The organism is Colwellia sp. SU-HH01172 (assembly GCF_057553355.1).
Genome location: NZ_BAAJMB010000004.1, coordinates 288,357 through 346,027 on the forward strand (window position 1 = coordinate 288,357; position 57,671 = coordinate 346,027).

Here is a 57,671-nt window from a genome sequence, read left to right on the forward strand (position 1 = left end):
GCATAGGTTATATCGGTAGCGATATATCCGACAGCGGCAATGTTTTCCGATTTTATTAATTGTTCTTCCCTAACGGACAACAAGCGATCGTTGCTTTTTTCTGATGGTAATGACTTTTGTGAAGCCGAATTATTAGCTTTTTTCCACATCATAAACACGATAAATAACGCAATGATAGTTACTATAAGAAAAACATAAAATAACGTCTGATAGCTTGATAGCTTCTTGTTGTCTTTGGTTATGTTAGCTAGTTTTATTACGGTATTATTTGCAATTTCAGTTTGTTTATTAAGTTTTTCAGTGAGCTCATTGATTGCTTTTTCTGTTTCTTTAGCGCTCTCTTGATCACTAGCGGGCAAATCTTGCTCATTTGTTTCTAACGGTATTTGTTGAGATTGTAATTGTTTATTCGCTGCTAATTGGGTTTGTTGATCTTGTAATTGTTTTTCTAGTTCTTGTAGTTTTTTATCTTTAGCATTAATTTCTTGCCTCTTTTTTGCATCTGCTTCCTGCACTGCTTTTAATCGCTCAGATTGTTGTTGTAATTGCACATGGTATTTTTCTGAACTTTCTCTAGTTAAATTTAGTTTTTCATTTAATTGCTGTAATGAAAGCTGTTGTTGAGCTAATTGATTTTCCAGTGCTAATCGTTTTGCTTCTTGTTGATTTTTTTTTGTGAAAGTAGGGCTGTCAGATAATATTTCTTCACTATTATTACTGCCTGAGAAATAAGAAAGTTCAGGCATAGTTAACTTTCCATCGGCAATATTAGGTTCAATGACTTTAAAACTAACTTTAGACTGTTGTTCATTATATGAAATATCAATCATGGTTTTAGCAAGTTCTTTTGAATCTTCGGTAATAACTAGAACATTTGAATCACCTATGATTCTGTCTGCTAACTTTATGACATTTCGTTGATTTGGTGATGAGATATACAAAATATTAACATTTCTAGCATCACCCAGAGTATTGACTAACTGCACCGAAATATCTTTGCCTTTAACCCCTTTGTTTGCAAAAAAATTACTGAAGTAATTGTATTTATTAACATCTTTGTAGACGCCGATAATGAATTCTCGTTGTCTAGCTTCGACAGGCCAAGTAACATATTTTGCAAACTTACTAACTAAGGTTGCTTTTTCATGATCAATTGTTGAGCTTTGCGCCCACGTTTGACCTATTACTGCAAGACCCATGCTAATAATTAGTAGCATAAAACGTGATCTTAATAGGGTAAATTTTGCTTTCATATAATCTCTTACAAAAAAGTTAAAAATGTATCGACATATTACGTAGAATTTATCTTAAATCAATATTTATTAATGAGTTAAAGATTTTCTTGCCATTATATTGTCTTAAATAACCTGAGCTCGGAATAAGCAAATAGCTGTTAGTTCTACACTTATTTAAAAACTGTACAAATAAATTTATTAGACAAAATGCTGTCAATTTAGGATATCGCTCGATGAAGGGAAGGGGATATAACCATCGATAAAGTAATAATATTTTAAAAATATTATTACTTCTATTTACAAGTGCGTTTTCGCTAGAGTTTCGGTAACTTAATTTTTATTAGCAAATAGTCAACCATTAACGAAACACTTCCTTTTTCAAAATAATAAATGCAATTAATTCTCATTTAAGTGTTGACATCATAATAAAATCATAGATAATGAGAATCATTCTCGTTTACCTTGTTGGAGAATGAAAGATAAATAAGGCAAGTGAGAAGTTAAAGGTTCTACAGTAATGAAGCAGTATAGAGCCTATTTACGAGTAAAGTGCAAACTAAAACTAAATTACCACCCCTCCAATTTGGTAATTAGGTTAATTGTTACTTGAATAGATTACGACGAGATTTATGCAGGTGTTGTGAGTACATTATTACGTGAATAGGCTGCTATTTTAAAATTTTCACTAGCTCTAACAGCTTGTTGCATATTGAAAGGCTGTTGGAATAGTTAATAAAATTGGGCTTTGGGATAGCAATTTGTATCCTTTGGCTTAATAACCGCACTTATTTGATCGTCGCCGAAAACGGTTAAATAGGTGCAAACATTATATTTAGTCTTTATGTTTTTGCGTGAAATGTGTGCGCGCTTTAATATAAATAGCAACGACTAAGTATAGTGATAGGAGGAAACTCCGAAATTAGCACGTGTTGAAATATCTAGTTAAAAATATGTTTCTATAAGGATTATCGAAAACAAGCTTATTTGCGCAATAATTTTTGCCCAGGATCTTAAATTTATTGAACAAAGTAGTCTTGAATTTGGTAGTGGATAAGGCAGCAAGAATGCACTCTCTTGATGACTTAACATGTTATTTTCAAAGGAATTGGAAATTTAAAGGGAATAAATATACGGATGTAACAAGAAGATGACCATAATGTTTATGTTATGGTAAGAAGGGCCAGTATTAACTGGCCCTTTTTTATTAAATATAAGTCATATCAACTGTCTGAAATTACCGAACACCTTTCTTAATCAACAATTCGCTATACTCTTTATCTGTTCCATTAATATGATTAATCAACCAATTAGATAAAAACTCACTAATTTCATTTAAGGCATCGTGGCCTTTGTCATTATATAAATCCATAAAGCTAGTGACTTGTTCGATCATTTTCTTATGCTGTGCTTTATGAGCGGCAAGGTCAGCATAATCATGTTGTTCTAGTAATTGTTCTTCTCGCTCAAAATGATATTTCGTGTAGTTAATCAAATCGTTTAACGCTTCACGTTCAAACTCTTCACTCATGGCATAATCGTAGGCTGTAGTGAATTGGTTAAGTAAGCTGATCAACTTTTTATGATCATTATCTAAACTGGCTATTCCGACACTGTATTCATCTTTCCAAACAACTTCATTGGTTTTCATTGTTCGCTTGTAAAACATCGGGATCAAGATCAACACCGCAATAAGTATCCATGAAACTGGGTTGGTAATGCTCGATAAAAAACCCAAAAATATGGCGACAATAATTAGCCCGACAATGGCCGCGTATATTAAAGATTTACTGCGATTATTCATAAATAATACTCATATAAAAAATGTGGTTAAATTGTATAGTTCAAAACGATTCTAATACGAATCGCGATTAATTCCCGTAAAACCTTTTTATTTGTTGACCTCGATCAAGTTGTAAATGCATTCCAATTTAAAACTTTTAAAACTTGATCTGTATCAGGTTTTTTCTTCGCAAAGTAATGAATAGTTGCACTACTTTAAATTTGTTCTTGAGATTAAGCATAGTGACCTAATTCAAAGGGTCAACATAAAAGCATTAAAAATTGCACAGAACATTTATACAAACTACAAATTTGTCTATCTATTGTCTACATTGTTAAGAGCATCAGATAATAAAGTAGTTGATAGAAGTAACAGATGGATAAGAAATACACACATTTTAAACATGAAGCTAGTTAATATTGTAAACGGAGATGATCCTATGAAAACGATTAAATACAGTCTTTCAGCACTTGGTTTAGCTATTGGTATGGCAGCTACTGGTATCAGTATGTCAGTATCAGCGGCGGAGCCAACTTTATCTGAAGCAGACTTTGAAAAAGCGCAATTACAGTACTTCCAACGTTGTGCTGGTTGTCATGGTACTTTGCGTAAAGGCGCTACAGGTAAAAACTTAGAGCCAAAAAATACGCTTAAAAAAGGTCAAAAGCGCCTAGAGAAAATTATTGCTCTTGGTACTGAAGGCGGCATGAACAATTTTGATGATTTATTCACCGAAAAAGAAATTGCTAACATGGCAACGTTTATTCAAATGACACCGCCAGTACCACCGGAAATGTCTTTAGAGCAAATGCGTTCTCATACTAAAGAGTACATTGCACCAAAAGATTACCCAGCGAAACCATTACATGGTCGTAACTGGCAAAACTTTTTCGTAGTTATCGAGCGTGATGCCGGTACTGCAGCAATCGTTGATGGCGACACGAAAGAAGTTATCACTCATATTGACACGGGTTACGCGGTTCACGTAATCAAGGGTACTGAGCACCATAAAATAGACCACGCTAAAGATGTTGGTCGTTTCTGGTACACCATTGGTCGTGACGGTAAAGTTAACAAAATCGATTTATGGCAAACACCTGATAAAATGTTAGTTGCTGAAACTAAGATGGCATATGACGCTCGTGATATCGCTGTTTCAGGTGACGGTAAATATGTAGTTGCTGGTGGTTACTGGCCTGCGCATTTCGTTATCATGGATGCTGTAACGTTGAACCCACTTAAAGTTGTTTCAACTCGTGGTTACAACACTAAAGGTGAATTTGTTAATGAAGCACGTGTAGCAGCTGTTTACACTTCTCCTAACAAATCAGAGTTTACTATTGCTGTTAAAGAAACAGGTCAAATGTTACAAGTTGACTACAGTGATTTAGATAACTTAACCATTACTAGCATCGCGTCATCTGAATTCTTACACGATGGTTTCTATGACCCAACTGGTCGTTACTTCCAAATTGCTGCTAACGCATCAAACAAAATGGTAATCGTTGATACAGAAACTGGTAAGTTAGAAGCACAAATCGATGTTGATTCTTTACCACATCCAGGCCCAGGTGCTAACTGGATTGATAAAGAATGTGGTCCTGTAGGCGGTACTACTCACTTAGGTACTGGTTTAGTATCTGTTTGGGGTAACGATCCAATCAATCATCCTGATAAAGCATGGAAACTTTGTTATGAAGTTGAAACAGATGGTGCTGGTGCATTCATCCGTACACATGAAACTTCACAATACGTTTGGGCTGATCAACTTAAACATCCAGAGCCAGAAATTCAACAATCTGTACAAGTATTTGATAAAGATACTCACGAAATTGTTAAAACTATCCGTGTAACTGAAGAGCCTGGTAAAGCAGCACTTCACATGGAATTCAATGATGACGGTACAGAGGTTTGGGTTTCAGTTTGGAACCGTAAAGATGCTAAGAACCCAACAGGTGAAATCGTAGTTTATGATGCAAAAACTCTTAAAGAGAAAACACGCATTAAAGGCTTAACGACTCCTACTGGTAAGTTCAACGTATTCAACCGTTCGAACCACAAAACCTAGTAAGTAACTTATTTGATAGGTGATATTAACAGTGAATATTCTCCTCACATAATATCACCTTATCAATTTAGGTTAGTGGGCATGGTAAATGCCATGTCCACGTTTTTTCGCTTTATTCTGTAAGAGTTAATTATGGTAAATAACACAGTAAGTAAACCCAGCTTTTGGTCTCGTCGACTAATCCTTGGTACAACGGTTTCCGGAGCGGTGATCTTCTTTGTCGTCGGTATTATCTTTTGGGGTGGTTTTAACACCGCGATGGAAGCAACGAATACCACCGAATTTTGTATAGGTTGTCATGAAATGGAAGACAACGTTTATCAAGAATACAAACCAACCATACATTATTCTAATAGAACCGGCGTAAGAGCGGGTTGTCCTGATTGTCACGTACCAAGACCTTGGGTCCATAAAGTGGTCCGTAAAATCCAAGCTTCTTATGAAGTTTATGGCTGGTTAACCGGCAAACTTGATACTAAAGAAAAATTTGATGCTCATCGCTTTACGATGGCGAAAAGCGTCTGGAAAGCAATGAAAGATACCGATTCACGAGAATGTCGTAATTGTCATAACTTTGAATCTATGAATCCAGAATATCAAAAACCTCGTGCCCGTAAACAACATTTAAATGCTTTTGAAACCGGACAAACATGTATTGATTGTCATAAAGGCATTGCTCATCATGGCGTGAGAGACAAATTATCAGATGAAGAATTAGAAGCCATTGAGGCACCAAACCCTGCTTACATTCGTGAAATTCCGCAAATGTATAAAGATGGTTTAGCAAGAGTTGAAGCTAAAGAAGCTGAAGAAAAAGCAGTAGCTAAAGCTGCGAAAGAAGCTGAAAAAGCAAAAGTGCAAGCGCAAATTGAGAAAGCTGTAGCGGCTGCAACCAGTAAATTAGGCGAAGTGCCTACACAAACAAAAGCAGCTGCGAGTGCCACACCATCAGCTAGCGGCAGTGATATCAATGTTGATTGGGGTAAAGCTAATTCCGCAGATATCAGTGTATTCTATCCTGGTACCGCATCAATTGAATGGGTACTTGGTCGTAAACATGGCGGTAAACGTGCCTTTACTAAAGGTGATCGTTGTGTCGAATGTCACGGTGAAGAAGTGGCTGATATTGGTAACAACATCGCGTCTGGCGAAAGTGAAAAAGTTGAAGACCCAGCATTAATTCCAGGTAAACGTGGTAGCTTTGATGTCACCATTAATGCCGCACATGATGCTGAAAACTTATACTTGAAGTTCAGCTGGCCTGAAACTGACCATGTTCCTGCACCTTTTGTAGAAGGTGGTAAAATGGACCCTACAAACTCAATGAAACTGGCGTACATGGTTGCAACAGATGAAGTTGAATATGCTGACAGAGCAGGTTGTTGGGGTACTTGTCATGCCGACGTTAATGGTATGCCATTCGTGCCAGAAAAAGATGCTTTATTGGGCTCAGACTTAGCTAAACGTTTAGACTTTAGCAATGGTTTAACTAAATATACTAAAGAGTCACGTACTAAACTTGAATTGAAAGGTCGTCGTGGTAAAGCTCTTGGTGGCTGGGACCAGTTAAAAGATGAAGCTGATATTAAAGCTGAACTTGATGCTAACAAGTTTATGGATATCGTGCGCTACAAAGCAGGTGAAGGTAAAGTTGAAGACGGTTATGTTTTAGCTGAACGTCAAATGCATGGTGGCCAAGGTGGCGAAGTAAGCGCAACACTTGAAAACGGCACTTGGACGGTAATGGTTAAACGTAAACTAAAATCTGATAAAGCAGGTGATGTTAACATCGAAGCGGGCACAGTATACAACTTTGGTTTTGCCATTCATGATGATTACACCAGTGGACGTTATCACCATGTTTCATTCGGTTACAAGCTAGCGCTTGATAATGCGGATGCCGAAATCAACGCAGCAAAGCTTTAATGAATATCGCATTAACTTATTAACTAGCATAGGTAAATAAGCAAAAAACTAAAAAGCCTTTTGTGAACACAAAAGGCTTTTTTTTATTTAAACTTTACTGCTAAAGTCATAAACACAACTTAAGTAAGAATAAGTATAGCTACTCCAACTAGTGAGCGTTTTATGAAACACAATGCGATAAATTTTAAAGATAAACTTGCCAAATTTTCCGAACATTGGTCTCCTCGAGTGATTGCGGAAATGAATGACTATCAATTTAAGTTAGCGAAAGTTGCAGGAGAGTTTGTTTGGCACCAACATGCTGATACCGATGAAGTCTTCGTTGTTATTGCCGGCGAGCTCACCATTGAGTTTCGAGATGGAAAAGTTGAGCTAAACACCGGCGAAATGTTTGTTGTACCCAAAGGTATTGAGCACAAACCCGTTGCTAACAAAGAGTGTCAAATAATGCTGATTGAGCCTAAAGGTGTCGTTAATACTGGTACAGCAAGTAATGAATTAACCGCTGAAAATGATGTTTGGATTTAAAGTAAAATATTAAAGGGAAATATGAGTTAATCGATGTCATTAACGCAGTACGTAAAAAATGGCGTGCTAGGTTTTTCACTCTGTGGTTTCTACTAATGAGTATAATTGTTATTGCAACTCAGTAAATATAACCTTATTTTGCTAAAAATCATCTATTTATAACGACTGGGGGTAATAAAAGTCTGATTGCTGTTTGTTTATCATTGCTAGTACTTTGTGACGGAACAGGCAAACTTACTCTTGGCATTAACAATTTCTATATCGTCTAAATGTAAATATTCACAAGTACTAAGCTTATATTTTAGTATCTTTCATTCATTTGATATAACACAAGAGAATGGCTTTATCTTTATGTTCATTCTAAGAACTCCTGTCTAATATGTAAGCAAGTAAATGGACGGAGGTTTGTGATGAAAACAATTAAACATGGCTTGTCGATAGGCATAGAACGTATTGATAATGAGTTTTTTCTTTCACTTAAGGCGGTTGGCACATTAACTCATAGTGACTATGAGGTGATCACGCCACTGATTGACTCCGCCCTCGCACAAGTGAAACATCCAAAAGTTAATGTGCTGGTTGATGGCACTGAACTAGAAGGCTGGGAATTAAGGGCGGCATGGGATGATTTTAAACTTGGTCTAAAACACAACAATGAGTTTGAAAAAATTGCAATTTATGGCAATAAAAATTGGCAAAAAATTACCGCCAAAATAGGCGCATGGTTTTTGTCTGGAGAAATTAAATATTTTGATAATCTAGACGATGCGTTAATTTGGATTAATAATTAGTATGATCTCAGTCATCATTATCAAAAAGGGAAACTTATTATGCGTACACTCATTCTATTGTCTATGTTGTTTGCAACTTTTGGCTCTGCCTATGCAAAAGAAATAATTGTTGAGGTATATAAAAAGAAATTTACCCCAGCTGAGATAACAATTGAAAAGGGTGATACGGTTATTTGGAAAAACATCGAAAAACGTCAATATCATAATGTCTGGTTTAAGCAATTCGATGTTGAAGAGCCGGACTACATCTTTCCAGGCGAGAGTTATCAACGTACTTTTAATGATATTGGTGAATTTCCTTATGAATGTGGTCCTCATCCTAAAATGACTGGCGTGGTAACTGTCGCAACAAAGTAAACTAAAGGACGTTTGAATAAGTGATATTTCTCACGAATGGGCTAAATTAGTAAGGTTGGTTGATCGGAATCAAACACTATTCATTCTCATTACAATGTCGTTTGCTATAGCGAACTAATGGGCGTATTTTACTGACATATTCTCGTATCAACTGAATAATCTGTTTGATTGATGCTTTTGTTATTCACAGATGAAAACGTGAAAATAGGAAATTATGACTACTGTTAATTTAAATGCGTTAGAAGAAGCTGACGACAATTCATTATTTTATCAAGAACAGGGCAATGAAGTTGCTCTATTTGAATACGCCTATGGCCACCAGTTACCTGTATTAATAAAAGGTCCTACTGGGTGTGGTAAAACACGTTTTGTTGCGCATATGGCTGAGAAGCTCAATAAACCACTCTATACCGTTGCTTGCCATGATGATTTAACCGCAGCCGATTTAGTTGGTCGTCACCTTGTTGGTCCAGAAGGGACTTATTGGCAAGATGGTCCGTTAACGAAAGCGGTACGTGAAGGCGGTATTTGCTATTTAGATGAAGTGGTAGAAGCCCGTAAAGATACCACGGTTGTTTTGCACCCACTTGCTGATGATCGTCGCATTTTACCATTAGAAAGAACCGGTGAACTCATTGAAGCGGCGCCGGGCTTTATGTTGGTTGTTTCCTATAACCCTGGATATCAAAACCTATTTAAAGGCATGAAGCCAAGTACCAGACAACGCTTTGTTGCGTTACGTTTTGACTACCCAGAAACCCAAGTCGAACAAGACATTATTATTAAAGAAACCGGTGTTGAGGCTAACATTGCCTTTAAATTGGTGGAATTGGCTCAAGCCCTGCGCCGGTTAGAAGAAAATGATTTAGAAGAAGTTGCTTCAACACGTTTACTTATCTACGCTGCCAAAATGATGTCATCAGGTATGGACCCGATTGAAGTTTGCCGTTGTTGTTTAGCAGAGCCTTTATCTGATGATATACAAACGGTTAATTCTATAATGGAAGTGGCGAAAATCTACTTTGATGCCTGAACAAGTACCGTCAGTAAACACTGTTACCACTGATCTATCAGCTGATATTTCAGTCAATGAAAGGCCTCTTTCTGTGACAAACAACATTAAAAAACTACCTGGCGATCTTGCCATGTGGTTTTTTATTTTGGCTGAGTTAACGGTATTTGCGATATTTTTTATCGGCTTTGCCATCGCTGAAAATCTTAATCTAGTCATGTTTGCTGAAGGTAAAGCGCAATTACATAAAGTTGCCGGCCTTATTAATACTATCGCATTAATTACCAGTAGCTACTTTGTCGCAATATCTTTGCATTCCATGCGCATAAAAAAAGAACGACAAGCGGTTTTTCGATTGTTACTTGCTTTAGCTTTTGCTGGCGTTTATATCGTATTAAAACTTTGGGAATACCAAGCATTATTTTCACAAGGTATTGATATAGAAACGAATACCTTTTTTACCTTATACTTTTTAATTACCGCCTTTCATTTTATGCATATTTTGTTGGGTATGGTGATATTGGCATATATGGCAATAAATGCTTATCAAGATAAATATAATGACCCAACAACTGAAAATGAATTTTCAGGCTTTGAATCAGGTGCGTGTTATTGGCACATGGTTGATTTACTGTGGATTATTTTGTTTCCACTCATTTACGTTATTTAAGTCATTTTTATTAGCTATAAATTTATAGGGTTGTTGAGTTGATGAAGAAACATAGATCACAACATTTCGCATTAAGTTGGCTTTGGTTAATTTTATTAACGTTAGCTTCGGTAGCCTTAGGTTATTATTTTCAAAATCCGACTTTTAATGCATTATCTTTTATCGCCGCTGTTATGGTGATTATTGCCATGAAAGGCCAACAAATAATTGACGTCTTTATGGAACTAAAGCATGCGCCTGATGTATGGCGATATTTGATGCTTGCATATGTTACTGTTATCCCGTTAATCATTTTGCTTATTTATCTTTAAATATTTGGCAAAACGTTAACTAATGCTTATACCAGCATCCGCCAAATTTATTCCCACTGATCTTTGTTTCTTGCATTAAAATGTGATTTGTTCTTAGTGTTATTTTATTGGGCGAAAGTTTCGCAATAATGAGAGAGAACTCTCGCGCTGCTGCTTGTAACTGTAGAATAGGGCAGAGCAATGTAACTGAGTTTATTGTCGTGAAGAACTTTATTTCCTTATAAAAATTAGGGACTTTAGTCATTATTACAATTCTCGACTTGATTTCGGTCATAATTTCTACACTACAAGCTAAAGTCCAACTAATTTTGTATTTAATTATTACACATCTCTAAAAACTTGATTCTTATCAAGGTGAAAAAATAAATATTGTCCTATTATTATATTGCTTTATTACATTATTCTTTAATAAGGGAAACACCATGTCAGAGCGTTTTACAAAAGGCATGGCTCGAAATATTTATTACGGTGGAAGTGTATTCTTCTTTTTAATATTTCTTGCTTTGACTTTCCACACAACCAAAGAGATGCCCAAACGGGATCATCGAGAAAACATCACTGAGTCTGTAGCGCGCGGTAAGGCGTTATGGGAAGACAACAACTGTGTCGGTTGTCATTCATTAATTGGTGAAGGCGCTTATTTTGCTCCTGAGCTAGCTAATGTTTATGACCGTCGCGGTGGCGAAGCTGGCTTCAAGGCATTTTTTAGCGGTTGGATGAAATCTCAACCATTAAATATTCCTGGTCGTCGTCAAATGCCTAATTTCCATTTATCAGATCAAGAAATTGATGATCTGGCTGAATTCCTTAAGTGGACTTCAGAATTGGATGATAATAACTGGCCACCAAACATAGAAGGATAATGGCGTGAATACTCTTAAATATCAATCACAAGCCGTTGCAAAACCTTATTTTGTTTTTGCTATGATCTTGTTTGTTGGCCAAATTCTATTTGGTCTACTGATGGGTTTACAATATGTTATCGGCGATATCGTCGGTGGCTTAATTCCTTTCAATGTAGCGCGTATGGTTCACACCAACTTGCTGATTGTTTGGTTACTGTTTGGCTTTATGGGGGCTGCGTATTACTTAGTACCCGAAGAAGCCGAAACTGAATTGCATAGCCCTAAACTAGCAATTGCCTTATTCTGGATATTCGCCGCTGCTGGCGTATTAACAATCTTAGGTTATTTATTCGTTCCTTATGCTACTTTAGCGCATATCACAGGTAATGATTTATGGCCAACCATGGGACGTGAGTTCCTTGAGCAGCCAACAATTACTAAAATTGGTATTGTTGTTGTTGCCTTAGGCTTCTTATACAACCTAGGTATGACTATTTTGAAAGGCCGTAAAACAGCTATCAACATGGTGATGATGACGGGTTTAATTGGTTTAGCCGTATTTTTCTTATTCGCTTTCTATAACCCAACTAACTTAGCACTTGATAAGTACTTCTGGTGGTTTGTTGTTCACTTATGGGTAGAAGGTGTATGGGAATTAATCATGGGTGCGATTTTAGCATTCGTATTAATCAAAGTTACTGGTGTTGACCGTGAAGTTATCGAGAAATGGTTATATGTGATTATTGCTATGGCATTAATCTCAGGTATCTTAGGTACAGGCCATCACTTCTACTGGTTAATGACTCCTGAATACTGGCAGTGGGTTGGTTCTATCTTCTCTGCAATCGAACCGTTACCTTTCTTTGCAATGGTATTGTACGCCTTCAATATGGTTAACCGTCGTCGTCGTGAACATCCGAACAAAGCGGCTACTTTATGGGCATTAGGTACTTCAGTAATGGCATTCTTAGGTGCCGGCGTATGGGGTTTCCTTCATACTCTTGCTCCAGTGAATTACTTTACTCATGGTACACAAATTACTGCTGCTCATGGACACATGGCATTCTACGGTGCATATGCAATGATTGTTATGACGATAATGTCTTACGCTATGCCTAAATTACGTGGTGTTGGTGAAGCAAATTGCAATAAAGCACAAGTAACTGAAATGTGGGGCTTCTGGCTAATGACTGTCGGTATGGTATTTATTACTTTATTCCTGACAGGCGCTGGTGTACTGCAAGTTTGGTTACAACGTTTACCTGAAAGTGGTGAAGCGTTAAGCTTTATGGCAACTCAAGATAAATTAGCTATCTTCTACTGGTTACGTGAAATTGCTGGTGTTGTATTCTTAATTGGTCTTATTGCTTACCTTGCTAGTTTTTTCGTTAAAGAAAAAACAGCAGCGTAAATATTAGTTTGAATTCAAGGTGTTGAATAGCAAACTATGTTAGTCTACAGCAAGCCGTGGTAGTGATACCACGGCTTTATTTTTTAGTTTTTCAGGCTAAAATTAAATGAGTAACCTGAATGAGCATGATCATAAAATTTGGAGAATCGCTTGAGTGAAGAGCAGCAATTAACACAACGCAAAAATAAACATATTTTACAGCGTTTTGCTAAAGTCGTCGGTGTTATCAGTATTATAGTTGCCTTTATTTGTGCAGGTTACCTACTGACCTTAACCGACAGTGAAGATAAAGTAATGAAAGCGTTTTTTGGTTCAATTTCATTCTTTTGTTTTATGATGGGGTTAGTGCTGCAAAGTATTGGCAGTGCCAACTTACCTGATCTCACCGTACCTAAAGATAAACCCAAGCAAACTTCTGACGATGAAAGCTAATATCGCGAGTTTTTAACAGCGTTAAAGCGCCTTACACAAACAACTAATGTATTGTCATAACAGGCTAATTTGACATACATCACAACACGCGTATAAATCTTTTGCTAGCATATATATTATCGTTAATGATGCAATAATCCTTTTAGGAAGGGCGAAATGGAAGAGTGGGTAGGCGGTCTCTGGCACAAATATATAACACGTAAAGCCAGCACAGAATATAAAGACGCTGTAGTGCAGTTTTCTGACGTTAGTCATGCAGTTGGCATGGTGTTTCGTGCCTTAGGTGGTGACGCCATTAAACGTGTCGAAGCGGCAAGTGATCGAGACTATATTGTTCGTCGCAGCTTTCTAGAAAAAATTGCCGGTGAAAACCAACAAATAAGCTTAGCCTGGCAAGACGAAGACAGTTTACGTTTACCTGAAACCTTAGCGGTATTTCCTAGCGCTGAATTAAATCATGACCTATATATTTGGTTAGCGGTGCTGGCCGCCCAGCATAATGGTAAGTTTCGCCATTGGGCTATTGATAACCAACAACTCGTTGTTGATGTGCTGGCCCAGTACCCAGCATTGAAACCACGTTATGATCGCTTAGCCGCAGCTTTTATTCAAAGCCGAAGTGATCACTCTAAACGACCAAAATCAGAACGCGTGATGGAAGACGCCATCATTCAAGCAATCGTCGCTCCTGGTTCTGTTGCCGAGTTTCCCATGGTTAATTACGCTCCGCAGGCAGTGTATTTATGGTTATACCCGTCAGCGCAGGTTGATCCGCAAGTACTTCCTGAATATGATGATGACGCAGAGCTTGAAGCCGCTGAATTAGGTAAAGCTAAAAAAAGTGACACTAGCCGCAAGAAAGCCGAACGGGTTGACTCGGGTGATGATAAAGATGGCATGATGATATTTCGTCTCGAAACTATGTTCTCGTGGAGTGAATTTTCTAAGCTAGACCGCGGCACCGATGACAGTGATGACGATGATGAAGATAATCAACGCGTTGCTGAGGACTTAGATAAAATTACAGTATCAAAAGAGCAAAGCCAAAAAAGTGCCCGTATTAAAATTGATATGGATTTACCGTCAGCATCAGAAGATGATTTACCACTTGGTGAAGGCATTAAAATACCGGAATGGAATTATAAAAAGCAACGTTTAGAAGAAGACCGTTGTTTGTTACACCCTATGCTGCCAAGAGACGCTGCAGCCAAGCCATTACCAGCTAAATTACAAAAAACAGCAAAAACGATTCAAGCGCAGTTTGAACAGTTACGCAGTGTGCGTTATTGGCTGAAAGGCGAGCATCAAGGTGAAGAGTTAGACTTATCTGCTTGGCTTGATTTTCATATTGAATCGAAAATATCGCCCACCAAAGAAAGAGGCTTATATCGCAGTTTTCGTGGTAATAACCGTGATATTTCAAGCTTGTTGCTCGCAGATTTATCGATGTCGACAGACGCCTATTTGGATGATAATAATCGTGTAATTGATGTTGTACAAGACTCTATGTTGTTGTTTGGTGAAGCATTACACAGTGTCGGCGATAGCTTTGCTATGTATGGTTTTTCATCGGTAAAACGCAGTAATGTCCGTTTTACGCTGCTGAAAAACTTTAACGAAAAGTATGACGACATTATTCGCGGGCGTGTGCAATCTATTCGTCCTGGGTTTTATACGCGCATGGGGGCGGCAATTCGCCAAGCGACTAAAATTTTAGTTGAACAACGCAGTTCACAAAAACTATTATTGATATTAACGGACGGAAAACCAAACGATATTGATCATTACGAAGGGCGATTTGGTATTGAAGATACTCATCAAGCGATAAAAGAAGCCGCTAAGTTTGGTATTAAACCATTTTGTATTACGGTTGACCAAGAAGCACAAAGTTACTTACCGTATATTTTCGGTAGTAATGGCTATACGGTTATCTTACGTCCTGATCAGTTACCGTTGAGGTTGCCACAACTTTATCATCAGCTGACAAATCAATAGAGGGGATTGTTATGTCTCACGAAAAAATTACCTGCTTGTTTTGTCAAAGTAAGAACGACAAATCACTTAAAACTTGTGCTAATTGCGGTATGGCGTTGGCTGAAAATCACCCGGAAGGTAAGGCTCGCTGGAGTTTTTTTAAGAAGGCGTTTTGGGGAATTGTGATTTTTTGCCTCGTGATGATGTATTATTTGCCAAGATAAAAATTTAGTTATTTATTGGTTATGGTTTAATTATTGCTTTTAGCTTTGTTAAAATAATAAACCTAATTAATACGTGGTGGACTAATGATGGCCTTTTCAATGAAAACCAATAATAAAGCTAATAAAAATAATACTCTAAGTAGCAGAATAGGTAAGTTGGTACTTGCCGGATTTTTGACGTTATCGTGTGCGAACGTAATGGCGTTAGATACATCTTTTAGTCTTCACAAAGGTGATGAATCTAAAACTAAGGGTATTAGCGTCGGCTTAGCCGATCAGTTTAGCAAAGGTAGCCCTTGGTATTGGTCACTCGCGTATAGCACATTAGATGATGTACAAGTTAAGTGGAATAATGATGAACTGTATTTTAAAAACGATACCGTTGATGCCTTAATTAGTTACCGCCAGAAATTAAAAAGCTACAACGAGTTCTTCAAAAAAGTCACCATTGAATATCAATTCGGGGCGTCTGTGGCGTTAACTGAAAATAAATTTTTTTGGCAAGACTTAAATGAAGAAAAATACTTTTCAGAAAAAAATGATATTAATGCAATTGTTGCTATTTCAGCACATTACAATTTCAATAAAAAAACCGCCGTTACCTTAGGTATCAAGCATCAACCAAGTTTTTCTGAATTTGGCAGTATAAGCTCTGTTTTTCTCGGCATTAACTATAAATTCGGTAAAGCTGTCGGATATTAATCATTAGCATGCGCCGCAATGCTAAATCTATTGTAAAATAATAGTCATAAAAGCGAATAAGCAGTCGATATAGTGTTGGCTGCTAAAATTAGTCGCTGTTCTTGTGTTGCTTGTAATTAGTACATGGTATTCACTTATTTTATTTTTGGCGGAGAAGTATATGCCGGGTAAATTCAAATTTTCACTATTGGCGCTTGTGATTGCCAGCAGCGTTGGGGTTAGTAATGTCGCCAATGCCGCCGCATGTCCGATACCAACTCCCGTAACCGATACCGATAATGACGGTGTTGATGACAGTATTGATCTTTTTCCGACAGACCCTAGCGAATGGTTCGATACCGATCTAGATGGTGTTGGTAACAATGCTGATACCGATGATGATAATGACGGTATTCCAGATAGTTCGGACAATAACAATGATGGTGATGCCGTTATTGACCTTTATGATCCATTTCCAGAAGACGCCAATGAATGGCTTGATACCGATGGTGATTGTTTAGGTAACAGCCAAGATACCGATGATGATAATGATGGTTTTCTAGATGTGGTCGATGTTTTCCCACTTAATGCCAGTGAGAATACTGACACAGATAGCGATACTATTGGCGACAATGCTGATAGTGACGATGATGGTGATGGCACCATAGACAGCTTTGATGCTTTTCCAAAAGATAGTTTTGAACAACTTGATACTGATTTAGATGGTATAGGTAACAATGCTGATCTCGATGATGATGGTGATGGTGTTCCCGATGCTAACGATGCGTTTCCGTTAGATGCTGGTGAATCAAATGATTTAGATGGCGATGGCTTAGGCGACAACGCTGATAGCGATAATGATGGTGATGGTTTTAGCGATAGTATTGATGTTTGGCCAGATGATCCGACAGAATGGGTAGATACTGATGGTGACGGCACCGGTGACAATACCGATACTGATGATGATGGCGACGGTGTGCTTGATAGTGCCGATGCTTTTCGCACCGATCCAAATGAGACTTTAGATAGTGATGGCGACGGTATCGGCAATAATGCCGATAGTGATGATGACGGTGATGGCATTATTGATGATCGTTCTACGCCAAGTGGTACTGATGTTTTTCCTGATGATGCGACCGAGTGGGTTGATACTGATGGCGATGGTATTGGCAATAATACAGATGACGATGACGATGGCGATGGTGTGTCAGATGGCGGCGATGCTTTCCCATTAGATGCGAGTGAAAGTGCAGATTTAGATGGTGATGGCATTGGTGACAATGCCGATACCGACCGAGATGGCGATGGCGTTGCAAACGGAGTTGATCCCGAGCCGGATAATCCATTAGCAACCACAGATACAGATAATGATGGCACTGCCAACTTATCGGATCCAGATGATGATAACGATGGTACGCCTGATGCAACAGATGCTTTTCCGTTAAATGCAAGTGAAGATACCGACACCGATGCTGATGGTATCGGTAATAATGCTGATGCGGATGATGACAACGATGGCTTTGCTGATGCAAGTGATGACTTTCCGCTTGATGTTAATGAGTATCTCGACACCGATGGTGATGGCACAGGTAATAATGCGGACACCGATGATGACGGTGATGGTGTTTTAGATGCTAATGATGCCTTTCGGTTAGACGCTAGTGAATCGTTAGATACCGATGGTGACCTCGTTGGTAATAATGCTGATAGTGATGATGACAATGATGGTCGCGTTGATAGCATCGATGCGTTTCCGTTAGATGCCTTGGAATGGTTAGACACAGATAACGACGGTATCGGTAATAATGCCGATTTAGATGATGATAATGATGGCACCGCCGACAGCATGGATTTATATCCTTTAGACCCTCAAGAACAAAGGGATGACGATGGCGATGGTATTGGGAATAATGCTGATGGTGATGATGACAACGACGGTATTCTTGACGACGATGATGACTTTCCATTAGATCCAGGTGAGTTCCTAGATACTGATGGTGACGGTATTGGTAATGTTTTAGATACTGATGATGACAATGATGGAGTACTAGATCATCTTGATTGGGCGCCATTAGATGCCAATGAGTCAGCTGATGCCGACAACGATGGTATTGGCAATAATGCCGATAGTGATGATGACAATGATGGTGTCATTGATGTCGATGATGCCTTTCCGTTAGATCCTGTTGAAACGACGGATACCGATGGTGACGGTATTGGCAATGTTTATGATACCGACGATGATGGCGATGGTGTTTTAGATTACCTTGACCAATTGCCGCTTGATCCAACTGAGAGCCTTGATTTTGATGGTGATGGCTTAGGTAATAATGCCGATCCTGATGATGATAATGACGGTATGAGTGATGACTTTGAAAACCAATATGGTTTTGATCCACTTGATGCCAGCGATGGTGTCCTAGATACAGATCAAGACGGAGTGAATAATGCTGATGAAGAGCTTAATGGCACAAATCCACTTTTAGATGACTACGCTCCGGTAATTACAACGCCGCAAGCAGTGCATGTTCAGGCAGATCATACCTTTACAAAGTTATCGCTAGACGAGCTAGTCGATTTGACACAAGTCTATGTCGAAGATGGTCATGATGGTGCCAATTGCTGTTCATTAGTGCCATTGGGCTTTGAAACCGGTGTTAATAACTTACCGTCTGGTATATATAGCGTGACATGGCGTGCTGTTGATGAAGCGGGCAATATTGCCAAAATAGAGCAAACACTAAATGTTCATCCTTTGGTTAATTTTTATGATGCGCAAGTTGTCGCTGAAGGCGCGATAGCAAGAGTTAACGTCGTTCTTTCGGGTGAAGCACCAGCATATCCGGTAGAAATTCCGATTGAAATTACCGGCTCAGTTGATAACTTTGATTACCGTATTGCTGATGACAAAATTATCATTAATGAAGGCACCAATGGCTTTATTGATATCGAATTACAGCAAGACTTTCAAACTGAAGGGGACGAGCAATTATTGGTGTCATTTAAGCCGACGGTAAATGCCGGCGCGAATGCGAGCCAAGAAATTACCGTAACGGAAGATAACGTTATGGCAAATTTATCTACTAGCCTAACGCAAAATGGACTTTTAGTTGCTGCGATAGCCAGTGATGAAGGCGAGGCGCAAATTACCCTACACATTGATGATAAAAATATTACTGATGAACATGTTGTAAACTGGGATATACCAGCGTATTTGAACGCACAAATAGCGGGTAATTTATTATCTATTTTTATTGTGCCAGCGCAAGTTGAATTGCCAGCGGATGCGCAAGGTCTCATTTCTTTGGCGGTAACCGTAACTGACAATGGCACCCCGGCGTTAGAGCAAACTCAATATATCAATATTCCATTTATTAGTGACAGACCACGTATTGATTCGAGTGATACCGACAGAGATGGAATTGCTGACAATATTGAAGGTTATAGTGATGACGATAATGACGGTTTACCTGCGTTTATGGACCGTTGGAGTATCGGTTATTTACAGCAGTTACATGTCAATTCTGCAGAAGTTAAATTGATGGAAACTGAACCTGGCTTGACCATTCAGTTGGGCAAATATGCCCGTCAGCAATATTCTGATGGCGTCCAAATGTCACAAGTCGATATTGACGATACTGGACTAATTACCGCAGATTCTTACGACAGGCGCAGCGATTATTTTGATTTTATTATCAATGGTGTTTCTCCATTTGGTCGCTCCATTTATGTGGTATTGCCTTTAGATAAGATGATACCTGAGTTTGCCTTATATCGTAAATTTTCAGTGGAAAATGGCTGGCAAAATTTCGTCGAAAATGCCAATAATGCCTTGGCAACGGCACCATTAAACAACGGCGTTTGTCCGCCGCCACAAAGTACAGATTACACTGCGGGATTAACGCAAAATCATCAATGTGTACGTTTGTATATTGAAGATGGTGGGCCTAATGACGCGGATGGACTTGCTAATGGCGCTATCGACGATCCTGGTGGCATCGCTGTGGTACCAAATGAAGAAATAGCAAAAGAAACTGATCCCGAGCAATCAAGCAGTGGTAGTGTGTTTTGGTTGTTAATTGTCTCAGTTTTCGCTGCTTGGAAATTTCGCAGTAAAAAATAACTTAACTCAATAACGGTTAAGGCTTTCTCATTTGAAAAAGCAACAAGTTAATTCACCCTGATCGGCGTAATTATCTTGTTGCTTTTTTTTACGCGTGTAAAATACCGCCATCATTTATTTCTATTTTTTATACAGTAAAACGTACCTATGTTCGAATTAAAATATCAAACACCAAAAGAGTGGGCAGAAGTGGCCCTTAGCGATTTCGATGCTTTTCTAGTTGACCATGCTGCAGCGGAGAAAAAAGCTTCTGGTATGGCAATGTCAATGATCTCTCATTATCCAGATCGCAAGTCAGTGGTAAAAGCTATGGCTGATTTGGCTATTGAAGAGCTGATTCATTTTAAACAAGTATTAAAGTTAATTAATGCTCGTGGCGCGCAATTAGGTGCCGATGAAAAAGACCCTTACATTAACCAAATTAGAAAAGTGTTTCGCAATGGTAGTGATGTGTTTTTTATGGACAGACTTATTGTCGCTGGCGTTATTGAAGCGCGTGGTTACGAGCGTTTCTCACTTATTGCCGAAGCATTACCAGCTGGTAAAGATAAAGATTTATACCAAAGTATTGCCAAATCTGAAGAAAAACATAAGAACTTGTTCATTGAGCTAGCCTATGAATATTTTCCTCAAGCCGATGTTAATCAGCGCTTAGATGAAATTTTAGCGATTGAAGCGGATATTTGTGCGGCGTTACCGTTTAGGCCTGCACTACATTAATTCAACCTTCTTGGATCATTAGTCTTATGGCTCACGAGAATTCTTCGGCACAGCTAAACAAGGCATGCGGTAAGTATTTAAGGCATTATGCTGAGCAAGAAGTGCAGTCTTTGGGTTCGTTTCCAGAAAACTTAGCTTATCAGCATGTGCTTGTTATTCCCGCGTTTCAGGAGTCGCAACACTTTGTCGAACGTTTTGTTAGTTCCGCGCTTGTTGAGCAACAATGCTTACTGATCGTAGTGATAAATCAGCCTGATAGTGAGCTAGGCCGAGAACATGCTCAAGCACAAGTAACACTTGAACAAGGTATAGTCGCACTAGGTAACTCGCTATGGCAGCAGGACAATTTACGTTTAATTGATTTGTCTGATAGCGATAAAAACCGTAATGCAAATAGTGCTGTTTTGGTTGTGAATCGTTATAGTCAGCCAATTCCCGTTGAACAGGGAGTGGGCTTGGCGAGAAAAGTCGGGGCTGACATTGCGGCTAAGCTTTTGCTAGATGGCGTTGTTACGTCATCATGGATTCATTCTAGTGATGCTGATGCTCATTTGCCGAATAACTACTTTAGTGGCCATTATGCTGAAAATATTGCCAGTAACAATAGTGTTGCCACTTGCTGTAACTTTTATCATTACAGTGAGCAGCAGGACGTTCATCAAGCAAATGCCTTATATGAACAAGCGCTTCGTTATTACGTTGCTGGCTTGCATTTTGCTCAATCCCCTTATGCATATTTCACTATCGGCAGTATTTTGTCTTTTAACGTTTTTGCTTATTGCCAGGCGCGAGGGTTCCCGAAACGTAGTGCCGGTGAAGACTTTTATTTATTAAATAAATTGGCCAAGCTTGGTGAGATTGTGCATTTGCCACAAGTTACTATTAAGCTTGATGCTCGGCCGTCGCAACGTGTGCCATTTGGTACCGGGCCAGCAGTGCAAAGTATATTGTCGTTAACGGACTCAGCCGAAGAATATCACTATTATAATCCCGAGGTTTTTATTGAATTAAAAGCCTGTTTATTGGCTTTTGAAACATTATGGCAATACAGAACTGAGCCTGAAACTTGGTTAGCATCGCTTTCTGAAATAAGCCAGCAAGCGCTGAAAGTGGTGGGGGTGTTGTCATTTGTCTCAAAACAGAAAAGTGCTAAGCAAATGCAATTTGATAAACAGCTTATTGTTTGGTTCGACAGCTTTAAAACCTTGAAGTTTATTCACGCATTACGAGAGCTGGGTTTAAGTAATATGCCTTTGAAGCAGGCGCTTATTAAAGCACCATTTGAGTCCTAATAATTTGTCGTGCTGACAGCCAAATGACATCATTGCCATTTGGCTATCAATATATTGCAAAGTTATACTAAGCCGTTAAAGGTAATTGTTAACGTTATTCACCACATAAAATAAACAATCAGAGCGAGCAATACCACTTTGGTTTGATGCCATAAATATTTTTAAGTTTGTTGCACAAACGAATTTATTATTAACCAATTTAAAGTAGCTATCGATAACATTAACCCCTTGATCGTTTAGCAACTCCATGTTTTCCAAACCTTTGTCATCAAGCCAGCCGAGTAATAAACCGTCACAACAACCACCATAATTAAACTGTTCGATGTTTTGTCTTAAGGTAACACCACTGTAGTTTTCATCGTGCTCACTAAATGAAAGTTTACGATCTGGCTTAATAACTAAACGCAACGGTTTATAAAGTATTTGCACCGCTTTGTCTTGCGGTAAAGTGCAGCTGCTATCACATTTAGCAAACTGTTTAATACCGTTATAAGCAACTTCATTGGCTTGATCGTCATTGCTACCACCGCACTCAATCGTAACAACAGGGCAAGAAAAATCCACTTCCATCATCGCGCCGATATTAATATCAGACAAAATTAAGGTATCACAGAAATAAGAGGCAAGTGACAACACATTCGGGCTGATCAACGTACTTACCGCAAATGCAGGACCGTTACCTGAGGTATTATGTAAGTCAATAATGGCTTTCGGATTTACTTCTCGAATAGCGTTTTCTATTAATTTTGCTCGTTGAATATAACCGTCAATATGCTTGTTGCCACCTTCTTTACTGTTGATGATGCTTTTTTCATTAAAGCACCGGTTTAAATCAACCCCATCGGGTAGGTATCTATGGCTGAATAAGTGCTGGTATGTTGCTGCCTCAACGGAAGAAATAATAATGCGGATATTCGTTTTCGGCTGTGGTAATTCGTTTTTACTGGTAAGCCAGCGGTGAATTGCAATTAATCCTGAAGGTTCATCACCATGCAACAATGTTGATATTACTCGCCATTCATCCTTGTTCTCACCCGTAATATCAATAACGGTAAGCCCAATTAACGACAAAAGAAATTGCTGATAGTCAGCATGCAATGTACGACTGCATGGGTCTACTAAATAGTTAATTTCGCTAAAATCTATGTCCATAACTTGCCCCAAACCGCGAGAGTGAGCTCGCGAGTATTATTAAATTAGTTGCGCTTGTGATCAGGCTGATCTCATCAAAAAAGAGCAACTTGTTAAAATGCGTAAAACGATATCGAAACTAAATTTCGTAAAGGCATCGATTTACCGCATTTCCTTAGCATGACACAAAGTGGCTTTTGTGATTGTTGACTAAGGTCAAGTAAGCTCGTTTTTTTCAATTTTTGCTACCGTCTTTTAATGCTTTATTGATCTTAAATCACTTTGTTTGGCAGCTTTATTTTATAAAGGATTATATTGAACCTAACGTTCTTAAATGAATGTGATGTTTCACACATTTTCTGGTGTCGTTTTCCTCTGCACAATTAAAGAATAGGCTCTGTAGCAATAGCTAATATTTATCAGACGCTTTATATCAATATGTTTTGAACTTGCTTTAGACAATAATCGTGTTCTTTTATCTCTCTGGGATAAAGTGTTAATGTAGGGCTGAATTAGTGCGTTTTAATCGAAAAGTTACACATATAACAAGGATTTAAATCTATGCAAAAGCTGGCAGCTAATATTTTGGCTCAAATTGAAACTGTGCTAATTGGCAAACCTCAGCAAGTCAAATTGGCCTTGGCATGTGTGTTAGCGAAAGGGCATCTTCTTATTGAAGACTTGCCCGGCATGGGTAAAACGACTTTGGCCAATACCTTGGCACATACCTTAGGCTTATCTTATCAACGTATTCAATTTACCTCAGATTTAATGCCGTCTGATGTTATTGGTATTGCCATTTTTGATGAAAATAAGAAAGCCTTTGAACTCCATCAAGGTGCTATTTTTAACCAAGTGGTTTTAGCTGATGAAGTCAACCGTGCTAGCCCGAAAACTCAAAGTGCGTTATTAGAAGCCATGGAAGAAGGGCGGGTGAGTGTTGATGGCGTAACACATAAACTTCCTGAGCCGTTTTTTGTTATCGCGACACAAAACCCAATGTCGCATGCCGGCACTTATCCTTTACCTGAATCGCAACTTGATCGCTTTATGATGCGACTTTCTCTTGGTTTCCCTAGCATTGCTGCAGAGCGTGAAATTTTACAAGCCAATATTTCTCATCGTGATGGCTCTGAAATAACACCTTGTGTGAACGCAGAACAATTACGCGAAATTCAACAGCATATTGCCGAAATAGTAGCTGCGCCTGCAATTATTGACTATGTTATTGCACTCTGTCGAGCCAGTCGCCAAGCTCATTTACAATGCAAAGCGCTATCACCACGTGCTGGGAAGGCTTTGCTTGCAGCGGCAAAGTCATGGGCTTTTATGGAAAATCGAGATCATGTTTTACCTGATGATGTGCAAGCGGTATTTTCGGCGGTTTGTGAACATCGCTTAGCACCGCAACAACATAATGTTTTTCAACAAAATGGCGAAATATCAAGTCAAGTATTAGCGCAAGTAGATCCCATCAACCCGCTATTGACTTAATTTAAGGAGCTGTTTTTTGTTATTGAAAACTCAACAGACAATTTCTTCTTGGCTAATACTGCCCATTAAGCGTTTGATAAATCAGCGCCTTAATACTTGGCTGAATAAAAGAATTCCACAAGGCAAATGTCAACAAATCAATCATCGAAATATTTTTATTATGCCAACACGTTTTGGTGCAGCATATGGGCTTTTTACCCTGATTTTGTTTTTATTAGGCACTAATTATCAAAACAATATTATTATTTTGATCAGTTACTTATTCGTTAGCTTTTTTATTGTTGTGCTCCACCATAGCTTTTTTAACTTGTCGGGCCTAAAATTTTTGTCAACAAGCTCAATACAGGGCTATGCGGGTACAACATTATTATTTCCGTTAACAGTAACTAACAAAAAAACTCGGTTTAATATTCATTTTTCTTTTTATCAAGGCTTAGTTAATCAAAGCAGTATCAGTAATCGTCAAGGGGCTAGTCAGGTATTTGGTAAAGACCTAAACAATCAAGTAAATAGTGAGCAAACAACGAGTCAACAAAAAAGCAAAGTGGTATTGGAATTGGCTGTTGGAGAAAACGAAATATTAGTGCCATTTCAAGCGGATAAGCGTGGACAGTATATGTTAGCGCGAATGTTAATTGCCAGTGAATATGGTTTTGGATTATTTCGTACTTGGACCCGGTTAGACTTTGCTCAACAAGCCACCATTTTTCCAAAGCCTTTAAGCTATGCATGGCAAGCCAGCCAACAGGCATCAACAGGACAACAGCAAAATGAAAATGTAGAAAGCCAGCAAAACAGTTTTCAGCCAGGTCATGATGAATTTTACCAATTGCAACAATATCAGCAAGGTGAGCCTTTTAGTCGAGTTGCTTGGAAGCAAGTGGCACGAGGACAAGGTTGGTTAAGTAAGCAATTCCAGCAAAACTTATCTGGTCAATTGCAATTAGATTTTAATCTATTACCCGAGGCAACATTAGAGCAAAAACTTGGCCTACTCAGTTTTGCCATAAATGATTGTAGTCGTCAGCAAATTGCTTTTTCATTAAAATTACCGGATCAGGAATTTGCCTATGACAACAGCCCTGAGCATACTTTGCAATGTTTAACCGCATTAGCGTGTTATTAGGGATTGTTGAAAACTATGATTAAACCCGCTGGTAAAAATAAGCCCAAGAAAGTTAGTGCTAATAAGTTACAGCTTAATGGCCAAATGTATTTTTTACTGCTGCTGTTTCAGTTCCTTAACTTACTGACTTTAGTTCTACAGCTGCACATTGTTTATATTATCTTTGCCATTACGATGTTGTTAATACAAGTTATTGCGCATTTAAACCTTAAACGTAAGTTGCTTGGAAACAGCGCTCATTCATTCGCATCAGCGCAGAACTCATCAACTAATACTGATGCTGAAAAGTCCGATAAATTAGCTCTTACTTCAAAATCAAAGACTTCATTCTTTAGTGCTAGTTTTTATGTGGCGCCGACAATTTTTCCGTCATGGCTAATTTTACTATGTGCCATTGCGGGCAGTATAAGTCTTGCCATATCTGGGCGCGAGCTAGGCTTGCTAATGAGCATGGTGCACTTGCTATGTTTTGCCTATAGTTTGAAAATATTTGAATTACCCAAGCGGAAAGATCTTTATCAACTGGTGTTGTTAGGGACATTTATCGCGATATCATCGTTAATTTTTATTCAATCGGTCTATTTTTCAATTGCCGTGATCGGATTAGTTTTTGCAAATTTTATTGTGTTGATGAATTTTTTCGCGGCGTCTTCAACGTTTAAGCAGCAAAGTAAAACACTCGCTAAACTTGTCGTCTATGCCATACCATTGGCAATTATCCTGTTTATTGGCTTTCCAAAGCTTGCACCGTTTTGGCAAGTTCCTAATATTGAGTCGGCAAAAGTAGGCCTTTCCGATAAGGTGAAAATAGGCGATATTGCTCAATTGGCTTTGTCAGACGAGCTCGCCTTTCGAGTCACCTTTGCGGACACTATACCGGTATATTCACAACAATACTGGCGCGCCATAGTGCTTGATGATTTTGATGGCTCGACCTGGCAGCAGGCAAAAGCCGTGGCGCTAAATAAACCGTTGAGAGGCCAGCAAGGTGAGCAATTAAATGTTGAACTTCAAGGGCCAGGAATACCTTATCAAGTGATCACCGAAGCTAGCTATCAATCTTGGTTATTTGCGCTTGATTTTGCCACCAATCAACAATCGAACATAGGGCAACGGTCAGATTTTGCTTTGTATTATCGCGGTATTATCAATCAAACCTTAAGCTATAACGTGACTAGCTATCCAGAAGCCATTTTGTCGAGAAAGATCACAACAGCAGAGCGCAAACTAAACCTAACGCTGCCAGCAAACAGTAATCCTAGGTTGATAACTAAAGGGCAACAATTACGTGAAAAGTTTAATGATGATAATCAGTTGATTAATGAGGTGTTGGCTGAGTTTAATCAGCAGCAATACTTTTATACTTTACAGCCGCCACAGTTAAACGGTAACACTTTAGACCAATTCTATTTTGATACAAAAGCTGGGTTTTGTGAACATTATGCCAGTGCTTTTACTTATTTAATGCGTGCGGCAGGAATACCAGCCCGCATGGTGGTCGGCTATTTAGGCGGCGAGATAAACCCACAAGGTAATTACTTAAGCGTGTATCAACGCAACGCTCATGCTTGGTCAGAAGTTTGGTTGCCAGAGCAAGGTTGGATGCGCGTAGACCCTACAGCGGCAGTTGACTCAGAGCGGGTAGAAAGCGGCTTTTCTATTAGCTTAATGCAGGAAATGAATGATCTCTCTGGTAGCATGTTTTCAATGCCATCATTAAAAGCTATGTGGCTGTATAATCAATTGAAGCAACAGCTCGATGCTATAGATTATCAATGGACACGCTGGGTTATTGGTTATACCGGAGATCGCCAAAATCAAGTGATGAAAAGTATATTGTCGGCGTTACGTTCTTTAGAAAATGTATTTTATATTGTTATAGGCGTATTAGCATTGGCAATACTCGTGGCATTTGTGAGGTTTCTGCGAGTAAAAAAAATTAGTCAAAGTGAATGGCAAAAGCAATATTTAGCTTTGTTAGCAATACTGGCCAAACAGCAACTTATAAAAGATAAATCGATGACTGCAATGCAATTTGCCAATGTAGTAGAGCAACAACGGCCAGAGTTATCTGCATGCTTTAGTGAATTAACCCGTTATTATTGCGAGCTACAGTACCAAGTTCTTATTGAAAGTACGGGTGATAGTCATATAAGGAATGAGCGCCCAACCAATGTAAGCCAAATAGAAACGATACGTAGGTTCAGACGATGTTATAGCACACTTCGCTGGCAACTTTGGCGCACAAAATTTCTCTACAAGTAATTGCAATTTAAGTACTTTAAGTAATAGTTAAAGTTTATATATGATTAGTTTTTAAAATTATTTCATCACAGATGCGCATTGTTCAATGTGTAGATCTTTAGGTTTCGTGAGAAATTAAATTCAAGAAAAATGAGGACTGCAACTGAACAGCAAATTTTAAATTTCTTAGGCTACGTCACAAGTAGCAAGAAACTTGCTCGAAACATCATAAATCACAAGAATTTTGCATGGCTCTTTTTTAGCTAGAGCCATACATATTAAGCTATTGGAACAGTAAATTTGTTTCAAATATCAATGCAAACTTTATTATCTTGCAAGGTATAACAAAGCTCCGACTCCAATAATTTTGGAGCTTCGCCTGTATATGGGTTTAGGTATTTATTTGAATTAATAATGCTTGCTATAGCTTCTCTATTTTCATTGATAATCATATTTAGCAATAGTAATCGAAGGTCTAGTTTAAATTTTTCTTCATAAAGGTTAAGGAATTTAGGTAAAGCTGTCACCTCTAGGTATGAGCCAACAATATTCCTGTAATTTTTGATCGTAAACCAAAATATATTTTCAATTTCATGTATTAATTTTTCTGAATGCGCATTAGCTTTTCTATCGGCAATTTCTACTAAAGAAATTAGGTTTTCTTTTTTGCCATATTCTGGGATCAACTGTAATTTGTGGTAGTCAAACATGCTATTTAGAGTCATGTTTTCTTTGTATTTTATTTGAGCTTGAAAGCTATGAAGGGAGTGGCTCATGCCTTCAGCCTTTTCTGCTACATACTTAAACTGTAGTGCTCTTGTGCCTTGTGCAAACATAATAAGCCACATTCTATTCATTGAAATTTCTTCAAAAGATAAAGGAGTAAGTGCACCACCAAATACTTCCCAATTTGCAAAACCTTGTTCTTTAAGTTTAAGCAACAGTGGTTGATAATACAGCTCAAAATTAACAATTGGCACCGCATGAAATAAGGCTTCCGTAGCGTTTCTAAGGAATTTTCGTTCTAGATATATGAGTTGTGACAATTGATGCGCAGCTAACTCTAAGTCGTTATCTAATATATGAAAGTACACCTCTAAAAATGCTAGCCTTTGAATTGGAATAAGCGAATCCCAATCAGGCTCGGTGGCGATAGAGTTCAGTGGTTCGAAATTGGTTAATTTAGATAAAGATCTATACTGCTCTGTAATACTGGCAAGTTTGTTAGTCTTTTCTTCAAGAACAGCCCTATTTTTAACTGTTTCTGATAAGCAAATATCTTTATTAAATTCGCAAAAATAAGCTTCATCTTCACCAAATATATCCGGTAAACCGCTAACGTTTGGATATTTTAGTTGTTGAAAATAATCTAACGATCCCTTAGCAATATTACCTAGTTTGGTTTTATATAATTCTTTGGCTTGCTCAGTAGATATATCGTTCGACGGAGATAGCGCAATTAAACCAATAAAGGCATTTCCTTCTAAATCTGTGGGTTTAGAGTAATACTCGATCCACTTTTTGGCTTCAGGATTTAATTTATCATCTACATAAAGATGGTATGTGCCAACCACTATGATGATTGATACTAATATCCCTATTTTAATTCTTTTAGTGAATTCCATTTTTATTTTATTAATCAGTCAGTAAAGTACGCTAATAAGACTATACGGCAAATTGATAAATGTTCATAATTAAAGTAACCTGATATCAATTGTTTACGTCTTATAAATAAATGGATTTATGCTCAGTTTTTTCAAAATAAAACCACTGCTATCGCAATCAGACATTGAATTTCAAGTGGCTACTTTTAAGTGGCTTTTAAAGAACTTTGGTGGCGATGATTTCTATAAAACTACAGAGTTAGTTTTGCCCACCAAGGAGTATTTTCCATCGAAGGTAGATACAGCAGAAGGGGCGGCTAGTGAAACTTTTGAGGCTGTTAAAAAGCATGCAGGACTTGAAGATTGGAGGTGTAAATTAGAAATTCAAGAAGAGGATGTTAACCCTTTAGTTGCACCAACTATTGCCATTCAAAATGCACCAACTAGTCCTCATGGAACTTTTCAGGCAACTGAAGAGAATGAAGTTGTAATTACATACAATCCTGCTTTGGCCTCTCAGCCTACTCAATTAGTTGCAACATTTGCTCATGAGCTGGCGCATTACCTTACTGCCACTTCAAAAGAAGAGCCGCCAGGGGGCTGGGAAAACTGGGAATTCGCTACAGATATTGCCGCAACATTTCTTGGCTTTGGTGTATTTATGGCTAATTCTGCATTTAGCTTTAGCCAGTATACTAATTCTGATTCTCAAGGTTGGAAATCAAGTAGAAATGGCTATTTATCAGAAAGTGAACATATCTATGCTTTAGCCATATTTAATGAATTGAAAGGCATATCAACTGAGGTGGCATCAGGCCACTTGAAGCCTCATTTAAAAAAACTCTTAAAGAAAGCCCATAAAGAATTGGACAACTCAGGCATCGCGGAAGAGCTAAGAGCTGTAGCCTTTGTTCCTTCTATGCATATTGCAGGTGGTGAACATGTATAAATTTTTACTTGTACTTCTACTTTTGATATCGGTCGATTCTCTGGCGTGTTCTTTTATGCCAACCAAAATGGCTTTTGAGCCATCATCAACAGAGGAAATTCAACCTATAAAGCCTACCTTTGTGGTGAACCATATTGGACGAGGTGAAGACGATGGTAATCATGGTTCATGTTCAGACGCTGGTGTGATTTCATTAAAATTAAATGAAAAGCCACCGTTAAAACAAGGGTATATATTTGAGATAGTCGAAGGAGAGTTCGAAGATAGTTTATTTGATGCAACACCAGTAATTATCAATGATTTGATAGAGAATAAAAGTACTTATAGTTTTATTTGGTTCGATGGAAACTCTGACGAGCAAGAGCCTATCAATATTAAAGTAAAAATAATAGCTGTCTCAAATTCAGGCCATAAAAGTGCACCTCAATATGTTGTGATCAAACATCCTGGAATTAAAAAACCTTGGTGGAAAATATGGTAAAAATTATTCGTAATTTCTTTTTACTGTTTATATTATTACTTGTACTGTTATTCGCTTATATTTTTATTGATTTTGGTGATGCTGGGCACTCAAACCTAGTAAGCTCAACTGTCGTAAATGATATTACTCAGCTAAACCCCATTGAAGTTACTCGCGTTATTCAACCAACGTCTATTGAAGATATAGTAGGTGCTATCCAATCAAGTACCGGACCTATCTCCATAGGTGGTGGGCGTTTTAGTCAAGGTGGGCAAATTGCATACTCAGATAGTATTCATTTAGATATGCGTGCTTTTAATAAAGTATTGGCATTAGATACGGTTAGAAAGCAAATAACTGTGCAAAGTGGTATTACATGGCGTGACCTGCAAGAAGTCATCGACCCTGAAAATCTATCGGTCAAAATCATGCAAACATACGCCAACTTCACTGTAGGTGGCTCCCTTAGTGTAAATGTTCATGGCCGTTATATTGGAGAAGGACCAATTATTAGGTCTGTTGAGTCAATTAAATTAATCAAAGCAAATGGTGAAATTCTCAATGCTTCCCCAACAGAGAATTCATCACTGTTTTATGGAACTATTGGTGGATATGGCGGTATAGCTGTTATTGCTGAAGTTACTTTAAACCTTGTAGATAACGTGAAAGTTAAACGTTATACCGAGAAAATGAGCGTGCAAGACTATAGACAATACTTTTCGGATAACATACGAGATGATGAAAATGTCGTTTTTCATAACGCTGATATTTATCCACCAAATTTTACCGATGTACGTAGCGTTAGTTGGCTAAATACTAACGAAGCTTTAACCGTTGAACAAAGATTAATCCCCAAACACAAAGAATATACCTGGCAGCCTAAAGTAGCGGATTTTGTAGCCGACTCAAATTTCGGTAAAGGAATGCGCCAGCATATTTTAGAGCCAATTCTATACTCCTTTGATGCAGTGCAATGGCGAAACTATGAAGCCAGTTATGATGTTAATGAACTTGAGCCTTCTAATCGAGCTGCTCAGACTTATGCACTTAGGGAGTACTTTGTTCCAGTAGATAACTTTGATAGCTTTGCAATTAAAATGGCTGACATTTTCAAAAAACATCAGGCCAATATTATCAACGTTTCAATACGCCATGCTTTACCTGATAGTGGTTCATTATTAGCTTGGGCAAGAACAGAAGTATTTGCATTTGTCGTCTATTATCGTCAAGGAACTAGTGAGTCGGCACAACATGAAGTAAAACTTTGGAGTCGAGAGATAATTGATGCTGTTATTGAAGAAAATGGTGCTTACTATTTACCTTATCAACTCCACGCCACGACAGAACAATTTGTTAAAGCCTACCCTAGAGCGAATGACTTCTTTGAATTAAAGAAAAAGGTAGATCCTGATTATCGTTTCAGAAATAAACTCTGGCAACAACACTACGAAGTGAATAATAAGCAGTATCATGGTTCAGCCGATGAATAAACTAATGCAAGGCTTTGAATTAGTAAAACAGTTTATTTCACCTGAAATAGTTCAAACACTTATTGATGAAATAACAAAGTTGAATGAGTTTAAATCTCCTCACGGTATTAGTAATGCAGAGAAGAAATTTGATTGTATTGCCAAACTTGCTAATTCAGAGAAGGTTATTGCTCAAGCAAGGGCTATTTTAGATGAAGAGCCACAGTTAGTCAGAGCCATTTTTTTTGATAAGAACCCTGAAAAAAACTGGCTAGTCAGTTGGCATCAAGATAAAACGGTTTCTGTGAATAAAAGACATCACATTGATGATTGGGGTCCTTGGAGCCTAAAAGACAATACACATCACGTTCAACCTAGTGAATCAGTTTTAAATAAAATGGTTACCTTTCGTATTCATCTTGATGATAGCAACGCAAATAACGGTTGTTTGAAGGTTATCCCTAATAGTCATAATCGTGGTGTATTAAAGCAAGCTGACATTGATAACATTGTCGAAGAATCTGAATTTATTGAATGTGAAGCTAATGCTGGCGACATGTTAATTATGAGGCCCTTAATTTTACATGCTTCCAGTAAAGCTAAATTGCCAAAACATAGACGAGTTATTCATTTGGAATTTAGTGGTTATGATTTACTAAAATGACGTTTTTTGGAGTTAAGGGAAAGTATAGCTATGCCATTCACACCTATACACATGGGACCCGGAATTCTGATTAAATCTTTGCTGCAAGGCAGCTTTAGTTTAATGGTCTTTGGCTGGACTCAAATTATTATGGATATTCAGCCGCTCATTGTTTTGATCTCTGGCGAAGGTTACTTACATGGTTTTACCCACACCTATGTTGGCGCAATATTAATTGCCATTTTTGCAGCGTTGACTGGTAAATATCTATCAGAACTTGGCTTGAAGATACTTAAAACTTCTAAAACTAACAATTTAATACCTATTGCTTGGTGGGTGGTATTTTTAAGTGCTTTTATCGGCAGTTTCAGTCATGTCTTGCTCGATAGTATTATGCATTCTGATGTTGAACCATTCTTTCCTTTTACCCTAGATAACCAGTTTTTAGGCTTGATCTCAGTGTCGGTGTTACACAAGTTGTGTTTATATAGTGGTCTAGTCGGTGCTGCTATTTATTATGGAATTAACTGGAAAATAAAAAGGAAATTATGAAAATATTAAGATCCAGTATGTTGATTTTGAGCTTATTTTCTTATGTCGTTATAGCAGAGGAAAGCACCTGTTATGGAACAACCTCTAAAGGACGTTTAGAAAATGGAATAGAACTGCCTAGCTCAGGAAAAAACTATGTAGGTTACAGTGATATTGCTAGATTAGCTGGTAGAACTTATGTCCACTCCCAAGTAAAAAAAATCATCACAAGTGCATATAAATCATTAGAAACCGAACAACCCAACAAAGTCTTTAAGTATGCAGAAACAGGGTTTGAAGATGGCGGCCAATTCAAACCGCATAAAACTCATCGCAATGGATTATCAGTAGACTTTATAACACCTGTTAAAGATGAGTCAGGCCAATCAGTGCACTTGCCAACTCATCCACTCAACAAGTTTGGCTACAACATTGAATTTGATAGCAAAGGGAAATATGAGGAATACACTATTGATTTCGTTGCATTAGCTGCTCATATCGTTGCTTTGCATAAAGAGGCGAAAGCACAAAGTGTCGATTTATGGCGAGTAATTTTTGATCCTAAGTTACAACCCGAGCTTTTCAAAACATCATACAGACTATACCTTAAAAAGCACATTCAATTCTCTAAAAAACGTTCTTGGGTAAGGCATGATGAACATTACCATGTTGATTTTGATATACCATGTAAGGAATTTAAGGGATGAAAAAAGTAATAGTTCTTGGTGGATATGGAAATTTTGGTAAAAGGATTGTTGAGAACCTTACCAGTATTGAAGATATAACCGCACTCATTGCTGGTCGAAATTTAAGTAAGTCGTCAGCACTAGTAGCAAATCTAGGAAATACTTCAGCCGCTAAGTTAGAGCCATTAGTCATAGATATTTTCGCTGATGATTTTAAAGATCAGTTAGCTACACTTTCTCCTTACCTTGTTATTCATACCAGTGGTCCTTTTCAGGGGCAAGACTATCGTGTGCCAAAAGCATGCATTGAGTGTGGCGCTCATTATATTGATTTAGCCGATGACAGAAGGTTTGTTTGTGATATTGCTGAGTTAGACAATGAAGCAAAAGATAAAGGTGTATTAATCGTAAGTGGCGCTAGTTCAGTGCCAGGGCTATCTTCAGCCGTGATTGAGAGTTATCAAAATCAATTTAGTACCATCGAATCAATTAATATAGCTATTGCTCCGGGGAATAAAGCAGAACGAGGATTAGCAACAGTTGAAGCCATTTTGTCCTATACAGGACATCCTTTAAATGTATTTAAAGAAGGTCGTTGGCAAGATGTTTATGGCTGGATGGATTCTAAGGTAAATGATTTTGGTGGCTTTGTTGGTAAGCGCCACTTGGCTAATGTAGATGTACCTGATTTAGAGTTATTTCCTAGCCGATATGGTGTAAAGCAACAAGTTAGCTTTCAAGCAGGCTTAGAGCTTCCAATATTACATAAAACAATGGTCGGTATGGCCTATCTTTCAAAAATTGGTTTAGTAAAAAATTGGGCACCGTTATCAAAAGCTATCGTAAGCACCAGTAATATATTCCTTCCCTTTGGCAGTGATAAAGGAGCAATGGAAGTACTTATTTGTGGTAAGGGTAATGATGGTAACGCGAAAAAAATAAAATGGACCTTGTATGCACCCAAAGGCAATGGCCCTTATATTCCAACGCTTTCCACTATTATTTTAGCAAGAAAGCTTTTGAGTAGTGGTGACCAAAGTCATCAACAGGAAACAGGCGCTAAACCGTGTGCAGGTATGCTTGAATTAAGTGAATTCGATACTTATTTTGATGCGTTAGGTATTCACTATGAAGAACAATTGTGTTCAGAAGGGATAAGGGAAGAAGCATGATGGAGCATTATTTAGTTATTAAACTAATCCATATTCTAGCTGCGGTTGTCGTAACAGGTACTGGTGCTGGCATTGCCTTTTTTATGTTTATGGCTAACCGCTCCAACAATCCCCAAGCAATTTATATAACGGCCAAGCATGTGATTTTAGGCGATTGGATTTTCACTACACCTGCTGTTATTACCCAAATCATAACAGGGGTACTTTTGATGAACATGCAAGGATATTCATTTTTAGCGCCATGGTTTTATTGGGTTGTGGGACTGTTTGCATTCATCGGAATCTGTTGGTTACCTGTACTTCGTATTCAATACAAATTACGTGAGTTAGCCAAGATATCTGTAGATTCAAACCAAGTTACACCTGAGTTTAAGTCGTTGATGAAAACATGGACGCTGCTGGGCATTCCTGCTTTTACAGCAATCATAGGTATTTTCTGGCTAATGGTTTTCAAGCCATTCCCTGTTGCTTAGGCCATAACTATGAAACAAAATCACCAAGAAAAATTATATAAAGCTGCAATATATGCATTGGCCTTTTTATGGTTTTTTACAGGACTAACCTCAATTTATTTCTCTCCTGAAATTGGTTATGAAATTCTAGCAAGCGCCAATATCACAGGTTCTATGGCAAACTTTTCCGTTTATGCTGGAGGTGCTTTAGATATAGTACTTGGGCTTTGGCTGCTAACCTCAGTCAAAACAAAGTTATGCTGCATTGTACAAGTGGCAACGATAGCTCTCTATACGTTAATTTTAACCGTTGTTGATGCGAGTTTTTGGTTACACCCATTCGGACCAATAACTAAGAATATACCTATTGTCGTTTTGATTGGTTATGTTTACATTGCGAAGGTTGACAGTGGTTTAATACCCCTTCAATCAGAACCGGACAGCTTAAGTAATTAGTTTAAATCAAAAATAAAGAGGCCAACCTTGTCATCACTACAAATTGCAAGATTCATTATTTCCTTTAGTTGGTTATATCATGGGATTTTTCCAAAACTTGTTCATATCGCACCATTAGAAAAAGCCATGACTGCCAGCATTGGTTTATCGAACGAGCTTTCATATTTTGTTACTAAGTCAGCGGGTATTGGAGAGGTTATTTTCGGAGTTTTATTCTTCATTTTTTATCGCAATAAAACGATAGTTTTATTAAACATTATCGGACTTTCTGGCTTATTATGTTTTGTCGCAATATTGCAGCCTCAACTTCTTATTGAAGCATTTAACCCCGTTACCACCAATATTGCCCTAATTGGTTTTAGTTTGATTTTACTTGTCGAGCTAAAGAAAGAAATAAAAAATGAGTACAGAAAGGAGGAGGTATGACTATCGAAAAGTATCCTCCTAACGTTGATATAAATGACTGTGTGATTTTATTTGATGGTATCTGCAAGCTTTGTAATGCTTGGAGCAAATTCATCATTAAATATGATAACCGACAGCGCTTTAAACTATGTAGCGTACAATCTCCTGAAGGCCAGAGCATACTAGCGCATTTTAATATGCCAACGGATTATTTTGATACGATGTTGTATGTTGAAGGTAACCACTACTTTGATAAAAGTGATGCATTTTTAAATGTCGTAAATAAGCTTGGATTCCCATGGCGCATATTATACGTATTCAAAATAATCCCAACGGCAATAAGAAATTGGCTTTATGACCGCATAGCCCTAAATCGGTATTCATTATTTGGTAAATACGATAGTTGTATGATGCCTAACAAAGAAAATGATGATAGGTTTCTGAAGAACAAAGCATAATTAAATTGGCAATTGCTCGTTGCCAAAAGGAAGAAAAAACAAATGGATTTATCAATTTACCTCAACATGATATTCAGTGCCGCGTGGTATCTGATACCAATATTCATGCTTGCTGTCATTATAAAGTCAGCTTGGTTCAAAGGTGTACTCGGTGAGTGGCAAGTTAACTTGCTCATTAAGTTTTTCTTAGACAAAAATGAATATCACCTTATAAAAAATGTAACGCTGCCTACTTTTATTGATGGTAAAAAACATGGCACCACTCAAATTGACCACATCATCGTATCAAAATATGGTGTTTTTGTGGTTGAAACCAAGAATATGAAAGGTTGGATTTTTGGTAGCGAAAACCAAAAGCAATGGACCCAACAAATCTTTAAACACCAGTCTCAATTTCAAAATCCACTTCACCAAAATTATAAGCATGTTAAAGCGTTAGAAGATCTTCTCTTAACAAGATGTAACGCAAAGAATGATTGTGTTTTTTCCGTCATTATCTTTATTGGTGATAGTACTTTTAAAACTAAAATGCCTGATAACGTAAGGTTTGCGAGAGGCGGTATTGAATATATCAAAAGTAAACGTGATATTGCCTTTAGTGAAGATGAAGTAGTAGCCATTATTGAGCAAATCGAAAGTGCTCGGTTAGAGCTAAGTATTAAAACTAACCGTCAACACATTAAGCATGTCAAAGAAATAGTAAAGGAAAAACCTGATTCTAAACCTTGTTCAAGATGTAATGCTGAGATGGTATTGCGTAAAGCCACTAAAGGTAATAATGCAGGTAATGAATTCTGGGGATGCAGTGCATTTCCAAAATGTAGAAATGTGGTTGAAATTGGTTAGTAAAATTTAGATTTTAATAAGCAATAGTGCTTTTTAGTTTATTTGACCACTTAACGAAGAACACTATTAATTAAAAAATACAATAATGTGGTTAAGGTTGATTAGCCACGTAATGAGGTGGTTAAATTCGCCAACTAATTTAGAGATGTTCTTATGCACATATGTAAAATGGAAATACAAAACTATAGGTCTCTTCGGGCTTTTACTATTGAGTTAAAACCAACAACATTGATCATCGGTGAGAATAATATAGGAAAAACTAACTTACTGAATGCCATCTCCTTGATACTTAATAATGAAATTATAAGCTATCAAAAGAGAGGATTATCGATAAGTGACTTCAACTACGATACGGTGCAATCCTTTAAAAAGTCAGTCGCAGATTTAACTGTAATCTCATCTGATATTGATTTCCCAATAATTACTATTGAAGCAACATTTACTGACTTCAATAATGATGATGAAGAGGCTTTAGTATATGAATGGTATAAAGACGACGCTCATAAAACCGCTACTTTGAAATACGAATTCTATTGTAACCTAGCGAACAAAACGAAATGGGTTAACAGTATTAGAGATGCTATCCCTATTGTAAGTGAAGAACTAGAAGGTGAGGAAAAAGATAAAGCGGAGCAATTGAGAATAGACAGTGTGGATTTACCAATCCTCGATTATAAATATAGAATTACTGCAGGATTAGGTGGGATTAAACCAGATAGTTTTCAGCTTGCACCTATCAAAATAGATTTTCTTGATGCCTTAAGAGATGCTAAAACTGAATTATCAGCATCAAGAGAGAATCGATTACTTTATCGAATACTCAACAATAGAGATGAGTCTGAATATACCGATATAAAATCGAGCGCGGATGAGCTTAATAAAGCGATAGGTACAGATAAAAACGCATTATTTACAATAAAAAATGACATCACAGAGCTTTTGGATGTTCTTTCACTTGAAACTGACACAAGTAAAAAGGATATCAACTTTAGCTTTTCAGACCTTAATCTAAGTGAGTTACTAAAAAAGATAAGCTTAGAGTATGGCGATAAACCTATTAGTATAGAAAATAATGGATTAGGCCGAAATAACCTTTTGTATATGGCTCTCGTCTTATCTCATATTCAGAGTAAGGCTAAAGTTCCGGATTTTCGTCTGATTGCTATTGAAGAACCCGAAGCTCATATAAGTCCAATTTTACAGAAGCATTTTGCTGAAAGTGTTACAGATAATGGATTTTTCAACGATAGCTCTAATCGACAAATAATCTTGACTAGTCATTCGACCCATATTTCATCTTATTTAGATGTAAATAATACAGTCGTTATTTTCAATAATAAGGGGAAACTTGATTCTCATTACCTTTTAAGCGGTATAAAAGATGATGCAAAAGGAAAAAGAACCAAAAATTATTTGAGGAAATGGCTAAATGCCACTAATTCAATAATGTTCCTTAGTAGGCGTATTATCTTTGTGGAAGGTATTGCTGAACAGATACTTATACCTAAGCTTTTTGAAATACATTTTGGTTCAAAACCTGAAAAGATGAACTGCCAAATAGTTAATGTAAATGGGGTTGCTTTTAGGAATTTTCTAACTGTTGTAGATAATGGCTATTTCATAAAGTCTGCTGTTATTACAGATAGTGACTCTGAAACAAAGGCAAAAGATAGAGCAACAAAATTAAAACGAGACTTTGATGGTGAGCACATACAAGTTTGTATTTCAAAGCAAACGACCTTTGAAAAAGAACTGATCGCAGCTAATTCAACAGGAACAGGAAGAACCCTCTTAAATAAAGCTATTAAAAATACCAGACCAAATAAATCCAAAGAGCCAGATGTAGTTAACCAGTTTAGAAAAAAACTCATTCCTGACAAAGTTTTCGAATTGATAGGAGAGCATAAAGCAGAGTTTGCTTTTGATTTGCTTAGTGAATTAGAGAATAATTCAAAATTTACAATTCCTCCTTACATTATTGATGCTTTTAATTTTGTCGGAGTTATTGATTGATTTCCGTTACATATGCTGGAGCTGGTGGTGGCAAAACAACTAGCATGGTCAAAGCTATAATTGAAAAGATTGTAACTTTAGATACCAACAAATTTTTATGTGTGATTACATATACAAATGACGCAACTGTTAGTATTAAAAGTAAGCTTTCAAAGGAGATTTTAATTCCTCCGAATGTATTTATAGGTACTATTCACAGTTTCTTGTTTAGGTTTATCTTTAAACCACACTTCCCCAAGGGAGCTGATTATTCAATCGTTTCAGGATTATCTAAAAAAGAAGATGAAATACCTGGTTTTATAACTTGGGCTAAAAAGACTTTTGAAGATCCAACTGAAAGACAGAGAGTTATAAATAGTAAATGGAATAAAGAAAAAGACAGAATATATAATGCTCTCGATGAAGCAAATTTAGTAACAAATGATTTGTTGGTCAAAAGGTGTAAAGAATTAGTATCAAAAGCTCGTATTAGAAAAACATTATCTTTAAAACTACAATATGTTTTCGTGGATGAGTATCAAGATACATACAAGTGGCTCCATGACATTTTTACTGATATTTATAAAGGTAAAAAAACAGAACTAAGCGTTATTGGTGATCCTAACCAGTCAATCTATGGTTTTTCTTATGGCAGCTCTGAAAACGGTGCTCGTAGACCAAAAACATTCAATGACTTCCCGCTGCCACTAATGAAAACTAATTGTGATAACTACGTTGAAAAACATATAAATTATCGTTCTTCGTTAGAGATTGTTACATTAGCTAATACATTTAATAGATCATTTCAGCAAACGTCAGACAAAGGTAGTTTCTGTCCAGTTTTTGCTATAGAAGCTAATGAAACCGTACAGATAATTGAAGGTTTTTATCAGAAAAGAAAATCATTGGGTTTATCTGATAACATTTTTTTTCTAGCAAAAAGTAATAAATCGCTCTCGCCTTATGTTGAACATTTAAATAATGAACTAGAGCATCAAAGTAAAAATGTATTCATATATTAGAAAAGTCTATTTCTCAACAAGTAGGTTTAAGTATTACTGACATCTGCTCAGAAAATAATATTACCCGGATACAATTTAGGTCATTAGTGATCAGATTAAGTAAGCAAGATGAACTTGATTTAAATGTAATTAAAGCTGTTTTTAAAACTAAGTTTGGTGAGCCTCTTATCTATAAAGAGCAGAGTATAGAAAAACCAACCATACACTTTCCGCATCACAGCGGAAGCTCACGAGCTTTAACTATTCATAAAAGTAAGGGGTTAGAAGCTGAATCTGTTTTAGTATTATTCGATTCTAATAACCATATAAAAAAATCATTTAGTGATAAAGAGCTAATGGAATCAACTACCGATGATGATTTACGTTTAATTTATGTAGCAATGACAAGAGCACAAAAATTATTAGTTATTGCATGTAAAGAGAAGATATCTGAAGAATCAAAGCAAATTTTAGGCGACCACAGTATCTTGTTTTTGGAATAATAAAGAGAAAAATATCAATTATAGATTTTAGAGTCCGAACTTTACTTAGTTGGATGAATTGAGCAAAAGAGTACTTCTTTAAATTATACAGATACTATTTCTGACATTGATATAGCGAATGTCTTTCTATCTTTATAACACACCAATTGCTCTCTTATTCTGATATAAAAAATATAAATGCCAGTGTAAATAACTTGTAAAATTTTCTCACTGGATGCTTTTTTCTCGCGCCCCTTAAAGATCTACACTAGTGGATAAAATATATACGCCTGTTTGTGCGTGTTTAGTGTAGGAGATGTCTCACATTGATGTAGGATATAAAGTGTTTTTCTAACGTTACTATACTGTAATGTTAACGTAAGTTGTTGTTTTATATTTAATTACAAGTTTTAACCTTATGTTGCAATTTGATTACATCTAATTTATTTAAAAAAACTTACTTTGAAAAATTAGTGAATGTTCTAATATTACAACTGTCAGGACGACACGGGTTTTCCCAAAAGGGTAGCTAGCTACCAGAAGGACGCTTAGTATAGCGAAGAGATAGGATATCTCGCAAGGATAGAAGGAAAGTTGTCAAGGAAACGTCATCAGGATGATGAGATAAAGACAACAGGTGTAACTTGGATAGTTACTGTTAGGGATAACAAGGACAGCAAATGATTTGCTAGGAAAGGCTAAGGAAAGCTTTTTAGGGATGAAACGGGATCACTTAATGCAGGATGCATATAAGCTAGTTTAAGAAATGCGGTTCTTTGAACCGCATTTTTTTGTCCAAATTTTAGTAAATTTATTAAGTAACCTTAACTCGGGATAAGCAAAGTGCTACAGCAGTGCAATTAAAGCCTATTTCTGCGTTGTTCAAGTTGCCAATAACTCGTTATTGGGCACACTTAACACTTTGAACTAGACATAAATATCATTATCCTAAATTGAGTGTTGATAATACTTTGAAATAGTTTTGTTTTTCATTCTCATAATTCCTAGTTCAGGTTAAGTACTATAATAAATTTGCATAAAACGCTGTTTTACCAAGGACCGCTTGGCTTCCTTTTAAAGAAAATTCATAGCCACATAGTGAAAATTTTCCTTTAATGGCGAGGTTTTTGATTAGGGCTTTGGTATCTAATGGTGAGAAATAAGCGTAATACTCATCTTCATTTTCAACATTGACCATATAGCTTCTAATAGTCTCTCCTTTATTAAACGCAATACTTTGACAGCTTTTATCGCCAACGGCGCTAGTAATATCCCACAGTTGCTCTTGTTCAGTCGCGTCTGCCTGCCAGTTAATCACTATACCGTTATGCGTTGAGACTAATAGGTCAAAATTATCAGGCAGTGTAATACGGTGCTGCAAGGCATCTGAATTACCTTCAATAGTCGCAACATCAGGTTGTTGAGTTTCTACAACTTTTGTTGGCTCTGCAAAGATAAGCGACATTGAAATCGCTAGTACAAGTAACACTGCGATAACAGATAAAGTAATTTGTGCATTTCTATTACTAAATAATGCCAGTCGAATAGACTCGCCAAGATCTCCGGTTGATGCTGGCGTTTGAGCTAGGTTGTTGGTAATTATCTGCGCTTTTGTTGCGGCTAAGTTGTCGGCTGAAGCATCGATATGTAGTGACTGATGGTATTCATTTGCAGAATATGTCGCGTTCATTGTTGGCTCTATACGCTTACCAGTGTTGCTATTAGCTTTGTTTTCTTGGTATTCAGATAAATCCACAGGGCCAAAATAACCCAATATATATTGCAATGGTTTACTGCTAGGATAGGTAAGCAGCAATAATGAGAGTAAAAGTGGCACCAAAAGCAGCCAATATATACTGCCATGGCCAACAAATATAATAATTAACCCAGAGATTAAAAATGTACTTGTTGGTGCTAGGAGCCAATTACGGTGCAATTGTGCATCTCTTAATCGGCGTTGTGTTGTTGTAAGGCATATTATTGATAATATCAATAAAGCGATTACCGAAACTAATGCAGTATTAATAAAGGTTTCATTGATAATAATAAAGCTAATGAAACTTAAAAAGTTAATAGAAATAAAACGAACACGATTATCAAAACCTTGCCAACAAAATATTGATTTTATAAATTGCACAAAAACTCCGGTAATAACTTGGGAAAAACTGATAGCAGCAAAGCTGAAATAAAATGCTCTATAACTTAGTGTGAAGAGTACCTAATTTTTAGCAACATGTCAGCGTTGAAAAAGCTATAGATTGTTAATTGATGTTGCTTTGCTTGAGTTTAATTATTTACGTTAGTAATAAGCTGTAAAGAAAGTGTTAATAGTTGTAATTAGGCCGTAGTCTTGTGAGATATGTCTGCAACTGTTAGCTGTAATATAGGCTATTTCCGTAATAAAATTACATTGAAATCCTGTAAGCGTTTGTTTTAAAATGTTTTTGTGTTTGTTTCTGTTGTTTTGAAAAAATTAATCGTAAATTAAAAAATTTTGCTATCTATTTTGAGAAATCGAAATCTCTATACTTAATCATGTCAAGGAGACAAGCGGTTAAGGAAAATCGTATAGATACAGACAAGGACAGTATGGTATCTAAAAAGTCAAAGGATGGGCTTAAAATAAGGACGTTAGATTATTAACGCAAGGTAAATAGGGACATTATGCTGGAAGCATAAGTTATTCACGGAGTGAATTGACAAATATGGAAGATTAGCTACGGAATAGCAAACCAAGGAGTTGGTTAATAATCAAAAAGAAAAAGCGACAAATTTGTCGCTTTTTCTTTGCCTGAAATTTGATGTTCGTATTGAATGGCTAATATTTAGTTCACACGATAGGCTGGGGTGTCAATATTATCTAACTTGTAACCACGTAATGTCATGGTGCCATGATATTTCGATTCCCCATCACCGCTAAACTCTAAATCGAAATGGCTGATCCAATGTGGGCCATAACGTTTTGAAAACCGAAATCGACTTGATAAACGGGCAATGGCTAAAAATTGCAAATTTTCTTGTTTACAGTATTTACTCGCATGTGAACGAGCATATTCAGAAACTTTACGTAAATACACGAAATACCAAAACAACAATGCAACAATTAGTAAATAGTAAATATTTTCCACGTGATCCCTTAAGGTTTAAACAACTCACCGATAGCATGCGCTAAAGCATTACTGCGATTTGGTGAACGAATTGCTTGCAATAGTAAAGGGCGGGTGCTCGGAATTGCAACTAAATCTTTAAATATAGCGGCAAATAATTCCAGATCTTCATCTTTCACCAAATGTTCTAAATAGCTAAAAAGTATTTCTTCATGACTAAATATTGACCATAAACGGCCAGCGATGATGATTAAAGCTTCTTCACTGATATTTTCGCTATTGATTAAATCTACAATGAGCTTTTTGGCAAATGGGTGTTGTGTACTTGATGCTAACGCGCGTAATAGTGATAACGCTATGTCGGACTCACTCTCGCTCACTGCTTGTTGATAACGCTTAGTGACTTCTAAAACTAACTCAGCAGATAAAACGATATTTTCTAAGCTTGAACATAAAGGCGAAAGCACTTGTTTCGGCAAATGTTCAAATGCATTAATTAACATTCTTGTATTGTCGTTTTCACTTAATCTAACGGCAAAGTCAGACAAACCTTGAACACCGACATGTTGCCAAGCATCCCAACCATTTGTGCCCGACATATAACTAATGGCAGGCTGATAAAATTTACTGGCTGGTTGCTTTAAAGCCACAGAAACCACACTATTTACCGCGGCTAATTTATATTGCGCGGGTGTGAAATGATATGGATTTTTCTGCAATAATGCTTCTTGTTGTTCTGTTGGATTAACGGATAAGTCTCCACCTAATGCTTCAACAATAATGGCAATAAAATGGTTTCTCGCCCCTTGGTTTAACAAGCCGCGTTCATCTAGTGGTAATTTTACAAACCATAAGTAAGGAGTCGGAGATTGTTTTTGCCAAAATGCGATAGCGATAAAAGCATGACCCTGTGATGGAAAAGGGTAAGGTAATTGTGCCGCTTCTATTTTTTCAAATTGCTCTTTTGATATTTTATCAACACGACGCCCTATGTCATAAATGCGATATTGGGAATTAGATAGGCTGAGTAGTTCTGAAATTGATGAAATCGTGTCTGGCGCTGTGCTCATAATAAAGTGCTATCACTATAAATGGTTAGATAAGTTGTTATAGCGCGCCATTATAGAGATAATAGCGTTTTAACTCCACCGCTAATCCCGCACTATTGGACGCTCTTCATGGCAGGCACTTATCCATTTTCTCAATTACTTCTTTTATTAGATGCTCTGAAATTTGAGCTCAAGGCAGCTAAACTGTGGGGCGATAAAACGCCCAGTGCAGCTGCACTGCAAAGCCGCCAGCCTTTTTGCTGTGGTACTTTAACATTTGCGCAATGGCTGCAGTTTGTTTTTATCGAGCGACTAACAACATTGGCTAATACTCAACAGCCCTTACCAAATAATATCGCGGTCACACCTATGGCTGAAAGCACACTTAATTATACTAGTCAGGTAAAAGTTATTGATGTTATTGCTGACATTGATGAACGACTCAGTGGTAAGTTAGTTGATCGTTCTTGGCAATGTGGTGAGACTATGACAGAAAAGAAGCCATTATCATGACAATTGCAAACGCCGGTGCAGTCATTGTTGAAAAACCGGTATTAAAAATTATCTATCAAGATGAGTACCTTGTTGCCGTTGATAAACCTGCCGGGCTATTTGTGCATCGTAGCTTTATGGACAAAGATGAAATTTATTTTGCCTTACAACTGGTTCGTGACCAAATTGGCCAATATGTTTATCCTCTGCATCGCCTCGATCGACCCACTTCTGGCGTCTTACTGTTTGCCTTGACGCAAGATGTTGCTAGGTTAATGGGACAAGCATTTACCGAAAGGAATATTCATAAAACTTATTACGCGTTAACTCGTGGCCATTTGTTAGGTGACGGCGTTATTGATTATGCGCTAAAAGAAAAGCTAGATGAATTAGGTGATAAAAATGTTAGTCGAGATAAAGAGCCGCAGAGTGCTCAAACCCTATACCAGTCAATAGCAACAGCTACATTACCTTTGCCACTTGGGAAGTATGCCAGTGTTCGCTACTCGTTAATTAAGTGCCAACCTCATACTGGTCGACGTCATCAAATTCGTCGACATTTAGCCCATCTGCGCCATCCTATTATTGGTGATATCAATTATGGTGACAATAAACAAAACCCATTCTTTGGTGAGCACTTCGGTTTTAAGCGTTTAATGTTAATTGCAAAAAAATTGACTTTTATTCATCCCGTTAGCCAACAGGAAGTGATAATTACCGCTGAGTTTGATAGCCAATGGCAGCATGTTTTTAATCTATTGAAATGGACTGAGCTAAACTTTTAGTCTTCATTTAAGTGTTTAAGTTTATTGATAAAATGAGGGCGTTTCACTCGTGAAAGGCCGCTAATGAGCTCTTGTAACTATTCGCCCAATTGCGCTATTTAGGACCACTAATACGCACTGAGTTAAAGTCTTGTGCAATTAAATTACTGTAGCTGTGAGAGGCTCTTGTTGACGTGTTTTCTTCAGTTTTTTCACCTTTTATTGCCACGGCATTAACGAAATATAAATTTTGAAAATTGTCACGTTGTTCTGCAAAAGCTAACATCATTTTTTGATCTTGAGTTATGGGTCGATTTAATAAACTTAGCATTAAATGATGGTCAGAAATTAATGGCTTTTTCTCTATTGCGACTTTTGAGGTTGAGCTACACGCGGTCAATAATGTCATTAAGAGTAGGGTGAAAGCCAAAGTTAATTTTTTCATAATGCTAATAGTGTTTAGGTATCTTAATGACCACTATTGCAAAGGTTCGGCCAACTATGTTTTTGATATTGAAATAGTTGCTTTTTAAAATTGTAATTTTAAATTTATTTTATTGATTTAATTAAAATAAATATTAATATTTTTGTTTTTAAATAAGCTGTGGGGTTGGTGAATTTAGAGGTGTTTTTACCGATGAGAATTGTTTTTTTAGGCTTGAATTATGAGGCGTCAAAAAAACAGCACCTAAATAATTACTTGATTTGAAAGTTGGTGTAACACTTATAAAAAAGGTTACACCGTGATGATTACTTACCGCAAAACTTTAAGGTTAGTTTACTCTTCTGATACTGAACGAAGCAGAGCGTTAATACCTACTTTTGCGCGAGTTTTGGCATCAACCTTTTTAACGATAATTGCCGCATATAAGCTATAACGGCCGCATTTTGATGGTAAGTTACCCGGCACAACAACTGAGCCAGCAGGTACTCGTCCGTAATGCACTTCACCGGTTTCACGATCGAAAATACGGGTGCTTTGACCAATATAAACACCCATCGAAATAACGGCGCCTTCTTCGATTACGACACCTTCAACAATTTCCGAACGAGCACCAATAAAACAGTTATCTTCAATAATAGTTGGGCCTGCTTGTAATGGTTCAAGAACACCACCAATTCCTACACCACCGGATAGATGCACATTTTTACCAATTTGAGCACAAGAGCCGACAGTTGCCCAACCATCTACCATACAGCCTTCGTCAACATAGGCACCAATGTTAACAAAACTTGGCATGACCACTACATTTTTACCAATAAAGGTACCGGTTCGAACCGAAGCTCCAGGAACAACTCTGACGCCGTCGGCTTCAAAATCAGCTTGAGTATAATCAGTATATTTCATCGGGACTTTGTCGAAGAATTTACTTTCAGCGCCATCGATAACTTCGTTATCCCAAATACGAAACGAAAGCAGCACAGCTTTCTTTAACCATTGATGTACCACCCATTCACCGGCAATTTTTTCAGCAACACGTGCACTGCCGTTATTTAATGCCGCTAAAGCATCAAGAACCGCTTGCTTTATTTCCGGTGATACACTTGCAGGGGTAATATTCATTCGCTCTTCGAAAGCTTGTTCAATAACTGTTTGTAATTCTGACATTTGAGATTTCCTACTGGTTCAATACTTAAAATTTATCGGTGGCTATCGGCGCAAAGCATAGCTTCTAATGCTTGTTCCTGTGTTTTTGTCAGCGCTTTATTGTCACTGTTTGAAACGGTAAACACATCTTCTGCTTTTTCACCAAAGGTGGTTATTTTGGCTGAATGTATTTGAAATTTACATTTTTGAAAAACTGCAGCAATATTTGCTAATAAGCCCGGATGGTCAAGAGCGACTATTTCTAGCATAGTGCGATTTTTCGTTGTACTTTCAATAAAGCTAACTTGGGTTTTTACTTTAAATTGTTTGAAGCGCTTTGCCAATGGTTTCGCTTTAATACGACTCTTCTCAGAAGCTAGGTTGGCACTGAGTGATTTAGCGATAGCTTTTGCTCTATTGCTATCGTTAATAGCTTGATTGTGATTGTCGAGCACAACAAAAGTGTTAGCGGTATAACCGGTTTTACTGGTGGTGACTTTCGCGTCATGAATGGAGAGCTTTTTAGCACCTAGTAACGACACCATATTGAAAAATATATGCGGCTTGTTTTTTGTGTAAACAAAAACTTCTGTACCACCACGGTAAGGCTTTGGACTAATCAGTACCAGGGGCTTATCTTTATTGTGTGGCAAAATATGTTGAAAATGCCAGGCTATTTGTTCGGGAGAATAGCGTAGAAAATAATCGGCTTTAAACTCTTTCCACAATCTTTGTAACTGGTCATGGTCAATAGATTGTTCTTGTAAAATCTCAAGTGCTTGATGCAAGTTTTCTCGTATTTTTGCCCGTAAATCGACTGGTTTTTCTAAACCGTGTCTAAAAGCGCGCTTGGTACTGAAATATAAATCTTCCAGTAAATTAGCTTTCCAACTGTTCCAAAGGCTTTCATTGGTCGCGCGCATATCGGCGACGGTTAAACAGTAGAGATAATCAAGGTGTGCTTCGTCACGGACAATTTCCGCAAAAGTTTTTATTACTTCTGGATCAGAAATATCACGACGTTGAGCAGTTACTGACATGAGTAAATGTTGCTCGACTAACCAAGAAATCATGCGGCCATCATGGTCATTGAGTTTATGTACTTTAGCAAAGTCTAGCGCGTCTGCAGCGCCAAGTTTGGCATGATCGCCACCACGGCCTTTAGCAATATCGTGGAATATCCCGGCAAAGTACAGTAATTCTGGCTTGCGTACTCGTTGCACTATTTTACTACACAATGGAAACTCGTCATTGTGCTCAGGCTGGCTGAATCGATATAAGTTTTTTAATAGTCGATAGCTGTGTTCGTCAACTGAATAGGCATGAAATAAGTCAAATTGCATTTGACCGACGATATTGCGCCACAGCGGTAAATAAGCGCCAATAATGGAATAACGATGCATTAAGGTGAACGCTAAACCAAGTCCTCGTGGATGTTTGACTAACGCAACAAAAATTTCTCGACAGCGGGCATAATCAATTAAACCTGAAACCAGTCGTCGGCGAGCGTTGCGCATCAACCGCAATGTTTCGGGATGCAAATCAGTAATTTCGTCATGCTCAGCGATCAGTAGAAACAATTCCATGATCATGGTTGAACGGGTGAATACGCGTTTATTACAGACCTTAATTTGACCGTCTATAATGACAAAGTCATCGTTGAGCACGGTTTCTTTATTGTGTTCTTTTTTATTGATAATGGCATATTCAAAATGTTGCAGTAACATTTTGTTAAGTTCAGCGACGCGCGAAATAATTCGGAAAAATCGTTTCATCATGCGTTCTATCGCGAACTTGCCGCCATCACCAAAGCCCATCAACTCAGCAACATCAGCCTGATAGTCAAACAATAGTCTGTTTTCATTTCGGCCGGCAATAAAGTGCAGGGCGCAACGCATACGCCATAGATAATCTTGACACTCTATTAACTCGAAAAATTCATTGCTGGTTAGATAATGATGATCGATTAACTGTTCAAGGGTGTCAGCCATAAAATGACGTTTTGCTACCCAGCCAATGGTTTGAATATCGCGTAAACCGCCTGGGTTAGCTTTTAAATTTGGCTCTAAGGTATAAGAAGCACCGTGATATTGTTGATGGCGTTGATATTGCTCGTTTTGTTTGGCTAGGAAGAATTTTTCTGAGGTCCAAAATATATCTTCATTTAATAGCGGCTGTAAATGTGATACCAGTGCTTCATTGCCACATATTTGCCTCATTTCCATTAAATTAGTGGCGATGGTGACATCATCAACAGCCTGCTTTAAACACTCTTTAATGCTTCGTACGCTGTGACCGATATCAAGCTTTACGTCCCAAAGTTGGGTGATAAATGCTGAGATGCTTTCCGCTAAATCATCTTCAATATGGTCTTGGGTCAGTAAAAGAATATCAACATCAGAGTAGGGATGAAGTTCACGTCGGCCATAACCGCCAACAGCTACCAAGCTAATTTGATATTCGTCTAGGTGATGTTGACACCAAAGTTTAGTGAGAATTAAGTCAACATAATAGGCTCTTGCAGCAACAAGTGAGGTCACTTCACTGACAGGAAATTCGGCTTTTTGCCACTGCAAAAAATCTTGACTTAATGCGCAAATTTGTTGGCTGGTTAATGTTGGGGCACTAAGGGCGAGAGCGTCGCTATATTGTTCTGGAATTATGTCGGATGTATTCAAAGATAAACTCTCATGTTTTGCTAATAAAAAGGGTTTATTCGTTATTTAAAATAAACCCACACCGTTAAGTCTCTTTCAATAATGCCAGTAGAGGTAACGAGCTTAGTTATGCATTATTCTAGGAATAGTATCATCTTTACGTAAGGTAAGAACTTCACAACCGGTTTTAGTGACCACGACTGTGTGTTCCCATTGCGCTGACTTCTTGCCATCTAAGGTGTAAACGGTCCAGTTGTCTTCTTTATCAAGCAAGGTATTAGCGCGGCCTAAGTTGATCATAGGTTCAACCGTAAAGCACATACCTTCTTGCATTTTTTCTTTGTCATTATTTTTGTAATGAACAATTTGTGGCTCTTCGTGAAACTCTTTACCTATACCGTGACCACAGTATTCTTTTACGATTGAGTAGCGGCCTGATTTTTTAATGAACTTTTGAATTGCCGTACCAATTTCACCAAAGGTGTTGCCAGGTTTGACTTTTTTTAGACCTAAATATAGCGCTTCTTGCGTGATACGACACAGGCGATTATCTTCAGCAGATGTTTCGCCAATGAAAAACATTTTGCTGGTATCGCCGTGATAGCCGTCTTTAATAACGGTAATATCTATATTAACAATATCGCCATCAACCAGTGGCGTATCATTGGGAATGCCATGACAAACTACGTGATTAACAGAGGTACAAATCGACTTTGGAAAGCCGTGATAATTCAACGGCGCTGAAATCGCCTGTTGAACATTTTCAGTGTATTCAGCACATAAGGTATTTAACTCATCCGTTGTTACCCCGGCTTTTACATGTGGCTCTATCATTTCCAATACATCTGCAGCAAGCTTTCCCGCAACTCTCATTTTTTCAATTTCTTGCTGATCTTTAATCGTAATCGTCATAAAACCTCAATGTGACTATATTTTAAATGTCGCTAGCAACAGTATAACTGCTGATGCTTTCTTTAATAAAAGGCAATAGCTTCTAGCGTAAATAATTATTGTTCGTGATTTTACATGCTTTTTCGATTTTTCCCAATTGTAATGCAAAAGATAGTTAAAGAAATTGTTGGCAACGAAAATACAGCAGGGCGGAGTTAAGGGGGGAAAGTGAAAAAGACTTTACTGAGTGGTAAAGTCTTTTGATTTTATCAGTGATAGCTAATAAAAGAAATCAAGAGTAGTTTTCAAGTTCTAGCTTTACCGCATCAACAATTGCACTTGGCTTTTCCAAGTAAAGATTGTGATTTAATAAAACTAAATTATCATTGTAAGCCAGTAATAGTGCCGGTATTGCTTGTGTGCCAATAAAACCTTGAATTTCAATAATATCATGAATAGCAAATTCAGCATCTTTGGTTAACTTATTCGCTTGTAAGCTTTTTGCTGGTGGTGAGAGCTTTAGTTCATCAATAATTTCGCTAACACTGTCTTTGTCAGTTAATTCATTACCTAAAACAAAGTGAGCATGTTGCAGTTTAGTCAGTAGTTCAAAGGCAGATTTAGCGGATTTATTTTGCACCCATGCCATAAGGTTTGCCACTAAGGTTGAGTCTTTTGGGTAATTAAGTGTATCGATATAATTAGCGCCAAATTTCACTTTGCTAAATTCGCCAACAGCGGTAATGGTGGTTGGCGACACTTTATTTTCACCATCGTAGTAGCTGATATGCATGGCTCTAAATGTGATGGTAGGAAAAGCGCTGAGCACTTTTTCAACCAATATTGTTGATGCATAACTCCAAGGACAGTGGCTATCGTAGATAAAGAAAAGTTCAGCGTTTGGTGTATTTGATGACATGAGTTAATTAGTTTGATGGAAAAATTATGCTAATTTTACCGCGCTAGTATCAAATATCCTACCCCTGAATGTGCGATTTTTGTGAAATGGCTAAATGGAGGTAAAAAACTGGTAAAATAGTGGTCATTATGGTATAAAGTGCGCCGCTAAATAATTTGTCTAATTCTTTAAAGGTTTTTCAAATACTTTTAGCCTTAACCGGTATTGAATTCACATGTCGTAATTCAATACATTAAAACTAAACTCACATACATCTAGCAAAGGTATACCGGGGTGCTCAGCGAATTGCCATTAGGGTAAACGCAATAAGGGTCGTGTATATTGGATGTATGAACGCTTAACCCCATAAAGGAAAAAACATGCCAAACGTTTCTATGCGCGATATGCTTAAAGCAGGTGTTCACTTCGGTCACAAAACTCGTTATTGGAACCCAAAAATGAAATCATACATTTTTGGCGCTCGCGATAAAGTTCATATCATTAACCTCGAACAAACTGTTCCTATGTTCAACGAAGCTCTTGCTGTATTAAGCAACGTTTCTTCGAAGAAAGGTAAAGTTTTATTCGTAGGTACTAAACGCGCTGCAAGCGATGCTGTAAAAGATGCAGCAATTAAATGTGATCAATTTTTCGTAAATCACCGTTGGTTAGGTGGTATGTTGACTAACTGGAAAACAGTTCGTCAATCAATCAAACGTCTAAAAGATCTTGAAGCTCAAAGCTCAGACGGTACTTTTGAAGCGCTTACTAAAAAAGAAGCGTTGATGCGTACTCGTGAAATGGAAAAACTTGAGAAAAGTCTTGGTGGTATTAAAAACATGGGTGGTTTACCTGACGTTTTATTCATCATTGATGCTGATCACGAGCACATTTCTATTAAAGAAGCTAACAACTTAGGCATTCCAGTAATTTCTGTAGTTGATACAAACTCAAACCCAGATGGCGTTGACTACATCGTTCCAGGTAACGATGATGCGATTCGCGCTGTGACTTTATACTTAGACTCAGCTGCTAACGCTGTTCTAGAAGGTCGTGAGCAAAACATCGCAGTACAAGCTGAAAAAGACGGTTTTGTTGAAGCTGAGTAATATCAGTTTTTAATACACGTTTAATTTTGCTATTGCCACAACCTGATGTGTTGTGGCAATTACTGACATTTTTATATATTGAGGAATAAACTCATGGCAATTACTGCTGCACAAGTTAAAGAATTACGTGAACGCACAGCTGCGGGCATGATGGATTGTAAAAAAGCTTTACAAGAAGCTAATGGCGACATGGATCTTGCAATTGAAAACATGCGTAAGAACGGCCAAGCTAAAGCGGCTAAAAAAGCAGGTAACATCGCTGCTGAAGGTCAAATCATCATTAAAGATGGCGCATTAGTTGAAGTTAACTGTCAAACTGACTTCGTAGCAAAAGATGACAACTTCTTAGCGTTTGCTAACAAAGTTGCTGATGTTGCTGCTGCTGAAAAGCTAGCTATCGAAGACTTACAAGCTAAGTTTGAAGAAGAGCGTATTGCACTTGTTACTAAAATTGGTGAAAACATCAATGTTCGTCGCGTAGCTTATGTTGAAGGTACTACGTTAGCTTCATACAAGCACGGTGCTACTATTGGTGTTGTTGTTGCTGGTGAAGGTGATGCAGAAGCACTTAAGCACATTGCAATGCACGTTGCTGCAAGCAAGCCAGAATTCTTAACTCCAGAAGATGTTCCAGCTGATGTTGTTGCTAATGAAAAACGCATCCAAATCGAAATGGCGATGAACGAAGGCAAGCCTGAAGAAATCGCTGAGAAGATGGTTACTGGTCGTATGAAGAAATTCACTGGTGAAGTTTCTTTAACTGGTCAAGCTTTCATCATGGAACCTAAGAAAACTGTTGGCGCTATCTTAAAAGAGAAAGGTATCACAGTTTCTAGTTTCGTACGTTTAGAAGTTGGTGAAGGTATCGAGAAGAAAGAAGAAGACTTTGCTGCTGAAGTAGAAGCACAAATCGCTGCAGCTAAAGGCTAATTCATTTGATGAATTATTGCTTTATGCAACTTTCTTAAAAAAAGCGCCTAAATGGCGCTTTTTTTATCGCTATCTTTTAATTTAATCGTTAAGCCATTTCTTAAATAGACCAAATTAGCTTTGGCGGAGTCTGACCAATTAGTCAAGCTGTTACTATTGAAGCAATATTAGTAAAATATGCGTGCTCTATCATAGACTTTTTTAATATTAGGCTTTCGATACTGCGCTAAACGTACTAAAATAGCTGCGGTCGATCAGGCCTTGGCTATTTTAATTAAAAAAAATTCTGAAGGAATGTTTATTACATGAGCATCAATCCCAAACCAACTTATCGTCGAATCCTTTTAAAACTAAGTGGTGAAGCCCTAATGGGTGAAGAAGGCTTTGGCATAGATCCAAAAATTTTGGATCGTATGGCGCAAGAAATTAAAGAATTAATCGAAATGGGCATTCAAGTGGGCCTTGTTATTGGTGGCGGTAACCTGTTTCGTGGTAAAGGTTTAGCTGATGCTGGCATGAACCGTGTTGTTGGTGACCAAATGGGCATGTTAGCGACCGTGATGAATGGCTTAGCAATGCGTGATGCGCTGCACCGAGCTTTTGTAAATACCCGCTTAATGTCGGCAATTGACTTAGCTGGTGTATGTGATAGATACAACTGGGCAGAAGCGATTAGTTTATTGAAGTCAGGCCGAGTGGTGATATTTAGTGCCGGTACTGGTAATCCATTTTTTACTACAGATTCTGCTGCGTGCTTACGTGGTATTGAAATTGAAGCCGATGTTGTTCTTAAAGCCACTAAAGTTGATGGTATCTATTCAGAAGACCCAGTTGCGAATCCAGAGGCGACACTATATCAGCATCTAACTTACCAAGAAGTGCTAGAAAAAGAATTACAAGTGATGGACTTAGCGGCATTTACCTTAGCGCGCGATCACAGTATGCCAATTCGTGTATTTAATATGAACAAGCCTGGTGCATTAAAGTCAGTCATTATGGGTGGTGAAGAAGGTACAACCATTGACCACGCTGAAAATTTAAATTAATTATTGCAGGAATAAAAAAAGTGATAAACGAAATAAAGCAAGACGCTCAAGAAAGAATGGCGAAAAGTATTGAGTCATTAAAAATTAGTTTAAACAAGGTTCGTACAGGGCGCGCGCATCGTTCTTTGTTAGATAACATTGTTGTTGAATACTATGGAATGGACACGCCACTTAATCAGGTTGGTAACATTACTGTTCCTGATGCTCGTACATTAGCCATTACTGTTTTTGATAAAGGTATGATTGGCGCAGTAGAAAAGGCTATTTTAAAATCTGATTTAGGTTTAAACCCTTCGTCGCAAGGCACCTTAATTCGTATTCCTTTACCGGCATTAACAGAAGAACGTCGTAAAGACTTAGTTAAAGTAGTACGTGGTGAAGCAGAAGGCGGTAAGGTTGCAATTCGTAACATTCGTCGTGATGCCAACTCAGATATCAAAGCCTTAAATAAAGAAAAAGAAATCAGTGATGATGAAATGCACCAAGCAGAAGATGAAGTGCAAAAAATTACTGACACATATATTAAGCAGGTTGATGAAGTTTTGAGCAGTAAAGAAACGGAACTCATGGAAATTTAAAATTTTCATTGCTTAATCAATGACGCCGTAGATAATGACTGCGGCGTTTTTGCATATATAGATTAAAAACTAGCGTTTTAAAACGAAATAGACACACAGCGGAGAATATGTGAGTACTGCGGATAGTCAAAGCAATCAGATGTTAGGTGATATGATAAAAGTTCCTCAGCATGTTGCTATTATTATGGATGGTAACGGACGTTGGGCTCAGTTACGCGGAAAGAAGCGAGTAGCCGGGCATAAATCTGGTGTCGAGTCGGTAAGAACGTCAGTATCTACCGCCGCAAAAAATGGTGTTAAAGCATTAACCTTGTTTGCCTTTAGTAGTGAAAATTGGCAAAGACCAGAGCAAGAGGTTAGTGTGTTGATGGATCTCTTTATGTTTGTGCTAACTCGAGAAGTTAAGCGTTTACATAAAAATGGTATAAAGTTCCAAGTTATCGGTGACGTCAGTAAGTTTTCTGCTAAGTTGCAGAAAATGATTAAAGAATCCGAAGCACTAACGGAAAAAAATACCGGTATGGTGTTATCGATAGCGGCCAATTATGGTGGTCGTTGGGATATTACTCATGCTGCGAAAC

At 37.6% G+C, this 57,671-nt stretch carries 54 protein-coding genes (2 of these 54 cut by a window edge); 42 read left to right on the plus strand and 12 right to left on the minus strand.

What is annotated here, in order from left to right; all coding sequences use genetic code 11:
• Positions 1-1,253, minus strand: partial view of a YfiR/HmsC family protein gene (locus AC27JP_RS12730; protein ID WP_487115634.1) — the 5' portion only. It extends 589 nt beyond the left edge of the window; 1,253 of the gene's 1,842 nt are visible here — the first part of the coding sequence; the start codon lies at positions 1,251-1,253; the stop codon falls past the left edge of the window.
• A 1,216-nt stretch (positions 1,254-2,469) separates the two neighbouring features.
• Positions 2,470-3,036, minus strand: a complete 567-nt coding sequence (locus AC27JP_RS12735) for a bacteriohemerythrin (protein ID WP_487115636.1) — start codon at positions 3,034-3,036, stop codon at positions 2,470-2,472.
• 418 nt (positions 3,037-3,454) lie between these two features.
• On the opposite strand from AC27JP_RS12735, the gene AC27JP_RS12740 reads away from it, so the two are divergent.
• The 17 genes from AC27JP_RS12740 to AC27JP_RS12820 all read left to right on the plus strand — a co-directional run bounded on the left by AC27JP_RS12740 (position 3,455) and on the right by AC27JP_RS12820 (position 22,380).
• Positions 3,455-5,083 carry a cytochrome D1 domain-containing protein gene (locus tag AC27JP_RS12740; RefSeq protein ID WP_487115638.1) on the plus strand — a complete coding sequence of 543 codons (1,629 nt, stop codon included), beginning with the start codon at positions 3,455-3,457 and terminating at the stop codon, positions 5,081-5,083.
• 132 nt (positions 5,084-5,215) lie between these two features.
• Positions 5,216-7,009: a NapC/NirT family cytochrome c gene (locus AC27JP_RS12745; protein WP_487115640.1), complete on the plus strand. Its 1,794-nt coding sequence runs from the start codon at positions 5,216-5,218 to the stop codon at positions 7,007-7,009.
• Positions 7,010-7,171: 162 nt separating this feature from the next.
• On the plus strand, positions 7,172-7,537 hold the full coding sequence (locus AC27JP_RS12750) for a cupin domain-containing protein (protein ID WP_487115642.1): 366 nt from the start codon (positions 7,172-7,174) through the stop codon (positions 7,535-7,537).
• A gap of 410 nt (positions 7,538-7,947) precedes the next feature.
• Complete coding sequence (locus AC27JP_RS12755) at positions 7,948-8,328, plus strand: SpoIIAA family protein (protein WP_487115644.1); 381 nt, start codon at positions 7,948-7,950, stop codon at positions 8,326-8,328.
• A 39-nt stretch (positions 8,329-8,367) separates the two neighbouring features.
• Positions 8,368-8,685 carry a cupredoxin domain-containing protein gene (locus tag AC27JP_RS12760; protein ID WP_487115646.1) on the plus strand — a complete coding sequence of 106 codons (318 nt, stop codon included), beginning with the start codon at positions 8,368-8,370 and terminating at the stop codon, positions 8,683-8,685.
• A 214-nt stretch (positions 8,686-8,899) separates the two neighbouring features.
• Positions 8,900-9,718, plus strand: a complete 819-nt coding sequence (locus tag AC27JP_RS12765; RefSeq protein ID WP_487115648.1) for an AAA family ATPase — start codon at positions 8,900-8,902, stop codon at positions 9,716-9,718.
• Positions 9,711-10,367, plus strand: coding sequence for a cytochrome c oxidase subunit 3 family protein (locus AC27JP_RS12770; protein ID WP_487115650.1), 657 nt, complete (start codon positions 9,711-9,713; stop codon positions 10,365-10,367). Before AC27JP_RS12765 ends, AC27JP_RS12770 begins: the two co-directional genes overlap by 8 nt.
• Positions 10,368-10,408: 41 nt before the next feature.
• Positions 10,409-10,678, plus strand: coding sequence for a cytochrome C oxidase subunit IV family protein (locus AC27JP_RS12775; protein ID WP_487115652.1), 270 nt, complete (start codon positions 10,409-10,411; stop codon positions 10,676-10,678).
• A 422-nt stretch (positions 10,679-11,100) separates the two neighbouring features.
• Positions 11,101-11,541 carry a c-type cytochrome gene (locus AC27JP_RS12780; RefSeq protein ID WP_487115653.1) on the plus strand — a complete coding sequence of 147 codons (441 nt, stop codon included), beginning with the start codon at positions 11,101-11,103 and terminating at the stop codon, positions 11,539-11,541.
• A gap of 4 nt (positions 11,542-11,545) precedes the next feature.
• Entirely contained in the window at positions 11,546-12,934 is a 1,389-nt protein-coding gene (locus AC27JP_RS12785; RefSeq protein WP_487115655.1) for a cbb3-type cytochrome c oxidase subunit I, read from the plus strand.
• 150 nt (positions 12,935-13,084) lie between these two features.
• Entirely contained in the window at positions 13,085-13,366 is a 282-nt protein-coding gene (locus AC27JP_RS12790) for a hypothetical protein (RefSeq protein ID WP_487115657.1), read from the plus strand.
• Between the two features lie 156 nt (positions 13,367-13,522).
• Positions 13,523-15,361, plus strand: a complete 1,839-nt coding sequence (locus AC27JP_RS12795) for a nitric oxide reductase activation protein NorD (protein WP_487115659.1) — start codon at positions 13,523-13,525, stop codon at positions 15,359-15,361.
• Between the two features lie 11 nt (positions 15,362-15,372).
• Positions 15,373-15,564: a DnrP protein gene (locus AC27JP_RS12800; RefSeq protein ID WP_487115661.1), complete on the plus strand. Its 192-nt coding sequence runs from the start codon at positions 15,373-15,375 to the stop codon at positions 15,562-15,564.
• 99 nt (positions 15,565-15,663) lie between these two features.
• Positions 15,664-16,266: a hypothetical protein gene (locus AC27JP_RS12805; RefSeq protein WP_487115663.1), complete on the plus strand. Its 603-nt coding sequence runs from the start codon at positions 15,664-15,666 to the stop codon at positions 16,264-16,266.
• A gap of 160 nt (positions 16,267-16,426) precedes the next feature.
• Complete coding sequence (locus tag AC27JP_RS12810) at positions 16,427-20,368, plus strand: thrombospondin type 3 repeat-containing protein (protein WP_487115665.1); 3,942 nt, start codon at positions 16,427-16,429, stop codon at positions 20,366-20,368.
• Between the two features lie 147 nt (positions 20,369-20,515).
• Positions 20,516-21,088, plus strand: a complete 573-nt coding sequence (locus tag AC27JP_RS12815) for a MiaE family protein (protein ID WP_487115667.1) — start codon at positions 20,516-20,518, stop codon at positions 21,086-21,088.
• A gap of 26 nt (positions 21,089-21,114) precedes the next feature.
• Positions 21,115-22,380, plus strand: coding sequence for a hypothetical protein (locus tag AC27JP_RS12820; RefSeq protein ID WP_487115669.1), 1,266 nt, complete (start codon positions 21,115-21,117; stop codon positions 22,378-22,380).
• Positions 22,381-22,455: 75 nt separating this feature from the next.
• Here the strand turns inward: AC27JP_RS12820 and AC27JP_RS12825 are convergent, their stop codons facing one another.
• Positions 22,456-23,532 carry a M14 family metallopeptidase gene (locus AC27JP_RS12825; RefSeq protein ID WP_487115671.1) on the minus strand — a complete coding sequence of 359 codons (1,077 nt, stop codon included), beginning with the start codon at positions 23,530-23,532 and terminating at the stop codon, positions 22,456-22,458.
• Between the two features lie 540 nt (positions 23,533-24,072).
• On the opposite strand from AC27JP_RS12825, the gene AC27JP_RS12830 reads away from it, so the two are divergent.
• The 3 genes from AC27JP_RS12830 to AC27JP_RS12840 are packed head-to-tail and all read left to right on the plus strand — an operon-like array spanning position 24,073 to position 28,396.
• Positions 24,073-25,005, plus strand: coding sequence for an AAA family ATPase (locus AC27JP_RS12830; RefSeq protein ID WP_487115673.1), 933 nt, complete (start codon positions 24,073-24,075; stop codon positions 25,003-25,005).
• Positions 25,006-25,021: 16 nt separating this feature from the next.
• Positions 25,022-26,131 (plus strand): DUF58 domain-containing protein, encoded by a 1,110-nt coding sequence (locus AC27JP_RS12835; protein ID WP_487115675.1) that lies wholly within the window; start codon positions 25,022-25,024, stop codon positions 26,129-26,131.
• Between the two features lie 15 nt (positions 26,132-26,146).
• The gene (locus AC27JP_RS12840; RefSeq protein WP_487115677.1) at positions 26,147-28,396 is read left to right on the plus strand and encodes a transglutaminase TgpA family protein; all 2,250 of its coding nucleotides are present in this window, start codon (positions 26,147-26,149) and stop codon (positions 28,394-28,396) included.
• Positions 28,397-28,680: 284 nt separating this feature from the next.
• On the opposite strand, the gene AC27JP_RS12845 is transcribed toward AC27JP_RS12840, so the two are convergent.
• Positions 28,681-30,000, minus strand: a complete 1,320-nt coding sequence (locus AC27JP_RS12845; protein WP_487115678.1) for a hypothetical protein — start codon at positions 29,998-30,000, stop codon at positions 28,681-28,683.
• A 118-nt stretch (positions 30,001-30,118) separates the two neighbouring features.
• Between AC27JP_RS12845 and AC27JP_RS12850 the strand changes: the two genes are divergently transcribed.
• The 15 genes from AC27JP_RS12850 (at position 30,119) to AC27JP_RS12920 (ending at position 42,002) form a co-directional block, all read left to right on the plus strand.
• Positions 30,119-30,928: a hypothetical protein gene (locus AC27JP_RS12850; protein WP_487115680.1), complete on the plus strand. Its 810-nt coding sequence runs from the start codon at positions 30,119-30,121 to the stop codon at positions 30,926-30,928.
• Positions 30,921-31,409 (plus strand): hypothetical protein, encoded by a 489-nt coding sequence (locus AC27JP_RS12855; RefSeq protein ID WP_487115682.1) that lies wholly within the window; start codon positions 30,921-30,923, stop codon positions 31,407-31,409. The genes AC27JP_RS12850 and AC27JP_RS12855 overlap by 8 nt, the downstream gene beginning before the upstream one ends.
• A complete protein-coding gene (locus AC27JP_RS12860) occupies positions 31,403-32,878 on the plus strand; it encodes an FAD-binding oxidoreductase (protein WP_487115684.1) in 1,476 nt (491 codons plus the stop codon). The genes AC27JP_RS12855 and AC27JP_RS12860 overlap by 7 nt, the downstream gene beginning before the upstream one ends.
• Positions 32,871-33,521: a phytanoyl-CoA dioxygenase family protein gene (locus AC27JP_RS12865; RefSeq protein WP_487115686.1), complete on the plus strand. Its 651-nt coding sequence runs from the start codon at positions 32,871-32,873 to the stop codon at positions 33,519-33,521. Before AC27JP_RS12860 ends, AC27JP_RS12865 begins: the two co-directional genes overlap by 8 nt.
• Before the next feature lie 30 nt (positions 33,522-33,551).
• Positions 33,552-34,052, plus strand: a complete 501-nt coding sequence (locus AC27JP_RS12870) for a metal-dependent hydrolase (RefSeq protein ID WP_487115689.1) — start codon at positions 33,552-33,554, stop codon at positions 34,050-34,052.
• Positions 34,049-34,738 carry a penicillin-insensitive murein endopeptidase gene (locus AC27JP_RS12875; RefSeq protein ID WP_487115691.1) on the plus strand — a complete coding sequence of 230 codons (690 nt, stop codon included), beginning with the start codon at positions 34,049-34,051 and terminating at the stop codon, positions 34,736-34,738. Before AC27JP_RS12870 ends, AC27JP_RS12875 begins: the two co-directional genes overlap by 4 nt.
• The gene (locus AC27JP_RS12880) at positions 34,735-35,889 is read left to right on the plus strand and encodes a saccharopine dehydrogenase family protein (protein WP_487115693.1); all 1,155 of its coding nucleotides are present in this window, start codon (positions 34,735-34,737) and stop codon (positions 35,887-35,889) included. The genes AC27JP_RS12875 and AC27JP_RS12880 overlap by 4 nt, the downstream gene beginning before the upstream one ends.
• On the plus strand, positions 35,886-36,362 hold the full coding sequence (locus AC27JP_RS12885) for a DUF2269 family protein (protein ID WP_487115695.1): 477 nt from the start codon (positions 35,886-35,888) through the stop codon (positions 36,360-36,362). The genes AC27JP_RS12880 and AC27JP_RS12885 overlap by 4 nt, the downstream gene beginning before the upstream one ends.
• A 9-nt stretch (positions 36,363-36,371) precedes the next feature.
• Positions 36,372-36,797, plus strand: a complete 426-nt coding sequence (locus tag AC27JP_RS12890; RefSeq protein ID WP_487115697.1) for a DoxX-like family protein — start codon at positions 36,372-36,374, stop codon at positions 36,795-36,797.
• A gap of 27 nt (positions 36,798-36,824) precedes the next feature.
• A complete protein-coding gene (locus AC27JP_RS12895) occupies positions 36,825-37,223 on the plus strand; it encodes a DoxX-like family protein (protein WP_487115699.1) in 399 nt (132 codons plus the stop codon).
• On the plus strand, positions 37,220-37,660 hold the full coding sequence (locus tag AC27JP_RS12900; RefSeq protein WP_487115701.1) for a thiol-disulfide oxidoreductase DCC family protein: 441 nt from the start codon (positions 37,220-37,222) through the stop codon (positions 37,658-37,660). Before AC27JP_RS12895 ends, AC27JP_RS12900 begins: the two co-directional genes overlap by 4 nt.
• A 42-nt stretch (positions 37,661-37,702) precedes the next feature.
• Positions 37,703-38,506, plus strand: coding sequence for a nuclease-related domain-containing protein (locus AC27JP_RS12905; RefSeq protein ID WP_487115703.1), 804 nt, complete (start codon positions 37,703-37,705; stop codon positions 38,504-38,506).
• A gap of 153 nt (positions 38,507-38,659) precedes the next feature.
• The gene (locus AC27JP_RS12910; protein ID WP_487115705.1) at positions 38,660-40,519 is read left to right on the plus strand and encodes an ATP-dependent nuclease; all 1,860 of its coding nucleotides are present in this window, start codon (positions 38,660-38,662) and stop codon (positions 40,517-40,519) included.
• On the plus strand, positions 40,516-41,520 hold the full coding sequence (locus tag AC27JP_RS12915) for a UvrD-helicase domain-containing protein (RefSeq protein ID WP_487115707.1): 1,005 nt from the start codon (positions 40,516-40,518) through the stop codon (positions 41,518-41,520). Before AC27JP_RS12910 ends, AC27JP_RS12915 begins: the two co-directional genes overlap by 4 nt.
• Before the next feature lie 86 nt (positions 41,521-41,606).
• A complete protein-coding gene (locus AC27JP_RS12920) occupies positions 41,607-42,002 on the plus strand; it encodes a 3'-5' exonuclease (protein ID WP_487115709.1) in 396 nt (131 codons plus the stop codon).
• A 1,000-nt stretch (positions 42,003-43,002) separates the two neighbouring features.
• Here AC27JP_RS12920 and AC27JP_RS12925 read toward each other — a convergent pair.
• From AC27JP_RS12925 to AC27JP_RS12935, 3 genes are all read right to left on the minus strand, one after another.
• A complete protein-coding gene (locus AC27JP_RS12925; RefSeq protein WP_487115711.1) occupies positions 43,003-44,118 on the minus strand; it encodes a hypothetical protein in 1,116 nt (371 codons plus the stop codon).
• Positions 44,119-44,806: 688 nt separating this feature from the next.
• A complete protein-coding gene (locus AC27JP_RS12930) occupies positions 44,807-45,109 on the minus strand; it encodes a DUF3301 domain-containing protein (RefSeq protein WP_487115713.1) in 303 nt (100 codons plus the stop codon).
• Between the two features lie 8 nt (positions 45,110-45,117).
• On the minus strand, positions 45,118-46,158 hold the full coding sequence (locus tag AC27JP_RS12935; protein WP_487115715.1) for a DUF3549 family protein: 1,041 nt from the start codon (positions 46,156-46,158) through the stop codon (positions 45,118-45,120).
• 108 nt (positions 46,159-46,266) lie between these two features.
• Between AC27JP_RS12935 and AC27JP_RS12940 the strand changes: the two genes are divergently transcribed.
• Entirely contained in the window at positions 46,267-46,650 is a 384-nt protein-coding gene (locus AC27JP_RS12940; RefSeq protein ID WP_487115717.1) for a YqcC family protein, read from the plus strand.
• Positions 46,647-47,414, plus strand: coding sequence for a tRNA pseudouridine(65) synthase TruC (truC, locus tag AC27JP_RS12945; protein WP_487115718.1), 768 nt, complete (start codon positions 46,647-46,649; stop codon positions 47,412-47,414). Before AC27JP_RS12940 ends, truC begins: the two co-directional genes overlap by 4 nt.
• A 94-nt stretch (positions 47,415-47,508) precedes the next feature.
• Here truC and AC27JP_RS12950 read toward each other — a convergent pair whose 3' ends face one another.
• The 5 genes from AC27JP_RS12950 to AC27JP_RS12970 form a co-directional block, all read right to left on the minus strand.
• A complete protein-coding gene (locus AC27JP_RS12950) occupies positions 47,509-47,838 on the minus strand; it encodes a hypothetical protein (protein ID WP_487115720.1) in 330 nt (109 codons plus the stop codon).
• Positions 47,839-48,171: 333 nt separating this feature from the next.
• Positions 48,172-49,002: a 2,3,4,5-tetrahydropyridine-2,6-dicarboxylate N-succinyltransferase gene (dapD, locus tag AC27JP_RS12955; RefSeq protein WP_487115722.1), complete on the minus strand. Its 831-nt coding sequence runs from the start codon at positions 49,000-49,002 to the stop codon at positions 48,172-48,174.
• A gap of 32 nt (positions 49,003-49,034) precedes the next feature.
• Complete coding sequence (glnD, locus tag AC27JP_RS12960) at positions 49,035-51,659, minus strand: [protein-PII] uridylyltransferase (protein WP_487115723.1); 2,625 nt, start codon at positions 51,657-51,659, stop codon at positions 49,035-49,037.
• A gap of 102 nt (positions 51,660-51,761) precedes the next feature.
• Positions 51,762-52,550: a type I methionyl aminopeptidase gene (map, locus tag AC27JP_RS12965; protein ID WP_487115725.1), complete on the minus strand. Its 789-nt coding sequence runs from the start codon at positions 52,548-52,550 to the stop codon at positions 51,762-51,764.
• Positions 52,551-52,821: 271 nt separating this feature from the next.
• A complete protein-coding gene (locus AC27JP_RS12970) occupies positions 52,822-53,448 on the minus strand; it encodes a hypothetical protein (protein ID WP_487115727.1) in 627 nt (208 codons plus the stop codon).
• Positions 53,449-53,807: 359 nt separating this feature from the next.
• Between AC27JP_RS12970 and rpsB the strand changes: the two genes are divergently transcribed.
• The 5 genes from rpsB to uppS form a co-directional block, all read left to right on the plus strand.
• The gene (rpsB, locus tag AC27JP_RS12975) at positions 53,808-54,536 is read left to right on the plus strand and encodes a 30S ribosomal protein S2 (RefSeq protein ID WP_085296973.1); all 729 of its coding nucleotides are present in this window, start codon (positions 53,808-53,810) and stop codon (positions 54,534-54,536) included.
• A gap of 93 nt (positions 54,537-54,629) precedes the next feature.
• Positions 54,630-55,466, plus strand: a complete 837-nt coding sequence (tsf, locus tag AC27JP_RS12980; RefSeq protein WP_487115729.1) for a translation elongation factor Ts — start codon at positions 54,630-54,632, stop codon at positions 55,464-55,466.
• 305 nt (positions 55,467-55,771) lie between these two features.
• The gene (pyrH, locus tag AC27JP_RS12985) at positions 55,772-56,512 is read left to right on the plus strand and encodes a UMP kinase (protein WP_487115731.1); all 741 of its coding nucleotides are present in this window, start codon (positions 55,772-55,774) and stop codon (positions 56,510-56,512) included.
• Positions 56,513-56,532: 20 nt separating this feature from the next.
• Positions 56,533-57,090: a ribosome recycling factor gene (frr, locus tag AC27JP_RS12990; protein WP_487115733.1), complete on the plus strand. Its 558-nt coding sequence runs from the start codon at positions 56,533-56,535 to the stop codon at positions 57,088-57,090.
• Between the two features lie 139 nt (positions 57,091-57,229).
• Positions 57,230-57,671 carry the 5' portion of a polyprenyl diphosphate synthase gene (gene uppS / locus AC27JP_RS12995; RefSeq protein ID WP_487115974.1) on the plus strand. It continues 296 nt past the right edge of the window, so 442 of the gene's 738 nt are visible here — the first part of the coding sequence; the start codon lies at positions 57,230-57,232; its stop codon lies off the right edge, out of view.

Bases quoted from the DNA above. Each gene is read 5' to 3' on its own strand.
- AC27JP_RS12935 (WP_487115715.1), bottom strand. From the start codon at position 46,158: ATGAGCACAGCGCCAGACACGATTTCATCAATTTCAGAACTACTCAGC.
- AC27JP_RS12735 (WP_487115636.1), bottom strand. From the start codon at position 3,036: ATGAATAATCGCAGTAAATCTTTAATATACGCGGCCATTGTCGGGCTA.
- AC27JP_RS12880 (WP_487115693.1), top strand. From the start codon at position 34,735: ATGAAAAAAGTAATAGTTCTTGGTGGATATGGAAATTTTGGTAAAAGG.
- tsf (WP_487115729.1), top strand. From the start codon at position 54,630: ATGGCAATTACTGCTGCACAAGTTAAAGAATTACGTGAACGCACAGCT.
- AC27JP_RS12865 (WP_487115686.1), top strand. From the start codon at position 32,871: ATGAATAAACTAATGCAAGGCTTTGAATTAGTAAAACAGTTTATTTCA.
- AC27JP_RS12765 (WP_487115648.1), top strand. From the start codon at position 8,900: ATGACTACTGTTAATTTAAATGCGTTAGAAGAAGCTGACGACAATTCA.
- AC27JP_RS12910 (WP_487115705.1), top strand. From the start codon at position 38,660: ATGCACATATGTAAAATGGAAATACAAAACTATAGGTCTCTTCGGGCT.
- AC27JP_RS12810 (WP_487115665.1), top strand. From the start codon at position 16,427: ATGCCGGGTAAATTCAAATTTTCACTATTGGCGCTTGTGATTGCCAGC.
- AC27JP_RS12780 (WP_487115653.1), top strand. From the start codon at position 11,101: ATGTCAGAGCGTTTTACAAAAGGCATGGCTCGAAATATTTATTACGGT.
- AC27JP_RS12745 (WP_487115640.1), top strand. From the start codon at position 5,216: ATGGTAAATAACACAGTAAGTAAACCCAGCTTTTGGTCTCGTCGACTA.
- AC27JP_RS12840 (WP_487115677.1), top strand. From the start codon at position 26,147: ATGATTAAACCCGCTGGTAAAAATAAGCCCAAGAAAGTTAGTGCTAAT.
- AC27JP_RS12970 (WP_487115727.1), bottom strand. From the start codon at position 53,448: ATGTCATCAAATACACCAAACGCTGAACTTTTCTTTATCTACGATAGC.
- AC27JP_RS12825 (WP_487115671.1), bottom strand. From the start codon at position 23,532: ATGGACATAGATTTTAGCGAAATTAACTATTTAGTAGACCCATGCAGT.
- AC27JP_RS12795 (WP_487115659.1), top strand. From the start codon at position 13,523: ATGGAAGAGTGGGTAGGCGGTCTCTGGCACAAATATATAACACGTAAA.
- rpsB (WP_085296973.1), top strand. From the start codon at position 53,808: ATGCCAAACGTTTCTATGCGCGATATGCTTAAAGCAGGTGTTCACTTC.
- AC27JP_RS12900 (WP_487115701.1), top strand. From the start codon at position 37,220: ATGACTATCGAAAAGTATCCTCCTAACGTTGATATAAATGACTGTGTG.
- AC27JP_RS12740 (WP_487115638.1), top strand. From the start codon at position 3,455: ATGAAAACGATTAAATACAGTCTTTCAGCACTTGGTTTAGCTATTGGT.
- AC27JP_RS12905 (WP_487115703.1), top strand. From the start codon at position 37,703: ATGGATTTATCAATTTACCTCAACATGATATTCAGTGCCGCGTGGTAT.
- AC27JP_RS12860 (WP_487115684.1), top strand. From the start codon at position 31,403: ATGGTAAAAATTATTCGTAATTTCTTTTTACTGTTTATATTATTACTT.
- pyrH (WP_487115731.1), top strand. From the start codon at position 55,772: ATGAGCATCAATCCCAAACCAACTTATCGTCGAATCCTTTTAAAACTA.
- AC27JP_RS12870 (WP_487115689.1), top strand. From the start codon at position 33,552: ATGCCATTCACACCTATACACATGGGACCCGGAATTCTGATTAAATCT.
- dapD (WP_487115722.1), bottom strand. From the start codon at position 49,002: ATGTCAGAATTACAAACAGTTATTGAACAAGCTTTCGAAGAGCGAATG.
- AC27JP_RS12890 (WP_487115697.1), top strand. From the start codon at position 36,372: ATGAAACAAAATCACCAAGAAAAATTATATAAAGCTGCAATATATGCA.
- AC27JP_RS12800 (WP_487115661.1), top strand. From the start codon at position 15,373: ATGTCTCACGAAAAAATTACCTGCTTGTTTTGTCAAAGTAAGAACGAC.
- AC27JP_RS12775 (WP_487115652.1), top strand. From the start codon at position 10,409: ATGAAGAAACATAGATCACAACATTTCGCATTAAGTTGGCTTTGGTTA.
- AC27JP_RS12850 (WP_487115680.1), top strand. From the start codon at position 30,119: ATGCTCAGTTTTTTCAAAATAAAACCACTGCTATCGCAATCAGACATT.
- AC27JP_RS12805 (WP_487115663.1), top strand. From the start codon at position 15,664: ATGAAAACCAATAATAAAGCTAATAAAAATAATACTCTAAGTAGCAGA.
- AC27JP_RS12950 (WP_487115720.1), bottom strand. From the start codon at position 47,838: ATGAAAAAATTAACTTTGGCTTTCACCCTACTCTTAATGACATTATTG.
- AC27JP_RS12845 (WP_487115678.1), bottom strand. From the start codon at position 30,000: ATGGAATTCACTAAAAGAATTAAAATAGGGATATTAGTATCAATCATC.
- map (WP_487115725.1), bottom strand. From the start codon at position 52,550: ATGACGATTACGATTAAAGATCAGCAAGAAATTGAAAAAATGAGAGTT.
- AC27JP_RS12940 (WP_487115717.1), top strand. From the start codon at position 46,267: ATGGCAGGCACTTATCCATTTTCTCAATTACTTCTTTTATTAGATGCT.
- AC27JP_RS12855 (WP_487115682.1), top strand. From the start codon at position 30,921: ATGTATAAATTTTTACTTGTACTTCTACTTTTGATATCGGTCGATTCT.
- AC27JP_RS12875 (WP_487115691.1), top strand. From the start codon at position 34,049: ATGAAAATATTAAGATCCAGTATGTTGATTTTGAGCTTATTTTCTTAT.
- AC27JP_RS12820 (WP_487115669.1), top strand. From the start codon at position 21,115: ATGGCTCACGAGAATTCTTCGGCACAGCTAAACAAGGCATGCGGTAAG.
- AC27JP_RS12885 (WP_487115695.1), top strand. From the start codon at position 35,886: ATGATGGAGCATTATTTAGTTATTAAACTAATCCATATTCTAGCTGCG.
- AC27JP_RS12750 (WP_487115642.1), top strand. From the start codon at position 7,172: ATGAAACACAATGCGATAAATTTTAAAGATAAACTTGCCAAATTTTCC.
- AC27JP_RS12755 (WP_487115644.1), top strand. From the start codon at position 7,948: ATGAAAACAATTAAACATGGCTTGTCGATAGGCATAGAACGTATTGAT.
- AC27JP_RS12760 (WP_487115646.1), top strand. From the start codon at position 8,368: ATGCGTACACTCATTCTATTGTCTATGTTGTTTGCAACTTTTGGCTCT.
- AC27JP_RS12830 (WP_487115673.1), top strand. From the start codon at position 24,073: ATGCAAAAGCTGGCAGCTAATATTTTGGCTCAAATTGAAACTGTGCTA.
- AC27JP_RS12815 (WP_487115667.1), top strand. From the start codon at position 20,516: ATGTTCGAATTAAAATATCAAACACCAAAAGAGTGGGCAGAAGTGGCC.
- AC27JP_RS12770 (WP_487115650.1), top strand. From the start codon at position 9,711: ATGCCTGAACAAGTACCGTCAGTAAACACTGTTACCACTGATCTATCA.
- truC (WP_487115718.1), top strand. From the start codon at position 46,647: ATGACAATTGCAAACGCCGGTGCAGTCATTGTTGAAAAACCGGTATTA.